This window comes from Demequina sp. NBRC 110054 (assembly GCF_002090115.1).
GTDB lineage: Bacteria > Actinomycetota > Actinomycetes > Actinomycetales > Demequinaceae > Demequina.
Map to the genome: position 1 here is coordinate 401871 of NZ_BBRK01000006.1, position 55514 is coordinate 457384.

Below are 55514 nucleotides of genomic sequence, written 5' to 3' on the forward strand. Positions count from 1 at the left end.
CTCGCCCGCGGTCAGCGACTCCGTGCGTCCACGCGTCGCACCGCCGACGAGAAGCCCGATCCCGACGAGCGCGCCGACCGCCTCGCATCCCCACACCACGAGCAGAGACGCGGGCGGCATCCCGTCCACCGCCGAGCCGACGGCACGTCCTATCGCCCACCCCGAGTAGACCGTCGTCGCGAGCACGAGTCCCGCGTGCTCGCCCCTGCGGGTCGCGACCATCGAGGCGAGCACACACGCGGACAGCAGCAGGAAGCCGCCCGGCGCACGCGTCTCGCTGAGCAGGCCGACGTCGTCCCCCAGCGGCACGCCGTTCTGCTCGTGGAACCAGTGCGGCGCGAGCAGCAGCCCCGCGCCGACGTAGCCGGCGATCAGCGCCGACACCCCGAGATAGATCCTCACCGTCGTCATCGAAGACATGGCATCCCCCTGTGTGCTCCTGGCGGCCCCGCGCCGCCTTTCGTAGCGGCCGTGCGCCGCCACCACCACGGTCGCCCCCACGTGTGCGGCGCACCATCCCCTCGCGTCCACCGCACTTGACAGATCGTCCGGAGCCGTGGACGCGCGGCGCGCACGGGGACACACTTCTGCCATGCGAACGTCCACGAATCCCCCGCCTCCCGGCGCCGACGTCGTCGACTCCGCGCTCGCCGCGCTGAGCCTCGAGGGGACCCTCTACTGCCGCAGCATCCTCACCTCACCGTGGGGCATCGAGATTCCCGCCATGCCCGGCACGATGTCGTTCCTGTTCGTCATCACGGGCGACGCGCTGCTCGACGTGGACGGGGAGGACCCCGTCGCGCTCCGCGCCGGCAGCCTCACACTCATCCCGCACGGCAGGCCGCACCGCTTCACGAGCGAGCCCGGCGTACCGACGGTCCCCCTCGCGAGCCTTGAAGTCGAGCGGGTGAGCGAGCGCTACGAGGTCACGCGCGCGGGCGGGGGCGGGAAGATCGCCGAGGCGATGTACGGGGTCGTCGAGGTGGGCCACCTCGCGGCGGCGCGGCTCGTATCGCAGCTGCCGGGCGTGGTCACGTTCGACGCGATGACAGACGACATGTCAGAGTGGATGCAGTCGACGATGAGGCTGATCGCAGCCGAGGCCGGACATCTGGGACTCGGCGGCGAGACGCTCATCACCCGGCTCGCGGACGTGCTCGTGATCCAGGGGATTCGCACGTGGTGGGCGCAGAGCGCCGAGACAGGCTCGGGCTGGCTTCGCGCGCTGCACGACCCCCAGGTGTCGAAGGCGATCGGCGCTGTGGCGCGAGAGCCGTCCCGCCCCTGGACGGTCGACTCGCTCGCGCGCACCTGCCTGATGTCCCGATCGGCCTTCGCCGAGCGCTTCACGACGCTCGTCGGGGAGACTCCGATGCGCTACGTCACCCGATGGCGACTCGATGCCGCCCGGCACGAGCTCTCCGCCGGCGATGCCACCGTCGCCGTGGTAGCGCGGTCGAGTGGATACGCCTCGGAGGCGGCGTTCTCCCGCGCGTTCACTCGCGAGTTCGGAGTGACGCCGGGCGGGGCGCGGTCGCGCACGGTCGCGCCTTGACCCCCTCGCGATGCGGCACACCAGGCACGACGCGTATTGTCCGTGCTGGGAATGTGATCCTTTCCACACGAACCTGCACATGGTGACACTTTGTGGTTATGCTGAAGTAAATCGCTTCCGGGTGAGAGCGAATCAACAGGGGGACCTAGTTCCGCATGCCGATTCTGCACCGCTGAGGAAGCTCATAGAGACCTGGCGCGAACCCCTCAGCCGCGCCAAGGAGTACGGGCCCCCGCTTTCGCGGGGGCCCGTTGCTCTGTGTGGGGCTAGATGTCCGACAGACTCACTCCGCGGCGAACGAGCGCAGCATCCAAGCCGTCTTCTCGTGCGCGGCGAGGCGCGCGTTGAGCAGGTCCGCGGTCGCGCCGTCACCGGCGTCCTCGGCCACGTCCACGAGCGGGCGGATGAGGCGCGCGATCGTCTCGTGATCGGCCGCGAGCGTCATGACCATCGCCATCGCGTCGGTCTTCGGCTCGTTGTCGGTGATCGTCGCGTGGTCCAGGAACTCGGACAGCGAGCCCGGAGCGCCTGAGCCGAGCGCGCGCATCCGCTCGGCGATGTCGTCGGCCGAGTCGCGCAGCTCGATGTACTGCTCCTCGAACATCAGGTGCAGCGCACGGAAGTGCGGACCGGTGACGTTCCAGTGGTAGCCCTGAGTCTTCACGTACAGCGTGAAGGTGTCGGACAGCACCTGCGCGAGACCGTGGTTGATCGCGCGCAGGTCCTCGGCACGGATGCCGATGCTCGGGCTGCTCTCGGTAGTCGCGACGGGTGTCGTGTTCTCCATGGTGATGCCTCCCATTCGTCTCAAGGGGAGAGGGGATGCTCCTCTTCCCATCAGAGTAGAACCGGGCGGCCGCTCCCGACATTCCATCGGGACGACGCGGGACGGTCGGCACCCCTCGAGTACCCCTGGGACGGGGACGATGCGGGACCGAGTGCCCGCGGGAAGCGCGCATTCACGTAGTGTCATGGCTTCATAGGGAATGTCCGGATAGCCCCAGGGAGTTTCACTCGCATGACGACTGACGCCGCGTGCCCGCTGCCGCTTGGATCCGAGGTGCCTGACGACGAGGTGCTGGTGGACCTTCTCGCGCGCGCCCAGACGGTCGCTGTCGTGGGGGCCTCCCCCAATCCGGCGCGCACGAGCCACCGCATCGCCGAGTGGCTCATGGACCACACCGACTACGAGGTCTACCTCGTCAACCCCGTCGCCCCGGCCGACGCGGAGATCCGCGGCCACGCCTTCTACTCGTCGCTCGACGACATCCCCGTCGACGTGGACATCGTCGACGTGTTCCGCCGCTCGGAGCACGTGCCGCCCGTCGCGGACGAGGCGATCGAGGCCGGCGCCCCGATCCTGTGGATGCAGCTGGGCGTGCGCCACGCCGAGGCTGCCGAGAAGGCCTGCAACGCAGGAGCCGTCGTCGTCCAGAACCGCTGCCTCAAGGTCGAGTACGCACGCCTGTCCGACAGGATCGCCGCCGCGCAGGACTGATCGGCGCAGCGGGCTGCCGAACAGCGCGCCCGACCACCGATCACCCGCTGCGCGGCACTGAGCGGCGCGCCGCCCCGCGGCGACCCGCCTCGTTTGCGAGGATCGCAGCATGAGTGCGCCCGCCGGTTATCGCATCGTCTCGCTGGACCAGTCACGGTCCCACGAGATGCTCACCACTGTGGAGTGGGCCTTCGCGTTCAAGCTGAGCCCCGAGGCGATGCGCGACGTCGTGCCGTGGGATCACGTCAGGGGTCTCGAGGCCGTCGACGCGACGCGTGGCCCCGTCGGCACGATCGGCGGAGTCCATTCGTCGCACACCATGACGCTGCGCATGCCGGGGGGTGGAACCGTGCCGACCTCCGGCCTCACCTGGGTGAGCGTCCACCCCGCACACCGTCGCCGCGGCATCCTCAGCGCGATGATCGCCGACCACTTCTCGCGGGCGCTCGAGCGCGGCGAGGCCGTGAGCGCGCTGTACGCAGCGGAGACGGCGATCTACCCTCGCTTCGGCTACGCGCAGGCCACGGTCAAGAGCACCCTGGACCTGGGCCGCTCCCCCAAGCTCCGGCCGATCGAGGGCTCCGACGATCTGCCCGTGCGCATCGAGACCGTCGACATGTCCGTCCACGCCGACGTCGTGCGCGCCGTCCAGCGGCGCCTCGACGAGCCGGGCTCACCGGTCGAGATGGGCGACTCCGTGGTGCACGACGCACTCGTCGACATCACCACGCGGCAGCCCGACGCCGAAGACCCTCGCATCGTGATCGTCGAGGACGCCCACGGCCCGGCGGCCTTCGCCGTGCTGTCGCGCGAGATCAAGTGGTCCGAGACCGCGGCGGCGGGCACTGTCGACGTCAAGGTGTGGGGCGCGGTCGACGCGGCGTCGGCCCGCCGCCTGTTCAGCGTCGTCACCGACCTGGACCTCATGGCCTCATGCAAGGTCACCGCGAACGGGACCGACGGGCTGCTGCTCCAGCTGCTCGAGGACCCCAGGGGCGTCGGCATGCGCGCGCTCGACGGCATGTGGATCAGGATCCTCGACGTGCCGGCCGCGCTCGGCGCTCGGACGTACTCTGCCGATGTCGACGTCGTCATAGAGGTCACGGATGCACTCCTGCCCACGAATGAGGGTCGGTGGAGACTGTCGGCGACTGCCGATGGCACGCCGACCATAGAGCGCACCGAGGCACCTTGTGACCTCGCGCTCGGCATCGATGCGCTCTCCGCGGCACTGCTCGGCAGCACTTCTGTCGAGACCCTCCACGCCGTGGGGCGGGTGACCGAGGAGACCCCCGGCGCCGTCCGTGCGACATCACGCGCGTTCCGCAGCGACCTGCCGCAGGCCTGCAACCTCGCCTTCTGACCACACCCCGGGACGCACCGCTAGCAGGCACGACGCACGAGCGCGGGTAGGTGACGCATCAACTCGAATTGGCCAATCATGCGGATCCTTGAAACCCTGGGGCCATGAAGAAGGCAGCCGGATACCAGTCCATCTCCGTCCCCGACCATCGACTCGACGAGTTCTTCCAGGTGGTCCAGTGGGCATTCGTCGGCGAATGGCTCCTCGAGGACCGGCAGGACTACGTCGACGCGCTGCCCACCGAGAGGGCGCGCGGGCTCGAGGTCGAGGACCCCGACCGCGGTGAGGTGGGACAGATCGCCGCGGTGCACGCGAGCTTCGGCACCGAGATGACGACTCCCGGCGGCCGCCGCGTCCCGACCGCGGGACTGTCGTGGCTGAGCGTCCACCCCGCGCACCGCCGCCGCGGCCTCATGTCCGCGATGATGAAGGACCACTTCCGCCGGTGCCGCGAGCGCGGCGAGGCGGTGAGCGCCCTGTACGCGATGGAGGCGGCGATCTACGCCCGGTTCGGATACGGGATGGGCGCGCAGACCGTGAAGGCCGAGATCCCCCGCGGCGCCAAGATGTGGCCCGTCGAAGGCGCGGACGATCTCACGGTGCGCCTCGAGCGCGCCGACTTCGACGCGCACGACGAGCTCGTGTCGGGCCTGCAGGCGAGGCTCACGCGCCCCGGCACCGTCATCAACCCGGTGGGCTCGGGCCGCAATGCGCGCTTCACCGATCCGGTCGGCAACCGCAAGGGCATGGAGATGTGGCGTCTCGCGATCGTGGAGGACAAGGGCGAGCCGGTCGGCTACGCGTTCTTCCGTCGCCGCGCCGACTCGAGCATCGGCATCCACGACGGCGTGTGCCAGGTCCGCGAGTTCGGCGCGCTGACCCCGGCCGCGTCGCAGCGACTGTGGCAGACCCTCACGGACTTCGACCTGGTCGAGACGACCTACACCGAGAACCTCGCGACAGACGACCCGCTCCTCTATCAGCTCGTCGACGCGCGCGGCGCGCGCTCGAAGGTGATCGACAACCTGTGGGTCCGGGTGCTCGACGTGAAGTCGGCGCTCGAGAGCCGCGAGTACTTCCACGACTGCGACGTGACGATCAGCATCACGGACAAGCACGTCCCGGAGAACGCCGGCGAGTGGCGCATCGTCGTCCGCGACGGCGACGCGGAGGTCACGAAGGCCGACGGCAGCGTGCCCGACCTGTCGATGGACATCAAGCACCTGTCGACCGTGTACCTGGGCGGCACGAGCGTCGAGGCGCTGACCGCGGCCGGCCTCGTGCGCGAGCACACTGCAGGCCAGGCCCGCGAGCTGGCCGTGGCGATGCTGTCGCCCGTGGCGCCGCTCGCGAACTGGGACTTCTGAAGGGGCAGACCGGGGACCGGGGGCGAGACCGCCCCGCCGGTGGTCCACCGCTAGGTGGCGCCGACTCCCCTATCTGCCGTTGAGCTCGCGCCGGATGCGTCGCCAGTCGGACAGGTGGGTGTCCATGACGGCGGTGAACCTGGGGCCGTGACCGGCCTCGATGAGGTGCGCGAGCTCGTGGACCACCACGTACTCGAGCTTCTCGTCGTCCTTGCGCGCGAGCTCGAGAGCGAAGGTGATCCTGCGGGTGCGGACGTTGCAGGTCCCCCAGCGGGTCTTCATGCGACGGATCGTGTACGGCGGCACGGGCTCAAGCCCCATCACGCGCGTCCAGCGCGCGAGCAGCGGTTCGACCCGCTCGCGCAGCTCCGCCCGCAGGCGGTCGGCCTCGGGCCCCGCCGCGAGCGGCGGCGGCAAGGTCGCGAGCCGCGCCTGCTCGCGCGCGATCCAGTCCGCGCGGCCGGCGACGAAGTCGTCGATCGTGCGGCGGGGCACCCAGTGAGGCGCAGACACCCGGACCGAGCCGTCCTCGGGCTGGACGCGGATGCGCAGGTTCTTCATGCGCTTGCGGCGCACGAGGGAGTACGCGGGGGCGTGCGGCTGCGCGGTCTGCGCCGAGATGCTCTGGGACTGCATGGTGGGACAAGGCTACGTGCGAACGTCGAGGGCGCTCCCCTTGTCCACGGCGACGGCCTCGACGCACCACCCAACCTCTCGCCGCTAGTTTGCGTACTAGTAGTCATGACCCATGCGAGGAACCTTCCATGAGATGGAGCGCAGTGCTCGACGAGCTGATGCGAGAGCGCGGCTCACGCCTCTACGGCTATGCCTTCGTCCTCACCGGCGACAGCGCCGATGCCGAGGACCTGCTTCAGGACGCGCTCGTGAGGACGTTCCGGCGCGGCAGGGCCTCGACCGACCTCAACAGCGCGCACGCCTACGTGAAGCGCGCGATCACGACGGCCTTCCTCGATGACAGGCGCCGGGCGCGGCGCCGACCCGCGAGGGGACCGGAGGACATCGGCGACCTCGCCGTGGTGCCGGCCGCCGCGGTCGAGTCCGATAGGACCACGGCAAGCGACGCGACCGCCGATCTTCACGCGGCTCTGCTGACGCTGCCTCCCCGCGAGCGGGCCTGCGTGGTGCTGCGACACCTCGAGGATCTCTCGGTCCGCAGCATCGCGGGCGAGCTGGACCTCGCGGAGGGCACGGTCAAGCGCTACCTGTCCGACGGCCTCGCACGGCTGCGCACCACCCACCCCGACCTGGACCCCGGCCACGAACCGGGCGAGACCTCGCCCCTCATCTCCCGTTCCGGAGGACTCTCATGAGCACGCTGCACGACGCGCTGGCACAGATCCAGCATGGCGCGGAGCCTGGCTTCGCCTCGACCCGGCTCGGCACCGACCTGGGCCCCGTGAGGCGCCGGGTCCGCCGCGACAGGGGCGTCGCATACGCCGCCGGCACCGTCGCCGTCGCGGCAGTCAGCGCGGGAGCGCTGTACGGCTACGACGCGCTGTCGCTCGGCGCGACGTCGGTGGGCCCCGCGGGCACCGGCACGACCCAGGAGGCGACGTCGCCGTCCCCCACGGCCACGGCATCGTCGCCGGCGGACGGAGGGACGATCCTCCAGGATGAGAATCTCGGCATCGTCGCGGGCTCCACCGCGTCCGAGGTCGCCTTCGACCTCGCCGAAAGGTTCGACGTGGAATTCCAGGTCGCCTTCGACGCGCTCAAGGACGCCGCACCGGAAGGGGATCCGGAGGGCTGGGTCGCGCCCGGGGTCTACGAGCTGCCCGCGGGGTCCACACTCGACGAAGTGGCCGCGCAGATGATCGCGAGCCGTGAGCCCGATCTCGAGGCCCTCGGCGTGACCGACGAGGACGCCAACCAGGTGCTCACCCTCGCCTCCTTGATCGAGCGTGAGGCGAAGCGCGACGAGGACAGGGCGATGATCTCCGCGGTGCTTCACAACCGGCTCGAGCAGGACATGGCGCTGCAGCTCGACAGCACGGTCAAGTACCTGAGCGGCGACGAGGAGGTCTTCACGAGCGACGAGGAGCGGGAGATCGACTCGCCTTACAACACCTACCTCTACCAGGGACTTCCTCCCGGTCCGATCGCGAACCCCTCGGACGAGTCGATCGAGGCGGCGCTGGATCCGGCGGACTCAGACGCGCTGTACTTCGTGATGGTGGACCTTGACACCGGCGAGACGCTCTTCGCCTCCGACTACGACGAGCATCTGGAGAACGTCGCGCTGCTCCAGGAATGGTTCGAGGCGAACGGCTGAGACGCCTCCCGCGTCCGGCGCCGGCTCAGAGCACGCGGACCATCCAGCCGTGCGCATCCTCGGCGTGACCGAACTGGATGTCCGTGAGCTCCTGCTTGACCCACGTGGCCACGGGCCCGGGCTGGCCGTCGCCCACTTTGAGCGTGAAGTCGTCCGACTTGAGCTCGGCGACGGGGGTGACGACGGCCGCGGTGCCGCACGCGAACAGCTCGGTGATCGCGCCGGACTCGACCCCCTCGCGGATCTCGTCGAGCGCGATGTCCCGCTCGCGCACGGGCCGGCCAGCCTCGCCCAGCAGGTGAATGATCGAATCGCGGGTGATACCAGGCAGGATCGTGCCGGATAGCTGCGGCGTCGCGATCGAGCCGTCGCCGAACACGACCATGAGGTTCATGCCGCCGAACTCCTCGACGTACGCGTCCTCCTTGGCGTCGAGGAACAGCACCTGGCCGCAGCCGTGCTCCTTGGCCTCCTGCTGAGGAAGCATGCTCGCCGCGTAGTTGCCGGCGGTCTTCGCCTCGCCCGTGCCGCCGAGGTTGGCACGGTGGTAGCCGCGCGAGACCCAGATCGACACTCCCCCAGCTGCCTGGATGTACGCGCCGACGGGCGACGCCGTGACGACAAGGTCGTACGTGTCCGAGGGCTGCACGAGCAGGCTCGTCTCGGTCGCCATGAGGAACGGCCGCAGGTACAGCGCGCCGCCCTCCTGCTGCGGCACCCACGTCGCGTCGGCCTGGACCAGTCCGGCCGCGGCCGCGAGGAAGTCGTCGACCGACAGGGGCGGCATCGCGAGGCGGTAGGCCGAGTCGATCATGCGCTCGGCATTCGCGGTGGGGCGGAAGAGGTGCACAGAGCCGTCGGGGTGACGGTATGCCTTCATCCCCTCGAAGACCTGCTGGGCGTAGTGGAGCACCGCGGCGCCGGGGTGCATGGGGATCGGGGCCATCGGGACGATGCCGCGGTCGCCCCAGCTGCCGCCCTCCCAGGTGGCGCGGGCCATGTGGTCGGTGAAGACCTTGCCGAACACGGGGTTCGCCATGAGCGCGACCCGCTCCGACTCGCTCGCCGGGTTCGGGTTCTGCGTGAGCGGGAAGGCTTCGCCGGAGAGGATCCGGCCGGTCGGCATCGCGGGGAAGGTCTCCATGTCGGCACCCTACTCGCGACTCACGGGACCAGGAGCGCCGTCGCCGCCTTCATCGCCATCTCGCCGAGCGCCCTGAGCGCGACGGCGCGGCTGAATGCGACCCGGCCCTCACGTGCCTCGTCCGCAAGCAGCGCCTCGAGCCTGGCCCGAGCATCGTCCCCATCCCTGCCGAACGCGTCGTCGAAGGCGGCCAGGAACTGGTCCGCGTCGACGACGACCCGCTCCTTGTTGTGGGAGCCATCGGTGAAGACCCCGACCTCCTTGAGGCGCGCGATGAACGCGTCGCGCCAGTACTCGTCCTCGACGTTCAGGACCGCCTCTCCCCCGCGCGCGAGCGACACGATCCGCACCGCGGAGAGCATGCGCACGAAGCCGGGTTCCGTGTCCTGCGCCATGCGATAGCCGTAGAGCAGGGACTTCGCCCGCGCGGGCGTGATGCCGAGCCGCTTGGCGGTGACGAAGATCGGGTCGACGTCGTTCACGTAGCCCGCCGCGATGAGCCCCCCGAGCACCGCGATGTCGACCTCGCGCTTGGGCACGGAGCCGAACGGGGACCCGCCGAGGCGCGCGAGCACCGAGTCCGCGAAGGCGACCTTCGCGGAATCATCGAGGGCGTCGAGATCCTTCATGCGGGCCATCCTTCCTCGTACCTCTGACAGCGGCAACCGTTTCGGGACCCGTGGACAAGGTGCCATCCGCCCCGGCCGTCACCGCGCGCCCTGCAGGACGCGGGGGCCGGTGCCATATTGGAACCCTGAGCACACCCGGAGCGCTCACGTCGGAGAGAGGCAGTGATGACTCTGTTGAGGGCGGAGTTGGTCGATGACCGCAATGCGATCGAGGAGCCCGTCGGGCCCACCAGGTACAGGGCGGAGCTGTGGACGGGCGACGCCCTGACCGGCGCGCTCGAGTCGTGGGACATCGTCGCGGACAGCGTCGTCGACGCCGTGGCCTGGATGGATGAGCAGGTAGCGACGCGCTGGCCCTGCCGCGGGGTGCTGTCCGTGTCGCATGCGCTGACCGCGGGCGGGACAGCGTCGCCGAACCCCATCGCGACGCATCGCATCTACGAGGTGTCCAACGCCGCGGACGAGCGCTTCGCGGAGGCGCCGAAGCCCGCGCGACTGCGCGTCGTGAGGGACGTCGAGTAGCCCGCTGCCCCTCGCTCGGCGGCTTGCCTCGTCCTGGGGCGCCAGCGATGCTCAGTCCGCGGGCGCCGCCTCGGGCACGACCTCCGCGACGACCTCGCGGATCACCGCGGTCGTCGCGTCGAGCGCAGGCGGCAGCGGTGGCCTGCCGAGCGAGACGAGGCGCAGGGTGCGCGCGGCCCCGTCGATCGGGGTGAGGACCACGTCCGGATGACGGTGCGCCGCAAGCGCGAGGCCCGGCAGCATCGAGACTCCGTGCCCGACCGCGATGAGCGCTTGGATGGCCACGAAATCGTCCGACGCGAACTGCACGTGCGGCTCGAAGCCCGCGTCCTCGCACGTGGCGACCAGGTAGCCGCGGCATCGTTCGCAGCCGGCCATCCAGTCGTCGTCGGCGAAGTCGGCGAGGCGCCCGATCGCGATACGGGAGCCGAGCGGCTCCCTGCTCGGCTCGAGGGCTGCGACCGAGTGTCCCGCCTGGCAGTCGGGCCGCGCGGGCGGCGTCACGAGGTACAGCGGGTCCTCGCCGAGCATCTCCGCGGTGATCGCGTCGGACGGCTTCTCACGCGGGTAGGTGAAGGTGATCGCGAGATCCACCTCGTCGGCCAGCAGCAGCCCCTCCGCCTCGGGCGGCTCGGCCTCGCGGACCTCGAGGGACAGCCCCGGATGGCGCTCGCGCATCTCGGTGACGATGCGCGGGGCGAGGGTCGCGATGCCCGACGGGAAGATCGCGAGGCGCACGCGGCCGCTCTGGAGAGACACGGCCGAGGCGAGCTCGCTGTCGGCCCTCGAGACCAGGCCGAGGATCTCCTCCCCGCGGTCCGCGAGCCGTCGTCCCTCGTCGGTGAGGACCAGGGACCGGCCGACGCGGCGGAACAGCACCGCGCCCGTCTCGGCCTCGAGCCGCTTGAGATGGTGCGACACGGTGGGCTGCGAGTAGTGAAGCTCGTCAGCGGCGGCGCTCACCGAGCCCGTGCGCGCGAAGGCGACGAGCGCCTGGAGGCGGGTGAGATCGAGCATGACCCTCATTGTATTGATAACGTCGATGAATTCGCGAGATAACATTCATTGGACGTATGGATTCGGGCGCGGCAAGGTGGGCTCATGGAAACCACCCTTCGCCCCACGACCGACGCGGTCGCGGCCCGCAGCGCCTCTCCCCTAGCCGGGAGCCAGGCCGCGCAGGCCGTTCGCCCCGGCGCGGCGGCCCAGCGCGGCACCTCGGCCGCTCGCGACCACGGCCTCTCCTTTGAGGGCGTTCTCGCGGCAGCGGACGTGCTCGCCACCACTCTTCCCCCCACCCCCGCATGGTCGTACCCGCTGCTGAACAGCGCGGCCGGCCGCAAGGTGATCGTGAAGCACGAGAACGTGCAGCCAACCGGCGCCTTCAAGGTGCGTGGAGGGCTGAACCTGCTCGCGACGCTAGCCGCTTCTGCGACGTCGCGCGGGCTCGTCACCGTGTCCACTGGCAACCACGCCCAGTCGCTCGCCTTCGCCTCGCGCAAGCATGGCGTCGCGGCGACGATCGTCATGGCGGCGACGACAGCGCCGTTCAAGGTCGAGGCGGTCCGCGCACTGGGCGCTCGGGTCGTGCTCGCGGGAGACGACATGGCCGAGGCCGCCGCCGAGGCCGCGGCGCTCGCCGAGAGCGAGGGGCTCTACTTCGTGAACCCGGGCGAGGAGCCCGCGATCATTCACGGCCACGCGACGGTGTACCTCGAGCTGCTGACCGCGCACCCGGAGATCGACACGCTCTATGTGCCGATCGGGTCGGGCTCCGGCGCTGCCGGCGCGGTGCTGGTCCGCGACGCCATCGCCCCGCACGTGAGGGTGGTCGGCGTGCAGGCCGAGGGCGCGCGGGCCGCCTACGACTCGTGGGCCTCGGGCTCGATCGAGAGCCGACCCATCCACACCTTCGCCTCGGGGCTCGCGACGGGCTCCGGGTTCCACGCGCCGCAATCGGTGCTGCGCGGAGGGCTTGACGACTTCCTGCTGCTGACGGAGGAGCAGATGCAGGATGCGGTGCGACTGATGGCCGGTGCCGCGCACACGCTGTGCGAGGGCGCGGGCGCAGCCGGACTTGCAGGGGCCATCGCGGAGGGCGATGGTGGACAGGTATCGACCGCGGCGTTCGCGTGCACGGGCGGCAATGCGAGCGCGGACGAGTTCGCGCTCCTCAACCGCGCCTGATCCACACTCCCTGCAGGCGCACCGCAACACCCGGCCGGAGCCGTCGCCCCCGACGGTCCCGGCCGGAGGTGCATCCGGGGCCTTTGCACCGCAAGTTCGGCCCGCCCGCGCGTCAGTCCGCGAAGTCGACGTCCCTCGTATCCGCTGCGGTAGCGAGCGAGCGGTCCCATAGCACCAGGGCAAGCACGAGTGTCGAGGCGATCGCGATCACGATGCCGATGCGGTGCAGTCCCGCGTCCGAAGGCACCGCGCCGACGACGATCGCGATGAGCGCCGACGCGGTCATCGCGCCCACCTGGAGGAACGTCCGCGACAGGCCCGAGGCGATGCCGACCTGACCCACCGGCGCCTGCCGGTACAGCACCGCCTGGTTGGAGACTGCGATCAGGCCCTGAGGGATCCCGAACAGCGCGACGACCGCGATGACGAGCCACAGCTCGGTCTCGCTATGGAGGAGCCACAGCAGCAGACCGCCCGCGATCTGGATCGCGGCCGCGATGGCGAGCGCGAGCCGGGGCTTCGGCACGCGCGCGACCATCCGGTTGGCGCCGATCGCGAGCAGCGCCGACGGCAGCAGCATCCAGCCGACGATGTCGGCGTCGTAGCCACGTGCCTCCTGGAGCCACGGGGAGACGCTGTACATGACCGCGAAGATCCCGATGTAGCTGAGGAAGAACCGCAGATACGTGCGGCTGAGGGCACCGTTCCTCGCGAGCATCCTCACGTCCACGAAGGGGCGACGGGCGCGGCGCTCCCACAGCACCAGCATCGTCCCGAAAGCGAGCGCGACGGGGAGCAGGCCCCACAGGCCCTCCTCGATGTCGAGGAGGAAGACCAGGGAGGACACCGTCGTCCCTGCAAACAGGACGATGCCGGGGATGTCCAGGGCGGCGTGAAGCGGCAGGTCGCGGCGACCAACGCCAGCCGGGCGTGAGCGGTCGGGCGGCAGGTAGCGCAGGGCGAGGGCCGAGATGACGAGCGCGGCGGGCACGTTGACCAGGAAGATCGCACGCCAGCTGAAGAAGTGGACGAGCAGCCCACCGAGGACCGGGCCGACGGAGATGGAGACGAGGCTCGCGAGCGTGAGGGTCGCGAGGAGCGAGTGAGGGGGCTCGCGCTTGAGGCGGGCCTCCTGGTCGGAGATGAGTGCCATCGCGGCGGGGTACTGCGCCGACGTGCCCAGGCCGATGAGCATGCGCGCGGCGAGCACTCCCCCGAACGTCGGAACGAAGGCGGGGATCAATCCGCCCAGCGCCGCGAACGCGAGGCCGAGGAGGTAGACGCGGCGCGGGCCGAACAGATCGGCGAGGCGACCCCAGGTCGGCTGGCCGACGCTCGAAACCAGATAGAGGCCCGCTACCAGCCACAATGCCGTGGCGGTGCTGACGCCCGTGGCCTCCGCGATCGGGACGAGCGCCACCGCGATCATCGTGGTGTTGAGCGGGTTGAGGGCCGGGCCCGTAAGCGCGGCGAAGGCGAAGCGCGGGCCGAAGCCGGTGCGCTCGGCCCTTTCCTGCGCGCTTCTGTCTCTTGCGGCTTCCTCGGCGGGCGTCACCTCTCGGCCGCCAACCGCTCGAGCACCTCCAGGGCACTGTCGAGGGTCGCACGGTCGTCTTTGTCCAGGCGGCTTTCGATGAGGGTGGCCAGCTCGGCGTCGCGCGAGGCGCTGGTGCGCTCGACGACGGCCCGGCCGACGCGGGTGAGGTTGACGAGCTCGCGGCGCCCGTCGGTGGGATGCGGCTCCTTGGTGACCATGCCGATCGCGGCGAGGCCGCGGACGATCTCTCCCATCGACTGGGGGCGGACGCGCTCGATCTCGGCGAGCTCGGCGGTGCTGAGCGGGCCCTCTCGTCTCAGGACGAGAAGGACCACCTCTTGCGATCTGGTGACCCCTGCAGGCTCGCCGGCCTGGCGCGTGAGGCGCCGGATGCGATTGGTCGCGAGACGGAGGCGGCGGGCGGCCTCGAGCGTCTCGTCGGGGGTGTCGTTCATGCTTCCACCGTACGACTTCGACAGGCTACCTTGCAAGGAGACCTGTCGAGTTTGCGGTCGCTTGACGATATCAACAGGAAGCCTGCCAACCTGACGACGCCGAGAGGACTTGACCCAGTTGCGTAGCGTCTTTCCTGGTAATTGCAACTATACGCCCGACAGCTGGAGCCTCCGCCAAGGCTCGCCGGAGAGCCGCGGCAGGCCATTCTGCCCCGACAGGACGATGCTCCAGCGCCCCCGTCATTGGCACGCCAGCTTGCGACGCGATATTCCAGGTTCTTGTAAGGAAGTCATCGAGCTGCGAAGCTGCAGCCATGGAATCGCCGCGGCACCCCCAAGCGTGGCTGCTGCTCGCCGCCGGCGAGAACCGCCAGTACGGGGGAAATTCCGGCTACGAGGACGAGGCAGACGTCTTCTACAGCTGGGACAGCACCGTGAAGAACCATGCGGAGATCGCCGTCGGGGATCGAATCGCACTCTGGGACAAAGAGCGGCTCCTGGGCATCTCCGTCATTGAGCAAATCGACAAGACCGAGTCCACGAAGATTCGGTCCCGGTGCCCTGAATGCGGCCGCACGAACATCAGCGAGCGAATCACCAAGAGCCCTCGCTTCAAGTGCCAAAAGTGCTACGCGGAGTTCGAGACGCCCGTCGCAGAGACCGTTCCCGTCACGCAGTACCAGTCGCGACACGACGCCGCCTGGACGTCGCTGGACGGACTGCTTGATGGCCCGCAGCTGCGAAGCCTATGCCTCTCACCTGCCAGCCAGCACAGCATGCGAAGCATGGACTGGGAGGCCCTCCAAGACGCGATCTCCGACAACGGCGCCACCCGAGCAATCGAGAGAGTCGCGAGCAGAACGCCCGAGTTCGCAGAGGTGAACCAGCAGATTGAAGTGAGCCCCATGAGATCGGGGCACACTCAGTCAGTCGTGCGCGTCCGGCGCGGGCAACAGCAGTTCCGGAAGCGAATCCTGAGCCTCTTCGGCGAACGTTGCGCCTTCACTGGATCTGCGCCAAAGCGAGTGCTCGAGGCGGGGCACCTCTACAGCTATGCCGACCTCGGTGAGCACCACGAACATGGCGGACTCATGCTCCGGCGAGACATCCACAAACTCTTCGACGACGGCGGACTCGCGGTCGATCCGACTTCGCTCGCGGTGGATGTGGCGCCCGAACTGGAGCCCTACCCGCAGTACGCAGGACTGCACGGCCGCAACCTCGAAGTAGACCTGCAGGACGAGCACATCGGCTGGCTTGAGAAGCACTGGAGCGAACACCGCACGTAGAGGCCGCCCGCAGGTCTCTGCCCTGCCGCGCTCCCTCCCAACCACTGCTATCCACAGCGTCGCGAACTGACCTTCCGAGGCGACTCCCGTCGCGTTAGTGTCACCGCATGACGGGGACAAAACGGACACGCGGGTTCGCGCTTGCGGTAGCCGCACTCTGCGGCGCACTGCTCGCGGGATGCACCGGGTCCGATGGCGTGGTCACCGAGGAGCCGTCGCCGACCGTCGGGACTACGAGCGCTAGCTCTTCGACCAAGCCCTCGTCGCCTTCCCCAAGCCCCACCGCGCTGAGTGACGAAGAACTGCTGGCGATGGCGCCGGAGGGCGCCAGCCAGCAGACGGCGCAGGGCGCGGCCCTCATGATGCAGTTCTTTCTGGAGGAGTATGCCGCGGCTCTGAAGATTCCCGACTCAACTGCGATTGAGGCGCTCTCACTTCCATCATGTGAGTTCTGCGCAGATCTGCTCAGCGACTTCGACAGGCTAGAGATCGCCGAAGGCCACCTCGAGTCCGGCGCAATCGAAGTGGATGCGACCTCCATCTCTGCCGCCGCGGATACGGATACGGACAACGTCGTGATCGTGAAGATGAACGTGCAGCAGACTGCGTTCGAGTACGTCGATGCTGCAGGCATGTCGCTCGGAGGCTCGGCTCCCGGCGAGTTCGCCATCTCGGCCCGCATGCGACTCGACGACTCGATCTGGCGCGTTGAGGGCGTTGTCGTCGATGATCTGTAGAAGCTTCGCCACCTGCGCGGCGTTCCTGGCCTGCCTAGCAGTCGCCGCACCCGCGTCGGCCGAGTCGGAGTGGGACAGCCTCGGGGGCAGAACCCAGGATGACGGCGATGCCTACGAAGTCGGGGCCGGCGGATCAAACGAGCCAGGCAACGGCACCACGTCAAGTGCGGCCCAAACGCAGTACCAATACAAGATCGTCGTCTGCGGACCGTCCGAGGAGACGCTCGATCCCTTGTGCAGTTACGTCGCCCCTGTCTACGTCGAATGTCCTGAAGATCGACTCGCAAACGCCGCTCGGTTTGTTAGGACACGCGCATCTACTGCCGACGCGTGGGGCGCGTGGACCTACCTCGAGTGGATTGCATGCCTCGAGACGGGGCCGACGACAGCGCAGGTGGCGTCGGCGACCTACGAAGCGTGGGCCTCTCTCGAGCCGGGCGTCCCGGACCACACCATCCAGCCCGACCAAGGCTGGGTCTACTCGACCGTCCCGACCATCGTCTACGTCGACCCCGAGCCCGTCATCGTCAACCGCACACTTCTCGGTGTCCCTGTCCGCATCCGGGCCACGCCGACGAACTACACATGGACCTGGGGCGACGGCGAGAGCACGACCACCACGGACCCAGGCCAGCCGTACCCCAATGACACCGTCAGCCACACCTACACGGCCCAGTCCAGCGAGGCCAGCATCGCCCTCGAGACCACCTGGGCGGGCAGCTACAGCATCGACGGCGGCAGCTGGATCGACATCGACGGCACCATCACGAGCACCTCGGCCACGCAGACGCTCGAGGTGCGCACCGTCCACAGCAAGCTCGTCGACTGCGACCTGAACGGCTACTGCCTCGACGGCTAGCGCGAAGCAGCCACGGCACTACTCAGGCAGCAGCCCCGCCAGCATCAGCCACGCCCCACCGACCGCGCACCCCACGGTCACGAGCCAGAACAGCGCCACCCACACTCCCCCGGGCACGCGCGTGAGCCTCGCGAGCGCATCGGCGTCGGACCCGGCGGCCCCACCGCGGCGCCGAGAGCCACCGAGCTCCACGACGGCCCTCACAGCCCCGAGCAGCAGCAGCCACGCCACGCCGTATGCCACGCCCACACGCCACTCGGTCGGCGCGTACCAGGCGACCGCCACGGTGGCCGCGAGCGCGAGCACCATCACAAGGAAGCCGTAGAAGTTCCGGATCTGCACCAGCACGAGCAGCAGCACCACGACCACGATCCACAGCAGAGCGAGCGGATACCCCGCGGCGATGAGCGCCGCCGCTCCGATCCCGAGCACGCCGGGCGCGGGATAGCCCGCGAACGCCATGAGCGACAGCGGAAGCCGCTTCTCCTGGCCCACCGACTCCGTCAGGCCGGACGTGTCCGAGTGGAGCCGGATCCCGCGCACGCGTCGCCCGGTCAGCGTCGCCACGAACCCGTGACCCGCCTCGTGGAAGATCGTCACCACATGGCGCGCCAGGTGCCACAGCGACGGCACGGCAAGGACGCCGACCACCACCGCGAGCGGGATCAGCGCGGCCTGCGGCGACGCCACGATGTCGGTGGTCACATCGGCCCACAGCCGGTCCCAGATCTCACGCACGGGGACGACGGTACGCGACGGGGACCCCGCTCAGAGGAATCTGGGGGTCAGAATCGCCTGGGAATCCGCACGGAGAGGAACCCAGGACCCTCGCGGAGGGCACAGGGCGGAGCGAGACCCGCCTCAAGCCAGCGCAGGACGGGAAGCGCTACTCGCAGTAGGCGCAGATCCCGGTCGCTGGCAACGCCGTGAAACAGGTGGGGCACAGGTTGTGCACCACGTCCACGGGGTTGATCTTCTTCGGCTTCGCCCTCTTCTTCACAGGCTCGGGCTGGGGAGTACCTGCCACAGGCAGCGGAACCATCATCTTGTCTCCGTTCAGAGGTTGAAGGGAGACGAAGTCGTGGAGCACGTACCCCACGATCCCGGCGCCCGCAGCGGCCTCAAGAGCGATGAACTCCCGGGTCGCAGGGATGTAAACATGCTCGTACTCGAGTCCCCGTACCGCGTCACGAATGGCGGTGATGTTGTCGAGCGGCGGCTGCCAGTCGGCAATCGCGTCCTCGATCGTGGAGAAGTACTTGCGTTCCTCGAGTTCTGCAGAGCTGCTCACCTGTCCATGATGGACCCGATTCGCGGCACCTGCTGACCGCTACCACACGAACTCGTCAGCGCCGTTCCGCGATCCATTCGAGCGCCTCGAATGCGGCGTCCACGACCGTCAGGTGGCCGTCCCCTGAACGCACCTGGTACTCGGCCTCGGGCACGGCCTCAGCGAGCCAGCCGCCGTGCTGCACAGGGACGATGCGGTCCTCGTCTCCCTGGACGATGCGGGTGGAGGCGGTCACGTCGGTCACCGAGAAGCCCCACGGCCTCACGAAGGCCAGGTCGTCCGCCACGAGCCCGCCGACACCCGTCTCGACCCCCGCGGCCGCGATCCGGTTGAACCAGCTCCAGCGCCCGTCGAGGGCCTCGAGATCGCGATCGGTGAAGGTCGAGGGGTCCCACTCCTCACTGGCCAGCAGCTCCTCGAGCGCCTCGCCTCCCTTGAGGGCGGCCTTGAGCTCAGCGGTGCCGACGGAATGCATCCCGTCCCACCACGAGGTCCCGAGCCCCGACGGCCCGTCCTCTGGCGCGACGAGCGGCGCCACACCGGCGAGGGTCACCACGGCGCTGACGCGCGAGGGCAGCAGCGCGGCGCACGCGAGCGCGTGCGGCCCGCCACCCGAGTGCCCGACGACCGCGAATCGCTCGGCCCCCGCCGCGTCCGCCACGGCCTCCGCGAGCGGCGCGATGTCGGCGACGGAGCGCGCGGGCATCGCGTCGGAGCCGCCGTACCCGGGCCGGTCGAAACCCAACATGCGGATCCCGAGCTCGTCGGCGAGCGAGAACAGCGGCTCGGGAGGCTCCCCGATATTCGGCGAGCCGTGGTGCCAGATCAGGGCGAGCGCATCGCCCCCGCCCGTGCCAGCGTCGTACCAGCCGACGGCGCGCCCGTCGTGCTCAAGGCTCAGTCGCTCCATGACCGTCTCAACCGTCCAGGAGGCCGGGCCCTTCCCCGATCTCCCGCCACCACTGGTCGATCATGCCGGCGTTGCCCGCCGCATCGTCCATCCACGGCTCATGGCCCTGCCTCGGCATCACGTGCAGCGTCGAATGCGGCATCCGCTCGGCCCACGACTCGACGCCGACCTTCGGCGTGAAGGGGTCGCGCTTGCCGATGAGCCACAGCGCGGGCGCCTCGATGCTCTCGAGCTCGTCGAGCGACGTCGCCCAGCCGGGCCGCGGACCCGCCGCCGTCACGGTCTGGCCGAGCATCGCCATCTCGTTGCGGTACGTGTCGGTGTGGCGCGCGAGCGCGATGCGCCACGCGACGTCCACGGGTGGCATCCACTTCGTGGCGACCATGTCGCCGTGACCGACGAGCCGGAACGCGAGCTTGAGCTCCCTCTCCGAGACGCGGTAGTTCACGATCACGCGCTGCAGCGCGCTGAGCCGGGGCGCGTGCAGGGGCAGCGGGAGGGTCATCCCCTCGACCGCGGGAACTCCTTCGACGATGACGGTGCGCACCTTGTCCGGACGGATCGCCGCGTAGGTGAGCGCGACCATCCCTCCCGCGGAGTTGCCAACCACGTCGGCGCGACCGTCCGCGAGCTCGTCGATGACCGTCGTGAGGTACGCGTCGACCGCGCGACGCACGCCCTCTGGCGAGACCTTCATCCGGGGCAGCGGGTCGCTCAGCCCGCACCCGGGTCGGTCCAGGACGATCGCCTTGATCCCCGGCATCTGGGCGACGAGCGGCGCCCACACCCCGGCGGCCTTCGCGGTGCCGTGCACGAACACGACCGGCCTTCCCTCGCCGTGCACGAGTGCACGCACGCGGATGCCGAGCTCCTCGACCGTGACCCAGCGCTCCTCGGGGCGCAGTCCGCGGTGCGCCCACATCGCCACCTCCGCCTGGCGGAAGCGCGCGGCGCGCGGGACGTGGACGGAGGTGCTCACCCCACGAGTATGGCCCTGCCCGGCCTTCATTTCGAGGCGTGATGCCCGCGGAGGCTAGACCGCCTCCACCTCGGACTTGCGGTACGCGGCGCGCATGTGATCGCTCGTGAGGAAGTCCGCGACGCCGATCATCACGAGGCTGAAGATGATCTGCTCGGTGACCATCCAAGTCGGGTAAAGGTCCGGGATCGCGGCCAGCACCAGCGTGATCACGGGGAAGATCTGCGCGAACAGGCGCAGCCGCTGGTACGCCCACCGCCAGCCGAGCATCGCGCGCCACGCGAAGTAGAACAGCGTCGCCGTCATCGCAAGCACCACGAGCGTGCGCATCCACACCGCGAACGGGATCGCCTCGCCCTGCGAGAACTGCCATACCGCGAACACCACGGCCCCGAACCCGAGCACCAGCTCGAACACGAGCAGCCACATGATCCACCTGAACGCGCGGCGCGTCTTCGGGTGCGTGCGCGACTCCTCCGGGATCACGATGTGGGCGTCGCGACCGCCCGCGAAGCGGTCGACGCGCAGGAACAGCGACTCGAGGGACATGGGGCGAGACTACGCGGCCAGGGACTCCCACCACCGCGCGATCGTCTCCGCGTGCCCCTCGGGGTCGTCGATCCACGGCTGATGCCCCTGCCCCGCCAGCACGTGCACGGTCGCGCGCGGCATCCGCGCCGCCCACGCGCCGACGCCTCCCGGCGGCGTGAACGGGTCGTGCTCGCCGGTGAGCCACAGGGTCGGTGCCGCGACGGCCTCGAGGTCGGACGCGCGCGGCACCCAGCCCGGCCGAGGCCCCCGCCACGACGCCGCGCGGCCGAGCAGGTCGAGGTCGTTGCGATAGGTGTCCGAGAAGCGCGAGACCGCGAGGCGGTAGTCAAGGTCCTCGCGCGAGACGCCGCCCGAGTCGAGCGTGTCGCCGTGGCCCATCGCGCGCAGCGAGGCCTTCAACTCGCGCGCCTTGACGTCGTGCCGGGAGGCGACGCCCGCCACGGGCCCCACGGTCGCCGCGCGCATCAGCCACGGCAGCCGCATCCCCTCGACGGAGGGCACGCCCTCGAGCACCACGGTGTGCACGCGCTCGGGCCTGCGCGCCGCGGTCACGAGCGCCGCCATGCCTCCCGCGGAGTTGCCCACCAGATCCGCCCGGTCGCCCGCGAGCGCCAGGATGACCGCCTCGAGGTACGCCGCGGCGGACTCGTGCAGGCCCTCGGGGGTGATCCCGTCGTAGCTCATCGGGTCGCTCAGCCCGCAGCCGGGGCGGTCCACGACGATCGCGCGTATGCCGGGCAGCGCCGCGGCGAGCGGCACGAAGACCCCTCCCGCGGTCGGGTTGCCGTGGACGAAGACGACGGGGCGGCCCTCGCCGTGCACGAGAGCCCGCACGCGGATCCCGAGGTCGCGGACCTCGATCCAGTGCTCCTCGGGGACGATCCCGCGCCGCTCCCAGACCGCCCGCTCGGCGGCCCGGTAGCGCGCCTCGTCCCTGCGCGACTCCGTCCTCACCATGGACCATCCTTCGGAGGCGACCGCCGCCTCCCGAGCTCCCCTCCAACCTACTGCGGGGCTGTCGACTTCACCGGGGCGGCGGGACGTGGGCAATTGCGCCGGCGTGACGCGGGCGGGTGGGGCGGGCCGAGCTCGCCGACGCATCGTCACTGAGGATCCTGGTACCGCCACATCGTGAGGGACCCGAACACGGCCACGAGCCCCGCGGACCACATGAGCGACCAGCCGACCTCCGCGCCGACGGGCGTGCCGTCCATGAGCGCGCGCACGGCCGTGACCAGGTGGGACACCGGGTTGACGTCGACCCAGGCCTGGAGCCAGCCGGGCATGGTCGACGGGTCGACGAAGATGTTCGAGCCGAACAGGAGCGGCATCAGCACGAAGCTCGCGACGCCCATGATCGCGCCGGGCGTGCGCAGGATCATCGACAGGAACGTCCAGATCCAGCCCAGCGCGAAGGCGAAGATCAGCACGAGCCCGATGCCCGCGAGCACACCCACGACTCCCCCGCCCGGCCGCCAGCCGATCGCGAGGCACACGGCCGCGGTGATGCCCGAGGCCACCGCGAACCGCACGGCATCGCCCAGCAGCATCCCCACGAGCGCCGAGGGCCGCCAGATCGGCAGCGAACGGAACCGGTCGAAGACGCCGCGGTCGATGTCGGTCCGGAGCGTCGTGCCCGTGTACATCGTGATGAACAGGACCGACTGCACGAGCACGCCCGGCGCGAGGTACGCGATGTAGTCCTGCACGGAGCCCGCGAGCGCGCCGCCGAACAGGTACGTGAACAGCAGCGTCATCATCACGGGGAAGACCGTGACGTCGAACAGCTGCTCGGGCACGTGCTTGATCTTGAGCAGCGCTCGCCAGCCGAACGTCATCGACGTAGACATCGCCGTCGGTCTCGGCGGACGGGTGCCCGAGGTCAGCGCCTCGGCGATCGTCGGCGCCTTGGCCGCGGACGATGCGGGCGTCGCCGTCGTTCCCGACGCGGAGGGGGCGCTCATGCCGCCACCTCCTCGGCGGCCGAGTCGTCCGAGCCGTCGGCGGCGTGCCCGGTGAGGGCCAGGAACACCTCGTCGAGCGTCGGCTGGCCGAGCGAGAACTGCGCGAGCTCGAGGCCCGAGGACTCGATCGCCGTCAGCGCCGCGGTCACGCGCGAGCGGTCCTCGAGCGCGGCGACCAGTCCGTGCGGATCGGACGTGGTCTCCACCTCGATCTGGAGCTCGCGCACCAGGATCTCGCGCACGGCCGCGAGGTCCGCGCGGTGCATGACGCGCACGTGCAGCGATCCCGAGCCGACGGAGGCCTTGAGCTCCGACGACGCGCCCTCCGCGATGATCCGTCCCGAGTCGATCACCGAGATGCGACCCGCGAGCTGGTCCGCCTCGTCCAGGTACTGCGTCGTGAGCATCACGGTGGTGCCGTGCGCGACGAGCGCGCGCACGATGTCCCACACCTCGATCCGGCTGCGCGGGTCGAGCCCCGTGGTCGGCTCGTCGAGGAACAGCAGCTCGGGCGTGACGACGAGCGACGCGGCGATGTCGATACGACGCCGCATGCCGCCCGAGTACTTCTTCACCTGCCGGTCGGCGGCGTCCTCGAGCCCGAAGGCCCCGAGCAGCTCGTCGGCCCGCCGGGTCGCGCCCGCCCCGCGGAAGCCGTAGAGCTTCGCGAGCAGACGGAGGTTCTCGCGGCCGCCGAGGTCCTCGTCGACCGACGCGAACTGGCCCGTGAGCGCGACGCGCGAGCGGACCTCGTCGGAGGCACGGACGATGTCGTGGCCGAGCACCCTCGCCGAGCCCGCATCGGGGCGGATCAATGTGGCGAGCATGCGGATCGTGGTGGTCTTCCCGGCCCCGTTGGGGCCGAGGAATCCGTGGACGCCGCCGCTGGGGATCGCGAGGTCGATCGCGTCGACGGCGCGCTGCTTGCCATAGATCTTGGTGAGACCGGCGGTCTCGATCGCGAGTTCGGGCATGACCGACTCCTTCACCGCGCGTGTCCGGGTTCGCACGATTGAATCAGGGTACGTCCGGGCCCTGACATCGGCGCGGCACGCGACAGGGCGGGACGAGGGATGATCCCCGTCCCGCCCTTGTCCAGGGACGATGCGTCAGGCCACGGGTCGCCGGGCCGGCACCAGGGCGGGCTCGGGCTCGGCCATCGCCACGCCCTGCGCGCCGCCCTCGGACGACTCGGGGGTCCCCTTCCCGGCCGGAAGAGCCAGTCCCGCGAGGGTCGCGAGCACGAGGAATCCGACGCCGACCCACAGCGCGGGGATGGCGGCATCGGTGTACTCGGTCGGCGTGAAGTCGCCGCCCGCGCCGGTGAAGACCGCCGTGAGGATCGCGACGCCGAGCGCCACCCCGATCTCCCTCAGGGTCGTGTTGGTGCCGGACGCCTTGGCGTGGTTCTCGGGCGCCATGTGCGCGAGGACCGCGGTGGCCGAGGGCGCGAACACGAGACCCATCCCCACTCCGGCCGCGACGAAGCCGGGGATCATCGTCGAATAGGCGACGTCGGGCGCGAGGACCGAGGCGAACCACGCGAGGCCGACGGCCTGCAGCATCGTCCCGGTGACGATGAGCGTCCGCGTGCCGACCCTCGGCGCGATGAGGCCAGACAGCGGGGCGACGACGAGCGGCGCCATGGTCCACGGCATCGTCTTGATGCCCGCGTCCAGGGGCGACTCGCCCTGCACGACCTGCATGAACTGGATGAGGATGAAGATCGCGCCGAAGATGCCGATGCTGAACAGCACCGCGACCGCGTTGGCGCCGGAGAAGCTGCGGTCGCGGAACAGGCCCAGCGGCATGAGCGGCTCGCGGGTGCGGGCCTCCCAGGCCACGAAGGCGACCAGCAGCACGCCTCCGCCGATGAGGCCGGCGAGCACCTGACCGCTGGTCCAGCCCGCGTCGTTTCCCCGGACGATGCCGAAGACCAGGGCGAACACGCCCGTCACCACGAGCACGAGGCCCGTGAGGTCGAGCCGCGCCCTGGCACCCTTGGCCTCGGGCAGCGACCACGCGCCGACGGCCAAGGCGACGATGCCGATCGGCACGTTGAGCCAGAAGATCGCGTGCCAGCTGAGCCCCTCGACCACGGCGCCGCCGATGAGCGGGCCGAGCGCGACGCCCAGGCCTGCGACGCCGCCCCAGATGCCGATCGCCGCGGCGCGCATCCTGTCGGGCACCGCGCCGGCGAGCAGCGCGAGCGACAGTGGGAGCACCGCCGCTCCACCGGCGCCCTGGACCACACGGGCCGCGATGAGCGCCTCGGGGGTTGTGGCAAGCGCGCATGCGACCGACGCGGCGGTGAAGATCGCGATGCCCGCGAGGAACACCCGCTTGCGGCCGAGACGATCGCCGAGCGCGACCGCCATGAGGATGAGGCTCGCGAAGGACAGCGAGTACGCGTTGAGGAACCACTGGAGGTCCTCGATGGTCGCACCGAGATCCGCCTGCATCACGGGCAGGGCGTTGGTGACGACCAGGTTGTCGAGCGAGGCCATGAAGACCGGCACCGAGACGGCGGCGATCGCGATCCACATCGGGACCCTGCGGGTGGTGGTCATGAGCAGCCTTCCAGAGGTTGTTGTAATCGGCTGATAACCGACGTGGCCCAACGTAGTAATCGGCTGATAACATGTCAACATGTCGACGACGAATGAGCGCCTTACCTCGGAGGATCGCCGCGAGCAGATCCTCGCCGCCGCCTCCGACGTGTTCGGGGAGCGCGGCTTCGCGGGAGGCACCACGGACGCGATCGCCAAGCTCGCCGGGGTCTCCCAGGCCTACGTCGTGAGGATGTTCGGCTCGAAGCAGGAGCTCTTCATCGCGGCGACCGAGCGCGCGTGCGAGCGCGTGATCGACACATTCCGGGGCGCGATCGCGGGCTTCACCGGCGAGGAGACCGTCCACGAGCGGCTCGAGGCGCTCGGGGTGTCCTATGTGCAGCTCATCGCCGACCGCGGCACGCTACTCACGATGATGCACGCATTCACGCTCGGGCACGACCCGCGCGTCGGACCCCTCATCCGCGAGCGCTACCTGGAGATCTATCGCATCGCGCGCGACGAGGCGGGGCTCGGCCCCGAGACCGCGAGCCATTTCCTCGCGACCGGGATGCTCATCAACACGGGCATGGCGATGCGCCTGCCCGACATCGCCGCCACGGACGACGACGCGCGCGAGCTGCTCGGCTGCCTGTGGGGCGAGTCGACCGACGCGCTCGTCGCGATGACGACGGCCGCCCCGATCCTCCCGGAGGCCGGCAGGCGCTGAGCGCCGGGCGAGCCCTGGTGACGCGAGACGGAAGGACCGTCGCGCATCGTCCCTGGAAAGAGGCCTAGGCCTGCGCGGGCTTGGTTCCCGTGTAGATCGCCTCGATCACGTCGGAGAAGTGCTCGATCACGTTCGCGCGGCGCACCTTGAGGGACGCGGTGAGCTCCTCGCGGGCCTCCGTGAACTCGCGCGGCAGGATGCGGAACTCGCGGATCGCCTCGGCGCGCGAGACGTGCTCGTTCGCGTTGGCGATCGCGCGGCCGATGAGCTCGCGGACGCGCTCGTGGACCGAGGCCTCCTCGAGGGTCATGTCGGGCAGCTCGTGCGACTTGAGCCATGCAGGCAGCAGCACCGGGTCGAGCGCGACGACCGCGGAGACGAAGTGGCGTCCGTCGCCGATGACGACCGAGTCCTGGATCGCGGGGTGCGAGCGGATCGAGTCCTCGAGCACCGCGGGCTGGATGTTCTTGCCCGAGGACAGGACCAGGATCTCCTTCTTGCGGCCCGTGATCGTGAGCGCGCCGTCGTGGATCTCGCCCAGGTCACCCGTGGAGAACCAGCCGTCGTGCATGACCGCGGCCGTCGCATCGGGCGCGTTCCAGTAGCCCTTGAACACGTTGATGCCGCGCGCGAGGATCTCGCCGTCGTCGTCGACCATGATGTCGCAGCCGGCGATCGGGTGGCCCACGGTGCCCATGATCTGGTTCGTCGCGGGGGTGCCCATGTGCGCGGCGGTGGTCTCGGTGAGGCCGTAGCCCTGCATCACCGTGACGCCGAGGCCGCGGAAGAAGTGGCCGATCTGCGGGGTGAGCTTCGCGCCGCCCGCGAGGACGTAGCCGAGCTGGCCGCCCATGAGGTGGCGGATCTTCTTGAGCACCAGGGCGTTCGCGATCGCGTACTGCGCCTTGAGGACGATGCCGTGGCCGCCGGTCTCCTGCGCCATCGACACCTTGCGAGCGACCCACGCGGACCAGCGGAAGATCTTCTTCTTGAGGCCGGTCTGGGCGGCGTCGGCGCGGTTGTAGATCGTCTCGAGCACGCGCGGCACGAGCGGCATCCAGGTCGGCTTGAAGGACGCGAGGTCGGCCGCGAGCGTCTTGTGGTTCGGGGTGTAGCCGATGACCGCGCCCGACTGCATCGCGAGGACCATCGCGAGGCGCGCGAACACGTGCGCGAGCGGCAGGAACAGCAGCACGCGCGTCTCTCCCTGGACGAAGGCGCCGAAGTCGGGGTCCTTCTCGATGTTCGCGCAGTGGACCACGAGGTTGCCATGCGTGAGCATCGCACCCTTGGGACGGCCCGTGGTTCCGGACGTGTAGATGATGCTCGCGAGGTCGTCGAGGACCACGTCGGTGGTCCGCGCCTCCAGCTCCGCGTCGGTCACGTGCTCCCCGGACGATGCGAGGGCATCGAGGCCCTCGGGGGTGAGGGCGAGGGCGGTGGGCGGCTCCTCGAGGCCCTCGAGCATCGCGCGCTGATCCGCGCCCTGCGCGGCCACGAAGGCGATGCCCGCATCGTCCACGATCCACTCGCACTGCTTGGCCGAGGACGAGGGGTAGATCGGCACGTTGACGCCGCCCGCGGTCAGGACCGCGAAGTCCATGACCGACCACTCGAGGCTCGTGTCGCCCATGATGCCGACGCGGTCCCCCGCGCCCACGCCCGCGGCCATGAGGCCCTTGGCGACGGCGCGCACGCGGCGCTCGAACTCGCCGATGGACACGGGCGACCAGGCGCCCGACTCGTCCTTGGTCTCGGCGAACGGCGCGGAGGGATTCGCGGTCGCGCGCTCGCGCAGCAGCGCGGCGAGGTTCAGTGAGTCGTCGACGTTGACGAGGCTCGGGGACGTCATCATGTTCTGCATGTGAGAATGCTAACCTACGGCGCCGTAAGTTACGGAACCGTAGGTCCTAGGTGAGTCGTGAAATTTCGACATATCGCGAAGCCTCCTCACCCGCTCAACGCGCGAGGTCGCGGGCACGTGCCCGAGAGCGGCCCCTTGCCTGCCCTGGCCTCGGCGCGCGGCTCCAGCCGGACCGTGCCGCGCAGGCTCCCGCGCCTACCGTGAGTAGGTCGCGACGATCCGCGCCTGCTCGACCACCGCATCGGCGTAGTCGCGCAGGAACTCGTCGCGCGACGGCTCCCCCACCACCTGGCGGGACAGCGCGTAGACCCAGAAGAAGTAGTGATGCGTGCCATGGCCGTAGGGCGGGAACGGGCCGACGTAGCCGAAGCTGTCGTCGTCGTTCAGCCCGGGTCGGCCGACGTCCTCGATGACCTCGCCGTCGATCGCCGGCAGTCCGTACAGGGTCCAGTGCGTGAAGCCGTGCGGCATGGGGGCGTCGGGGTCGTGGCAGATGATCGCGAGCTCGATCGCGTCGGTCGGCACGCCGATGACGACCATCCGAGGCGTCTCCGCCCCGACCTCGCCGGCGAACCTGTCGTCGATCCTGCCTCCGTTCGGGATGTCAGGGCTGGTGAGAACCAGATCCGCGATGGCCACGACAGTCTCCTTCCGATGCGAGTCTCCGCTTCTCCCATCATGCTCGTACCAGCGCCGACGCGCGCGGCGAGACACCTGTCGTTCACTCGGAGACGACGCAATTGCGCCAGGGCGGGGACGATGCGGGGGCGACCGGGCGGCCCGGCAGCCGTGCGGTCAGACCGGCGTGGCCGGCAGCGTCACCGTGAACGTCGCTCCGCGGCCCACTCCCCCGCTGTCGGCGCGCACCGAACCGCCGTGTGCCGCGACGAGCGCAGCGACGATCGACAGCCCGACGCCCGAGCCCCCGCTCGCGCGGTCGCGCGCAGTGTCGGCGCGATAGAACCGCTCGAACACGTGCGGCAGGTGCTCGGGAGCGATCCCGACACCCGTGTCGGCGACGACGAGGGCGACGCCCGCATCGTCCCGGCGCGCGCCAAGCGTCACGGTCCCGCCCGCCGGGGTGTGGCGCAGCGCGTTGTCCACGAGGTTGCCGAGCACCTGCGCGATCCGCTCCGGGTCGATGTCCACCGCAGGGAGCCCCTCGGCTGCCGAGACCTCGAGCGCGACGCCGGCCTCGGCCGCGCGCTCGCGCGCGGCCGCCTGCGCGAGCCGCAGCAGATCCACGGGGTCGCGGCGTTCCCGCTCGAGCCGGGCCGCGCTGCCCTCCGCGCGCGAGGCCGCCGACAGGTCCTCGGACAGCCGCGTGAGCCGTGCACCCTGGGCCCGCAGCATCGCGACCGTCTCCGGGGTGAGCTCCGCGACGCCGTCCTCGAGCGCCTCCAGGTAGCCGGTGAGCGTCGCGATCGGGGTGCGCAGCTCGTGCGCGACGTCGCCGATCATCCGCTGCCGCAGCTGCTCGCTCTCCTCGAGCCGCGCCGACATCCGGTTGAAGGACTCGGCGAGCTCGTCGAACTCGCGGCCCATCCCGGGTGCGTCCACGCGCGACGCGTAGTCGCCGTCCGAGACCCGATGCGCGGCGTCCTGGAGCTTGCCGAGCGACCTCGCCACGCGCCGGGCAAGCAGGAGGCTCAGCACGACGGCGAGCACCGCGGCGATGAGCAGCGCGACCGCGAGCGCGGTGCCGCTCGCCTCGCGGAAGACCTCGTCGAGCTCCTGGGCCTGGGTGTCGCCCGCGCGGCCCATCATGTCGCCGCGCCCGCCGCCCATCATCCGGCGCGAGAAGTCGGCGGGTCCGATGAGCCTCGCGACGAGCCACACCGTCACGCCGATCACGGCGATGAGCAGGGAGAACGACAGCATCATGCGGGTCGCGAGCCCCCGCGCGCGCAGCCAGTCCACGGCGCTCACTCCCCCGCGCCGATCCGGTAGCCGACGCCCCGCACCGTGCGCACGTAGCGCTGCAGCTCGGCCGAGTCTCCGAGCTTGAGCCGCAGGTGGCGGATGTGGACGTCGACCAGGTGCTCGTCCCCGACCCAGTCGCCGCCCCAGACCACCTCGAGCAGCATCGTCCTGGTCATCACCATCGTGGGCCGCTCGGCGAGCGCCGCGAGCACGTCGAACTCGGTGCGCGTGAGCGGGACCACCTCTCCGGCGAGCCTCGCCTCGCGCGCGGGCACGTCGACCTCGAGGTCGCCCACCCTCAGCGCCTCCGAGGCCTCGGGCTCCGCCGGCCGCGCGCCGACGCGCGGCCTGCGCAGCATCGCGCGCAGGCGCGCGACGAGCTCGCGCGGGCTGAAGGGCTTGGTGACGTAGTCGTCGGCGCCGACCGACAGGCCGACGAGCTTGTCGACCTCCTCGACCCGCGCCGTGAGCATCACGACGTAGCAGTCGGAGAAGGTCCGCAGCTGGCGGCACACCTCGATCCCGTCGATCCCCGGCAGGCCGAGGTCGAGCACCACGGCGTCGGGATCGAGCTCGCGCGCCCTGACCAGCGCGCTCTCCCCGTCGTGCGCGACCTCGACCTCGAAGCCGTCCTTCTCGAGATAGCCGGCGACGAGGGTCGCGAGCGCGGGCTCGTCCTCGACCACGAGCGCGCGCGGCGCCACGACCCTGTCGGACCGCGCCGCGCCTCCCGGCTGCGCCGCACTCATCGACCCACCGTCCATCTCCCCATTGTTGCTGGAATCACGCCCCTTCGAGCGCGTTCACACGCTCGCGGAACTCCTCCGGGTCGATCTCGCCGCGCGCGAGGCGGTCCTCGAGGATCTGCCGCGCCGACGTCGGCGCGACCGCGGCGGCGTCAGCGGCACCCGCACCCTCGCTCCTCTTGCCGTCCTTGTCGCGCGTCGCGAGCCGCACCGCGACGTAGACCAGCGCGGCCAGTCCGACGACCAGGAACAGCATCCACAGCCACTCGAGTCCCGTGCCGTATCCGTAGCCCATCCCGTATCCGTGCGCCCAGACGCCCATGTCGCTCACTCCTTCCGCGGAGCCCCAGTGACCCCGACCACGTCATCGTGTCGGGGCGACCTCGCAGGCTCGGCGCAGGAACCATGAAGATTCGATGAAGATCGGCGTCGTTCCAGGACCGCAGGCCGCGCCCACCCCGAACGTGCGAGAGATCCGCCCGGCGGCCCTGGCGGCGGCACCGAGCGGACCTCTCGTGGTCCCGAGGGCGGAGGTCAGACCTCCACGGCGACCTGCTTGACGATGCTGATCGACACGGGCGTGCCGTGCGCGAGGTTGTCGGACACGGGGCAGCGGTCCTCCGCGATGCGCGCGATCTGCGCGAGCTCCTCATCATCCGCGTCGCCCGTCACCTCGATCGTCACGCCGATGCCCTGGAAGCCGGCGCGGGCCTGCATCGACGTGCCCATGAAGCGCGCGGGGTCGAGCGACCCGGTCGCGGTGGCCGAGAACGAGGACAGCGTCACGCCGCGCTCCTTGGCCACGAGATGGACGACGACGTTGAGGCAGCCGAGCAGCGAGGCGAGCTCGTACTCGACGGGGTTGGGGCCGAGGTCGCCTCCGCCCAGCGCGGCGGGCTCGTCGATGAGGAACTCGAAGTCCCTGGCCTTGACGGTCAGCCCCGTGTCGGAGGTGGATACGGCGGTCGCAGAGAAGGTGAGCAAGGGTCCGCTCCTTTGAGGATCCTGTGCGGGATCACCGGACCCGGCCGTGGCCGCTCCCGCGACGGCACGCTTCCGGGCGGGGACCTGCTCTCATGGTGGACCCGGGGATGGGCCCGCGAGGGGACATAGGTCCCCCGTCACCTTCCTTTCCAGGGACGATGCGATAGTCACGTGTGCAGGAAACCCCGCTCGGGCAAGCGGAAAGGCCCGCCGGACGCCCCCGTGAGGGGAGCGTCGGGCGGGCCTGACAACCGGGCGACCCCGGCATCGTCCATGTCCCTTAGGCGAGGATCTCCATCCAGCCGTACGTGTCCTCGGCGCGGCCGTACTGGATGTCGGTCAGCGTCTGGCGCACCTTCATGGTGACCGGGCCGGGCTGGCCGTCGCCGACCTGCTGCTCGAAGTCCGTGGAGCCCATCTTGCCAACGGGCGTGACGACCGCGGCCGTGCCGCACGCGAACACCTCGGCGACGTCGCCCGACGCGACGCCCTCGCGGAGCTCGTCGATCGTGATGGGGCGCTCGACGACCTTGAGGTCGTCGTCGCTCAGCAGCTGGATGATCGAGGACCGGGTCACGCCCTCGAGGATGTTGCCCGTGAGCACGGGCGTCACGACGGTGCCGTCCTTGAGGACGACGAACACGTTCATGCCGCCGAGCTCCTCGAGGACCTTGTCGGACTTGGCGTCCATGTACAGGACCTGGTCGTAGCCGCGGGCGTAGGCCTCCATCTGAGGCAGCAGCGACGCCGCGTAGTTGCCGCCGCACTTCGCGGCGCCCGTGCCGCCGGGGCCGGCGCGGTGGTAGTCCTGCTCGACCCAGATGCTCACGGGCTTCACGCCGCCGGCGAAGTACGGGCCGGAGGGCGAGCCGATGACCAGGTACTCCGCGGCCTTCGGCTGGCGCAGACCGAGGAACACGTCGGTCGCGATGAGGAACGGGCGCAGGTACAGCGAAGAGTCGGGAGCGGTCGGGACCCACGCCCTGTCGGTCTGGACGTACGCGCGGATCGACGCGAGGAAGTCCTCGACCGGCAGCTCCGGCAGCGCCATACGGCGCGCGGAACGCTGGAAGCGCTTCGCGTTCTCCTCGGGGCGGAACGTGCGGATCGTGCCGTCCGCCCAGGGGTATGCCTTGAGCCCCTCGAAGATCTCACCCGCGTAGTGCAGCACGGACGCGGCGGGGTCCAGGGGCAGCGGGCCATAAGCCTCGACGCGACGGTCGTTCCAGCCGTCCTCGGCATTCCACGAGATGCGGGCCATGTGATCCGAGAAGTTGACGCCGAACTTGAGGTCGGAAAGGACCTCTGCGCGGCGCTCGTCCGAGGCCGGGTTCGGGTTCGGGACGACGCGGAAGGCCTCCGCGGTCGATGCGGTGGTGGTCATCGTGAGGTCCTTCCTTAGGTTCTTTTGGGGCTGGTCGTCCTCGGAGGGCCCACGCGCGGATGCGCGGGTCTCTCGTGGGATCTGGGACTGAATCTACCGGCGGCACATTGCCGGGAGGTCACACGGTGGTGCCTCAATTGGCACCTGGCGGGGCGCGTGGGCCGGAGGGTCGTCGGCGGCGGGGCCTCGTGAGCCCCGCCACCGACGGCGTGCGTTCCGGGTGTCCCGGATCGCCACCCGCGACGGTCGGTGACCTGCCGTGGGCGAAGGGTGGTGCTAGCCGCGGATGCGTGCGGCGAGGGCGTCGCCGACCTCGGAGGTGCTGCGCACCGCGTCGCCCTTGGCCGCGGCGTCCGAGGCGACGGCCGCCTCGACCTTCGCCGCGAGCTCGGAGTAGCCGAGGAAGTCGAGCAGCATGCCGACCGAGAGGACGGTGGCCGACGGGTCGGCCTTGCCCTGGCCCGCGATGTCGGGCGCCGAGCCGTGGACCGGCTCGAACATCGACGGAGCCGTCTTGTCCGGGTTGACGTTGCCCGACGCGGCGAGGCCGATGCCGCCGGAGATGGCGGCGGCCTCGTCGGTCAGGATGTCGCCGAACAGGTTGTCCGTGACGATCACGTCGAACGACGCGGGGTCCGTGACCAGCTTGATGGTCGCGGCGTCCACGTGCAGGTAGTCCCACGTGACGGTCGGGAACTCGGCGGCCACGGCCTCGACCGAGCGGCGCCACAGGTGACCCGCGTGCACGAGCACGTTGTGCTTGTGCACGAGCGTCACGTGCTTGCGATCGCGCTTGGACGCGACGTCGAACGCGTAGCGGACCACGCGCTCCACGCCGTGACGCGTGTTGACCGACACCTCGGTCGCGATCTCATGCGGCGTGCCGACGCGCAACGCGCCACCGTTGCCGACGTACGGGCCCTCGGTCCCCTCGCGCACCACGATGAAGTCGATGTCGCCGGGGTTGGCCAGCGGCGAGACCTCGCCCGGGTACAGGCGCGACGGGCGGAGGTTCACGTACTGGTCCAGGGCGAACCTGAGCGGCAGCAGCACGCCGCGCTCGAGCACGCCCGACGGGACCGTCGGGTCGCCGATCGCGCCCAGCAGGATCACGTCGTTGGCCTTGATCGCCTCGAGGTCGGTGTCCGTCAGGGTCTCGCCGGTGGCGTGCCACCGGTTCGCGCCCAGGTCGAACTCGGTCGTGTCGAACGCGATGCCCTGACCCTCGATCGCGGCGGCGAGGCACTTGAGCCCCTCCTTCACGACCTCGGGCCCGATGCCATCGCCCGCGACAACCGCGAGCTTGTAGACGGTCCCCGCGTCGGCAGGGCCGACGCGGGGGTTGTCCAGCAGGCTCATCGGGCGGCCGAGCCGTCGACGTAGTCCGAGTCGACCTTCGCGTTGGACCACGAGAACAGGGCGCGGAGCTCCTTGCCGGTCTTCTCGATCGGGTGCGACTCCTCCTTCTCGCGCAGCTCCTTGAACTCCGGCGCGCCGGCGTCCTGGTCGGCGATGAAGCGCTCGGCGAACGCACCGGACTGGATGTCGGCGAGGATGCCCTGCATGGCTGCCTTCGTCTCGGGGGTGATGACGCGCGGGCCGGAGACGTAGTCGCCGTACTCGGCGGTGTCGGAGATCGACCAGCGCTGCTTGGCGATGCCGCCCTCCCACATGAGGTCGACGATCAGCTTCATCTCGTGCAGCACCTCGAAGTACGCGATCTCGGGCTGGTAGCCGGCCTCGGTGAGGACCTCGAAGCCCGTCTGGACCAGGTGCGACATGCCACCGCAGAGGACGGCCTGCTCGCCGAACAGGTCGGTCTCGGTCTCCTCGGTGAAGGTGGTCTTGATGACGCCAGCGCGGGTGCCGCCGATGCCCTTCGCGTAGGACAGCGCGGTGGCCCAGGCGGAGCCGGACGCGTCGACCTCGACGGCGATGATGTCCGGGATGCCGCGGCCCGCGACAAACTCGCGGCGCACGGTGTGGCCCGGGGCCTTCGGGGCGATGAGGATGACGTCGACGCCCTCGGGCGCCTCGATGAGGCCGAAGCGGATGTTGAAGCCGTGTGCGAAGGCGATGGTCTTGCCCGCCGCGAGGTTCGGCTTGATCTCGTCGTTGTAGATGCCGCGCTGGTGCTGGTCGGGCGCGAGGATCATGATGAGGTCGGCCCACGCGGAGGCGTCGGCGACGTTCATCACGGTGAAGCCGTCGTTCTCGGCCTTCGCGACGGACTTGGAGCCCTCGCGCAGCGCGACGCGGACGTCGACGCCGGAGTCGCGGAGGTTCTGGGCGTGGGCGTGGCCCTGCGAGCCGTAGCCGACGATGGCCACCTTCTTGCCCTGGACGATCGACAGGTCAGCGTCCTTGTCGTAGAACATCTCAGCCATGCGGTTCTTGCTCCTTCTTCGGGGTTGGGTCGTGACGAATGGAAATCAGGCGGAGGCCGGGACGCGCTCGAGCGCGCGCTCGGTGATGGAACGCGAGCCGCGGCCGATGGCCACGGTGCCCGACTGGACGATCTCGCGGACGTCGTGCGGGGACAGGGCCGCGAGCAGCGCCTCGAGCTTCTCGCGCGTGCCCACCGCCTCGATGACGACGGAGTCGGGCGCCACGTCGACGACGTGGGCGCGGAACAGGTCGACGATCTGCAGCACGTCGGCGCGCTGACGCGCGTCGGCCCTGACCTTGATCAGGTACAGGTCGCGCTGCACCGAGCGGTCGCGCTCGAGCTCGACGATCTTGAGCACGTGCACGAGCTTGTTGAGCTGCTTCGTGACCTGCTCGAGCGGGAGCTCGTCCACGTCCACCACGACGGTGATGCGGGAGATCTCGGGGTGCTCCGTCTGGCCCACCGCGAGCGAGTGGATGTTGAACGCCCGGCGGCTGAACAGCCCCGCGACGCGCGCGAGCACGCCGGGCTTGTTCTCGACCAGGACCGAGAGGGTGTGGGTGGTCATGCGTTCTCCTCGCGCTCCCACGCGGGGGCGACGCCCCGCGCGTACTGGATCTCGTCGTTGCTGACGCCTGCGGCGACCATCGGCCACACCATCGCGTCGCGCGACACGGTGAAGTCGACGACCACGGGCTGGTCGTTGATCTCGTTGGCCCGCTTGATCGTGGCGTCCACGTCCGCGTCGGACTCGCAGCGCAGGCCGACGCAGCCCATCGCCTCGGCGAGCTTCACGAAGTCGGGCACGCGGATCGTGCCGTGGCCCGTGTGCAGGTCGGTGTTCGAGTAGCGGGACTCGTAGAACAGCGTCTGCCACTGGCGCACCATGCCGAGGCTCGAGTTGTTCACGATCGCGACCTTGATCGGGATCTCGTTGATCGCGCAGGTGACGAGCTCCTGGTTGGTCATCTGGAAACAGCCGTCGCCGTCGATCGCCCACACCTGCTTGTCCGGCACGCCCACCTGGGCGCCCATCGCGGCCGGGACCGAGAAGCCCATCGTGCCGAGGCCGCCCGAGTTGATCCACGTGTTCGGGTGCTCGTACTTGATGAACTGGCTGGCCCACATCTGGTGCTGCCCCACGCCCGACGTGTAGATCGTGCTGTCGGGGTCGTTGATCTCGCCCAGGCGCTGGATCACGTACTGGGGGTTGGACAGGCCGTCCGCGGTCTTCTGGTAGCCGAGCGCGTAGGTCGTGCGCCAGTCATCCAGCTGGTGCCACCAGGCCTCGAGGTCCGGCTTGCCGTGACGCTCGTGCTCGGTCGCGAGCGCGGGGACCAGCTCGCTGAAGACGTCCTTGAGGTCGCCCACGATCGGCACGTCCACGGCGCGGTTCTTGCCGATCTCCGCGGGGTCGATGTCCGCGTGCACGATCGTCGCGTGCGGCGCGAAGCTCGACAGCTTGCCGGTGACACGGTCGTCGAAGCGCGCACCGAGCGCGACGATGAGGTCCGCCTTCTGGAGCGCTGCCACTGCGGCCACCGTGCCGTGCATGCCGGGCATGCCGAGGTTCTGCGGGTGCGAGTCGGGCAGGGCGCCGCGGGCCATGAGCGTCGTGACGACGGCCGCGCCGGACAGGTCCGTGAGCTTGCGCAGCCCCTCAGACGCGCCCGACCGGATGACGCCGCCACCCACATACAGGACGGGACGACGCGCCGTGGCCAGCAGGCGCGCGGCCTCCTGGACGGTCTTGGCATGCGGGCGCGCGCCCGAGTTGAAGCCCGGCAGGTCGATGCGCTCGGGCCACTGGAACTCGGTCATCGCCTGCTGGGCGGACTTGGCGACGTCGACGAGCACGGGTCCGGGACGGCCGTGGCTCGCGATGTAGAAGGCCTCGGCGATCGCCTTGGGGATCTCGGCGGGGTCCTTGATCAGCACGTTGTGCTTGGTGATCGGGGACGTGATGCCGACGATGTCGGCCTCCTGGAACGCGTCCGTGCCGATGAGCGCGGCTCCCACCTGGCCGGTGATCGCGACCATGGGGATCGAGTCCATGTTCGCGTCGGCGATCGCGGTGACAAGGTTCGTCGCGCCCGGGCCCGAGGTGGCGATGCAGACGCCGACCTTGCCGGTGGCATGCGCGTAGCCCTGGGCCGCGTGGCCCGAGCCCTGCTCGTGACGCACCAGGATGTGACGGAGCTTGGTCGAGTCCATCAGCGGGTCGTACGTCGGCAGGATCGCGCCGCCCGGGAGACCGAAGACGTCGGTCGCGCCCGCGCACTCGAGCGAGCGGATGATCGCCTCGGCGCCGGTCATCTCGCGACCGTTGAGCGCGGGGTCCGGTGCCGCCTGGGGCGTCGGAAGGGCGCCGACGGGAGCCGCCGTGGTCGCGCCGTCCGACTGGGCGGGACGCGGTGAGGTCGGCGGTGCGGTGGGCTTCGCCTTCACCTGTGCCATCTTCTCTCCTGCTCTTCTGTGAACCGAGGGCGGTCGATGTCCGCCCCGCATGAAAAATCCCCTACGCCGGAAGGCTTCGGGGAGGATGCGCGCGGACGATGCCGGGTCGTGGACTAGAGGTCCGCGCGCCCGATAAGTACTACGACGATCGCCTGCATGGCTCCACCGTACGCCCGCGGCGACACTTGTCTCGCCGAATCGGGCAAGAATCTCATATGTTGGTTCACCGTTTTACATAGTGAGACGGCTTGGTAGGTTCCGAGCGCGACTCGTCAGCCCTGGCCGCGCCTCTTGCGGAGCATGCCGATGGCCATGTTCGCCGCGACGGTGACCACGAAGATCGCGAACAGCGCGTTGGAGGCCACCGGCCCCATGAGCTTCGCGGCATTCGCGCCGAGCGTGGCGGTGAGGCAGGCGGAGGCCCCGACGATGAGCGCCGCAGGGATGTTCACATTGCCGCGCCTGAGGTTGCCGATCGTCCCGGAGGCCGCGGTGGGGATCATCATCAGCAGCGACGTGCCGCGGGCGAGCAGGTCGCTCGTGCCGAACAGCAGCATCAGGGCGGGCACGACGATGATCCCTCCCCCGACGCCGAGGACGCCAGAGAGCACCCCCGTGAGCAGGCCGACGAGGATCAGGCCGGGGACCGACCACCACGTGAGCTCGAGGCCCGCGTCGCGCGACGGCACGACCACGAAGAGCATCGCGACGACGAAGCCGAGGAACCCGATGAAGCCCCAGCGCAGCGCGTCCAGCGGCAGGCGATGCAGCAGCCACGAGCCGGCCTGCGCTCCCACCACGGCGCCGAGCGCGATGACGAGGGCCGCGACCCAGGCCACGCTGCCGTGGGTCGCGTAGGTGATCACGCCGACCGCCGCCGTGGGCACGATCGCGGCGAGCGAGGTGCCCGCGGCGAGGCGGTGGTCGAAGCCGAGGATGAGCGAGAGCAGCGGGACGATGACGATGCCGCCGCCCACGCCGAAGAGCCCGGACAGCAGGCCCGCGAGCAGGCCCACGCCGATGCAGGTGAGCACGAACTTCGGACTGACCCGCATCGCGCCCATCGACTCCTCCTCCTGGTGGTTCACGTCCACCGTAGTACTGCATCGTCCCTCTCCCCTCCCATGCAGTCCGCACGGATTCCCGTGCGACACCCCAGCGCGTCGCGGGCCGACACCGGCGCGTCGCCGGGGTGTCGCCGTCGAATCCGTGCCCAGTGCATGGGAAGCACCTGTGCGCGGTCCCGGCCCTCGCCGCCGACTCGGCGAGATCCGTGCAGATCTGCACGCATCTGTGACACGCGAGACAGGTGAGAGCACAGGGAATCCCCTGCCACACCACCCGCCTCAGGAGCACCAGCCGCGTGCAGATCTGCACTCACCGGTAGCGCAGTTCGGCTGCTCGCCCGCCGCTAGACAGTCCGAACCACTCTCAGATCGACACGCCGCGCGAAACAGGCCCCAACGGCGACACGCCGAGGGGCGGCCAGCGAGATTGGTTCAAAGTGTCGGGAACGGGACGGGGAAGCGATGCGCGCGAAGCCCACTTCCGCATCGTCCGCTCAAAATCGGGACCTCGGACCCAATTGACACATTGTCAATGAGGTCTACGGTCGAGCCATGGAACAGAGACGATCCCGCACGGTGAAGGCGCCGGACGAGCGCCGCGAGGAGATCGTCGCGGCCGCACGGCTCATGTTCGCTCGCCAGGGGGTCCGAGCCACGACCTTCCAGCACATCGCGAACGAGGTCGGCGTCGCGCGCAGCCTCGTCTATCACTACGCCAGGTCGATGGACCTGCTTGTGGACCAGGTGCTCGACGCGTGCGTCCAGGACTTCGCCGACGAGCTGCGCGCGTGGGACGCGGCCCGCACCCCCGGCGACATCGACGGCGCGGTCAGCAGCTACGTCCAGCTCTTCCGCCGCAACATGCCCCACCGGATCGACGGCGAGGCTCGCACCGCGCACCCGCTCCCCCGCTTCGACGACGCCGGTCTGTACGTGCGCTACCTCGACCAGTCGATCACCGCGCTGCTCGACGTGCTCGAGGAGACGACGATCCCGGCCTACGCCGCCCGCCACACGATCGAGATCACCCACGTGCGCGAGACGTTCGCGATGCTCCTCCACGGGATCATCGGCCTCATGCGCACCAACCCAGCCATCGGCGACGACGTGCTCGCCGACATCGTGCGTCAGACCCTGCGTCTCGCGCCCGCCACCACCCGGGGCCCCGCCCGGGCACTACAAGGGGACTCCTGAGTCCCCGGCTTTCAAGGAGAGAGCAATGTTCCTGTTCGAATCGATCACGCTGGCCCAGGGGGTCATGTGGTTCGTGGTGCTCGGGGCCCTCATCGGCCTCAACGAGCTGTCCCGCCGCGGGCCCTGGGCCGGCATGTTCTTCTTCATCGCCGTCCCCGTGGTGCTCACCATCTTCGTGTGGCCGCACACCGCGGGCGAGGGCTCGTCCACGGGCACGTGGTTCCACTGGGTCAAGGTCTACTCGGCGCTGGCAGGCTGCCTGGGATTCCTCGCGATCCGGTACATCCCGCGCCTGGCTAGAAACAAGTACGCGCTGATATTCCCCGCGGGGATCCTCGCGCTCAACATCCTCGAGGCGTGCATCCGTGACTTCCAGGTCGGCGCGATGGGCGCCGACGGCATGGTCGACGGCGTCTACATGCTGTCCGGGTCGTGGAACTACATGAACGGCGTCGCGGGCCTCATCAACCTGCTCGCGATCACCGGCTGGATGGGGATCTACATCTCCAAGGACAAGCTCACGGACATGATCTACCCGGACATGATCTGGCCCTGGATCATCGCGTACGACATCTGGAACTTCGCGTACGTCTACAACTGCGTGGGCGACCACTCGTTCTACGCAGGCGCCGCGCTGCTCATCAGCTGTACGATCCCGGCCTTCTTCATCCGCAAGGGCGCATGGCTCCAGCACCGTGCGCACACCCTCGCGTTCTGGATGATGTTCACGATGGCGGTGCCGGCCTTCGTCGGGGACTCCCAGTTCGCGGTCGAGTCGTCGCACGACCCGGTCGCACTGTTCACCGTGTCCGCGCTAGCGCTCGCCGCGAACGTCGCGCTCGCCGTCCTCCAGATCACCAAGATGGTCAAGGGCCGCAAGAACCCGCTCAAGGTCGAGATCTACGACGACACCGAGGCCTACAAGCAGGTCGTCGAGACCATCCCCGGCGCGCGGCCCGAGCAGCTCGCCGCGGCCGGCGTCGACGCGAAGGAACCCGTGGGCGTCTGACGCCCCTTGGCGGAGCGGACGCCGGCGCCATGCGCGTCCGCTCCTCCCAGCCAGCAACGTCCTGCGACACGGCCGCGCGAAGGCCCCCGCGATTCTCTCTCGCGGGGGCCTTCGTCGCGGTCGGGGGTGCTCCGCGTCTAGTCGCCGACGGTGAAGACGACCAGCTTCTCGGACTCGTTCCTGCCGCCGAGGTCGAACCACAGCAGGCGCGATCCATCCGAGGTCCAGAGGGGAGCCGACATCGGCGTCCCCCCGAATTCGCTCGAGAAGTAGATGTCGGTCACGTCGCCCGGATCCTCTTCCCAGCTCGCACTGAAGCCGTAGTGGGGGCCGTAGGCGTTGAAGGTCATCAAGGCACCCGATCCATCAGGCAACGCGGTCGCGAATTGCAGATCGCCCTCCGAGCTCAGCGCATCCCCGCTGAGCTTCCACGTCACCTTGGCGGCATCCACATCGACGAGGATCAGGGTCTTCTGGCCGTAGGAAGGACCCTTGACGGCCATGACCGTGTCGTCGTCCACCCACGCGAGGGATCGCACGCGCTGCTGGGCCGCCGCGAGCATCCGGTAGCCGGTGCCGTCGGCGTCGATCACGGCGATGCCGCGCGCGTGCTTTCCCGTCTCGATCGCGAACACCGCACGCGAGCCGTCGGCGCTGAAGTGCAGCTCAGCACCCGACAGGGCCGCGGAGGCGGGCATATCCGTCGCGACGCTGTCGCCGCTGCTCACGACGTACCGCACGAGTCGGCTCGAGTCGCCCTCGGGCGACCACATGAACAGCGCGGAGCCGTCGGGCGAGAATCCCACCGCCTCCGAGTCGTCGACCTCCCACGTCGCACCGTCCTCGAGGTCGAGCAGGACGACCGTTCCCGGTACGTTGATCGCGGCCGTCGCCCCATCCGGGGAGACGTAGACGCTCGAGACCGACGCAGCAGCGATCTCGGCGATATCGCGAGACTGCCCGGTGGCGGCGTCCACCAGCGCGAGCGCGAAGGAGTCCTCGCCGTTCGGCACCGCGAGCAGAGCACGGTGGTCGTGCCCGGGCACCCACGCGCCAGCGGGGATCCCGGTCGCCGTCAGGTCCGGGCCGTTGTCCTCGCCCGACTCGATGTCGATCAGGTGAATCTCGGCGAAGTGGTGGTCGATCGCCCCGACGATGAGCACGTAGTCGTCGTCAGGGGACAGCGCGGTGTCGTATGCCTCAGAGATCTCGAACGACCGCGCGCTCTCGCCATCGTCGAACGGGTTGGCATAGGAGGCATAGCGCTGCTCCTCGTCGGCGACCGCAGCCACGCTCGCTGATGTCGCGGGCGAGTCGGTTGCCGCTGGTGACGCGGAGGCCGCAGGCGACGCGGAGGGCGACTCCGACGCCTCGGCGGAAGCGGCCACCGTGGCCGCGGCGGACGACGAACCGGAGGACGAGGGCGATGCGGAGTCGGACGGCGCGGCGGCGACGCTCTGCGCGGGCCCCGCGACCTGCGCCACGACGATCAGCCCGATCAGCGCGGCCGCGATCGCGGCGCTGGGCACCCATACCGTCGGCTTGCGGAACGCCTCCCACCAGCGCCTGCTGGCCGGTGCGGACACGTCGACAACTTCTCCGTCGCCAGCGTCACGCCACGCCTGCTCGTCCATCCGCCACCCCTCCTCAACCTCGCGGCCTGCCCGCACAGTCAATCGACCCTCGCGCGCCCCTCGTCACGAGCAACGCCTCGTATGAGGAACGCCCGCTGGCGCCCGTCGGTTGGGGCATCACTCCTCGACTACTGCATCAGGTCCCGACTACTGCATCAGGTACAGCCCCGTGCCGGAGCTGCCAGGCGCGATCAGCAGCCTCAGGATCTTGCCGTCGGGGCTCGCGTACGGGACTCCCGCGTCGAACCAGTCGCCGTCGAGCGACAGCGGCGCTGCCGCCGTGAGGTCCTTCGACACCACGAGCGACTGGACGTCGGTCGTGTCGCACGCGGCCGCGCGGACGATGAAACGGTTGCCGGCGACCTTCACCGAGCCGCTGAGCCCATCGATGCGGACCTTCGAAGCGTCACCGGACTCGACGGCGATTGCATACACGGAGCTTCCCGAGCCGAAGCCGAGCGTCGTGGAGTCGGCGGTCCAGACCGGGCGCCGGGTCGTGTCTGCATCAGACCGCGCGATCACCGTGCCACTGGCGTCCGCGATGACGACCGCGGTGTCGTTGCGGTGGTCCCCTCCCACGGTGACGATCGCGAAGTGGTCGCCGTCCGGTGACCACACGGCGGTGTGGCGGTCCCATGCGCTCAGCAGGAAGCCGGAGTACTCGGCCTCGGGCCCGACGTTCACCCAGCCCGCCGTGTAGGCGCCCTCATAGCCCGAGGCCCTCTTGATGAGCGTGGCGCCTTGGAGCCCGTCCCGGTCAGCGTCGCCGAACACGACGAGCCCGCTGCCGTCGGGCGCGAACGAGGGGAAGCCCACGTGCGACAGCACCGACTCTTCGGTGCCGTCGACCAGGTCGACGAGGTAGACGTTGGTGTAGTAGCTCCACACCATCCGGTAGCGAGACGACGTGAATGTGCCGCCGTAGGCGATCGCGAGCCCGCCCGGCTCGAAGTCGTAGCCGTTGATCCGATTCGCCGTCGCCACCACTGTCGACGAGCCGTCGCGCAGGTCGTAGACCACGAGGTCGTGGTCGCCGTCGTCGTTCTTGCTCACGTAGGCGAGCTGATCACCCTCGTGCGACCAACGCACGGGGCTGAGGGTCTCGGGCGAGTAGTCCTTTGAGATGTTCGTCGCGGAGCCGTCGGCATCGATCAACCACACCTGCGCGCCGTTGCGCTGAAGCATCGCCACCGCGTGCTGACCGTCGGGCGCCCACTCGAGCGAATCCAGTTCCGAGGGCTTCACCTTCTTCAGGTCGCTCACCCACGAGATCTCGTCTGTGCCCTCGCCCGGGGTCGAGTCCCCGCGATCAGCTGACACATTGAAGTTGATGTCAGCGAGCGTGTCGTCGTCGGTCGACGGATAGGTGCACTTCGCGAGCGAGGAGAGCTCGACGTCCGCGAACACGTCGACCTGCTCGGGAGCATCGAGCGTGCGGGCCGGATCGGACTCGGGCGTCGCCGAGGGCGACGGCGCGGCGGAAGCCGATGGAGACGCCGAGACGGTGACCTCGGGAACCGCGTCCTCGACGGGCGCATCCGAGGCGTCAGCGGCACTGATCGGCGCGGTCGTTGTCTCGGCGGCGCTCGACGCGGTGGCGGACGCCGTCGCAGAGGCGGCTGGCGCAGCGTCGTCGTCTCCGTCCGACATCAACGCACCAGCGGTGAGGCTGACGCCGACCACCAGGACGAGGACGCCGATGGCCGAGCCCCACGCGACGGGTCGGCGGAGGGCGCTCCACCAGCGAGTCTCGGAGCGAGGAGCCACCGGCGCGGTGCCGGCGCCGTCGCCGGGCCCTTCCCCGCCCTCGCCGCTCACCAGGTCCACCTCGCCCCTCGAATCTTCACCACTGCGCTCTCACCCCTCGCAACTCAGGCCGTCAACCCCCGTCGACGGCCGGTCTCGTGAACCGTATCGAGCACCCGCGCCGGCCGGGTGTCCCCCTGGTCACGAACCGGTCACGACTTGGTGTCGGAGGCTCCGACCACACCCGCCCGGCGCAGGTCTCACCCTTAGAACGGGGCAGACGCGGGATCGGTTGGGGTGGGATCCCGAAGACCGCCGAGGGCCCCGGGAGCATGCTCCCGGGGCCCTCGAAACCGCGTGCGGATCAGGCGAGGATCGCGCCCTTGGAAGCCGACTGCACCAGCTTCTGGTAGCGGCCGAGCACGCCCTTGGTGAAGCGCGGCGCGATGGGCTCCCAGCCCACCTTGCGGGCCTCCATCTCCTCCTCGGTGACGTGCAGCTCGAGCGAGCCGTCCGCGACGTTGAGGGTGATCTTGTCTCCGTCCTTGACGAACGCGATGGGGCCGCCGTCAACGGCCTCGGGGGCCATGTGGCCGACGCACAGGCCGGTCGTGCCGCCCGAGAAGCGACCGTCGGTCACGAGCAGCACGTCCTTGCCCAGGCCCGCACCCTTGATTGCCGCGGTGATGGCGAGCATCTCGCGCATGCCGGGTCCGCCCTTGGGGCCCTCGTAGCGGATGACGACGCAGTCGCCCTTCTTGATCTCGCCGGCCTCGAGCGCGTCGAGCGCCGCGCGCTCGCGGTCGAAGACACGCGCCGTGGCCTCGAACACCGAGTCGTCGAAGCCCGCGGACTTCACGACGGCGCCCTCGGGGGCGAGCGAGCCCTTGAGGATCGTGATGCCGCCCGACTTGTGGATCGGGTTGTTGAGCGCACGGACCACGCGGCCGTCGATCGTGGCCGGCTTGAGCTCGGCCATGTTCTCCGCGAGCGTCTTGCCGGTGACGGTCATGACGTCGCCGTGCATGAGGCCCGCCTCGAGCAGCGTGTTCATGACCGCGGGCACGCCGCCCACGCGGTCGACGTCGTTCATCACGAACTGGCCGAACGGCTTGAGGTCGCCCAGGTGCGGGACGTCGGCCGCGATCCGCGCGAAGTCGTCGAGCGTGAGGTCGACCTCGGCCTCGTTCGCGATCGCGAGGAGGTGCAGCACCGCGTTGGTCGAGCCGCCGAAGGCCATGACGACGGCGATCGCGTTCTCGAACGCCTCCTTCGTCATGATGTCGCGCGCCGTGATGCCCTTCTTGAGCATGTTCACGACGGCCTCGCCCGACTTGTGCGCGTAGTAGTCGCGGCGGCGGTCGGGGCTGGGCGGGGAGGCGGAGCCAGGCACCGACATGCCCAGCGCCTCGCCGACGGAGGCCATCGTGTTGGCGGTGTACATGCCGCCGCACGCGCCCTCGCCGGGGCAGATCGCCTTCTCGATCGCGAGGCGGTCCTCCTCGGACATGAGGCCAGCGGAGCACGCGCCGACGGCCTCGAACGCGTCGATGATCGTGACGTCCTTGCTCGTGCCGTCGGACAGCGTGACGTGGCCCGGCATGATCGAGCCCGCGTACAGGAACACCGAGGCGAGGTCGAGGCGCGCGGCGGCCATGAGCATGCCGGGCAGCGACTTGTCGCAGCCCGCGAGCAGCACGGAGCCGTCGAGACGCTCGGCGAGCATCACGGTCTCGACCGAGTCGGCGATGAGGTCGCGCGACACGAGCGAGTAGTGCATGCCCTCGTGGCCCATCGAGATGCCGTCGGAGACGGAGATCGTGCCGAACTCGAGCGGGTAGCCGCCGGCGGCGTGCACACCCTCCTTCGAGCCCTGCGCGAGGCGCTGGAGGGACAGGTTGCAGGGGGTGATCTCGTTCCACGAACTGGCGATGCCGATCTGGGGCTTCGCGAAGTCGTCGTCGCCGAGGCCCACGGCACGAAGCATGCCGCGCGAGGCAGTCGCCTCGAGGCCATCGGTCACCTGGCGGGAACGGGGCTTGATGTCCGGCGTCTCTGTCATGAGGCTGAGTCTAGGACCGGGACGATGCGTGTTCTCGCGCACGCGCAGAAACACGGGTTGCGCTTGACGTGGCGTCAACTTCTACGCTGGTCATCATGACGACGACGGACACCACCTGGGACACCGCGCAGGTCGCCCGCATGAGCGGGGTGACGAGCCGCACCCTGCGCCACTACGACGCGACAGGCCTGCTCTCCCCCGCCTGGACGGGATCCGACGGCCGCCGCCACTACGGCCGCGAGGAGCTGCTGCGCCTGCAGCACATCCTCACCCTGCGCGAGCTCGGCACGAGCCTCGACCGCATCGGCCAGATCGTCGACGCCGACGATCCCACGACCACGGTCGCGCTCCTGCGCGACCACCTCGGCGCCCTCACCGCCGAGCGCGACCGCTACGCACGCCTCGCCTCGACGGTGGCGCGCACCATCGACTCTCTCGAGAGAGGCAGACCCATGACCGACGACCAGCTGTTCGACGGCTTCGCCCACAAGAAATACGAGCCCGAGGCCCGCGAGCGCTGGGGCGACGACGCCGTCGACCGCTCCAACGCGAAGTGGGAGGCTCTCGGCAAGGACGGCCAGCAGCGCCACCTCGACACGCACCGCGAGGTGGTCGAGGCGCTCGGAGCCGCGATCCGGGTCGGCTTCGCGCCAGACAGCCCCGAGGTGCAGGAGATCGTCGCGAAGCACTACGCGTGGGTCTCGCTGTTCTGGACCCCGACCCTGGAGACGTACAAGGGCCTCACGCAGATGTACGTCGACGACGAGCGCTTCCGCCGCAACTACGACGAGGTCGCGCCAGGCGCCGCCGAGCTGCTGCGGGACGCCGCCGACGTCTGGGCGGACAGGAACCTGTAGGCCCCGCGAGGCGAAGCCAGAAGGCCGAGCCGAGGCCCGCGCCGCGGCCCCAGAAATTCTTGGACGCTTGCGGAATAGAGAAGGACCTTGCCAGGTTGTGCCCCTCAGCAGGGCGGATGGAACCTCGCGCGATGACGGTCGTGCCTGACTGAAAGGCATGACCCATGGCTCATTTCGGACTGATGATCGGCCCCCTCCCCGAGGCTCGCACCACTCGACGGCTCGCGGCGCTGATCCACCGCCTGATGCCACAGGGGCACCAGCTCACCGAGCTGCTCTACACCGCGTTGCCCGGCCACACCCCGTACACCGATGTGCCGACCCCCGCCGCGGGCCTCGAATGGCAGCGCACGGTGGCCTCGCTCGACGCGCTCATCATCGTCGCACCCACGCACACCCGCTCGATCCCTGGGGTGCTCAAGAACGCCCTCGACTGGGCCGGCGCCGACTCCGACACCGGCCAGCTCGCGGGCAAGCCGGTGGCGATCGCGGGTGCGGCCGCCGAGGGTCAGGCGACGTTCGCGGCACTGCAGCACCTGCGCACCGTCCTCGTGGACGCCGGGGCGACGCTGCTGGGTCAGCCCGAGCGCAGCCTCGAGATCTCCGAGTTCGCGCTCGAGGACGGCGGCCAGTGCACCGACCCCGTGCTGTTCGGGAAGGTCCAGGAGCTCCTCGGCGCAGCGGTGGGTCACGCTCTGCACGAGATCCGCGCCGCCGAGGCGCGGCACGGCATCCTGAGCGGCGGCGCGGGCCCGTCCCCGATCAGCCCGATGTCCGGCATCCCGACGCAGGAGTCGACCGCACCGATGAGCCCGCCCGTGGGTGTCCCGGTGCGCCAGTCGATCGGGCCCGTGAGCCCGGCGACGGGCGTCGTCGCCGTTCCGGGAGCCGCGCATCCGGCCAGGTGAGACACCTTTCTCAACACCTGTAAGACATTCGATTTGCTTGTATCGCCAACCTCTTGGAATAGTTGAATTGTCATCCAAGTTGTAGATGGCAGCGGCGCGGACGCCGCGCCCACCCCTTCACTCTTTCCAGAGGAGACCTCGTCATGCCCCGCATCGGAATCATCGTCGGCTCGACCGCGAGCGCGTCCATCAACCGGAAGGTCGCCAAGGCCATGGCCACCTACCTGCCCGAGGGCTTCGAGGTCGAGTTCCTCGACTTCTCGGCGCTGCCCTTCTACAACTACGAGCTCGAGGCGGAGTGGCCGGCCGAGGCGACAGCGTGGAAGAACTCGATCGAGTCGGCCGACGGGATCATCATCGTCACCCCCGAGTACTCGCGCTCGATCCCGGGCGCCCTCAAGAACGCGCTCGACTGGTCCGCCCGCCCGTGGGGCAAGGCCTCCTTCAACGGCAAGCCCACCGCAGTCATGGGCGCATCGGTGGGCGCGAGCGGCGCCGCGATGGCGCAGCAGCACCTGCGCAACATCCTCGCGCACTTCAACGCCCCGACCATGGGTCAGCCCGAGACCTTCTTCCACTTCAACGCCGAGGTCTTCGGCGCCGACGGCTCCGTCCAGGACGAGTCCACGGCCGCCGTCCTGCGGGGCTTCGCCGAGGCCGCCGCGGCCTTCATCGGCTCGCACGTGACCGAGCCCGCCTCGGCGTAACCACACACCTGTCCCCGTCCCCCACCCCCGGACGGCGAGGGCATCGAGGCGCGCCGTCACTGTCGCGCCATCGACGGAGGGCCCGTCGGACCTGGAGAACCCAGGTGCGGAGGGCCCTTCGCCATGCCACGGGCTCCCAAGCGGAATTCTGGGCCGGTCCGGCGCCTTGATACAGGCATGACTCTGTGGTGGGCACGACGCGACCTTCGGCTGGCCGACAACCCCGCACTCCTCGAGGCCCAGGCAGACGGACCCGCCGCCGCGGTGTTCGCCTGGACCCCCGCGCTTCACTTCTGGTCGGGCCGGCGCCGCGCGCACCTCGCACGCGTCCTCTGGAGCCTCGATCAGGACACCGACGGAGCACTCGGAGTCCGGCGCGGCCCGGCCCCCGACGTCGTCCTGGCGGCCGCCCGCGAGACCGACTCCCGCATCGTCCATGCGGCACGCGAGTTCAGCCCCGCCGGGGTGCGCGAGCAGGAGGAGGTACGCGCGGCGCTCGAGGCTGACGGCCGCGAGCTGCACCTGATCGGCAGCCCGTACGCCGTCGCCCCCGGCCGCGTCACCAAGTCCGACGGGACCCCGTACAAGGTGTTCACGCCCTTCTCGCATGCGTGGCGCGACCACGGCTGGCACTCCCCCGCCCCTACGGCGGACGCGTCTTCGATGCGCGCGCTCACCTCCGACATGAGCCTCGACCAGCAGGCGGCGCACGGCGACGCCGAGGACCCGCTGTCGGAGACCCACGAGTTCCGCGAGTCGCAGATCCTTGAGGACCTGCGAGCCTTCATCGAGGGCGATCTGGCTCGCTACGCCGCCGAGCGCGACCGCCCCGACCTCGACTCCACGTCGCACCTGTCGGTGCCGCTCGCCTTCGGCCAGCTCCACCCGCGCACGATCCTCGCCGCCACGGGCGCCGTGAGGTCCGATGCGGCGCGCGTGTTCGAGTCCGAGGTCGCCTGGCGGGAGTTCCACGCGGACGTCCTCCACCATCATCCGTCGGCCCAGAGGGAGTCCCTCACCCCGGTGCTCCCGGACGATGCGTGGGTCACCGGACGTGATGCGAACGATGCCTTCCGCGCGTGGCGCCTGGGCGAGACGGGCTTCCCGCTCGTCGACGCCGGGATGCGCCAGCTCGCCGCGACGGGGACGATGCACAACCGGGTCCGCATGGTCGTCGCGAGCTTCCTGGTGAAGGACCTCCATGTGCCGTGGCAGCGGGGCGCCGACCACTTCAGGCGCGCTCTGCTCGACTACGACCACGCCCAGAACCAGCTCAACTGGCAGTGGGTCGCGGGCACCGGCAGGGACGCCTCCCCTTTCTTCCGGATCTTCAATCCCGAGACCCAGGCGGAGAAGTTCGACCCCGACCGGCGCTACCGGCGGAGGTGGATCCCCGAGCTCGACACGCCCGGGTATCCGATGCCGATGGTCGACCACAAGGCCGAGCGCGAGGTGTCGCTCGCGGCACTGAAGCAGCGCAAATCGGTCTAAAAAGGGCGCTCGAGCGCCTATTTAGCGCACATTCGGGCCACTTTTGTCTGTGGCGTGGGTCACATTTCGGGGCCGACGCGTTACTTTGGGGGTATGGCGTATGACGACGTGGATGCCTGGCTGGCTCACTACGACAACCCCATGCGGGATGTCGTCCAGCGTGTGCGCCTGATTCTGCTGTCGTCTGACGACCGCATCGACGAGTGCATCAAGTGGAAGACGCCGACCTTCACCTACAAGGGGAATCTCGCCTCGTTCTTCCCGAACTCGCGCAACCACGCGACGCTGATGTTCCACCACGGGGCGCTCATCCCGGGCAAGTACCCGCACCTCGAGGGCTCCGGCAAGGCGGGCCGAGTCATGAAGATCGCCTCGATCGCCGAGGCTGAGGAGTACCGCGAGGAGATCGGCGAGATCGTCGCCTCGTGGATCCAGTGGCGCGACTCGATGGAGCACGCGGCCGCGTCCTAACGCGAAGCGGACCCCACCATCACGGCGTTGACGAGCTCGCCTCCCGAGCGCAGCGCCTCCACCTGTCGGCGCACCAGATCCGTGTAGCGATGGTTGGTGAGCACCTCGAAGCCCGCGATGTGCGGCGTGATGAGGCAGTTCGGCGCGGACCATAGCGGGTGCCCCTCGGGCAGCGGCTCGGGGTCCGTGACGTCGAGCGCCGCGTGCAGCCGGCCGGACTTGAGCTCCCCCAGCAGCGCGTCGGTGTCGACCACCTTGCCGCGGCCGACGTTCACGAGCAGCGCGCCGTCGGGCATCGCGGCAAGGAACTCGGCATTCACGAGCTTGTCAGTCGACTCGTCGTGCGGCGTCACGATCACCACGACGTCGAAGTCGGGAAGCAGCGCAGGCAGGTCGGCGACGGCGTGGACCGCGGTGCCGTCGGGCGCGGTGCGAGCGGAGCGCGCGACGCCCTCCACGTGCACCTCGCAGGCCCGGAAGCGCACCGCGATCGCCTCGGCGATCGAGCCATAGCCGACGATCAGCGCGCGCGAGTCCGCGAGCGAGGGCGTCCACGGGTCCTGCTCCCACACGCCGCGATGCTGCGCCTCGACGTACTGCGGCAGCCTGCGGCGGGACATGAGCGCGAGCGCGAGCGTCGCCTCGGCGACGCGAGTGTCGTGCACTCCCCTGGCGTTCGCGAGCACCACGCCGTCGGGCACGAGGTGCGCGACGTGCTCGAAGCCCGCGCTCGGGATCTGGATCGCCTTGAGGTTGGTGCACGCGCCCATACGGCCGTACACGTGGCGCCCGCCGTGCAGGTGAGGGACGCACACTAGGTCGATGCGATCGCGCTCGGCCTCGGGGGCGTCGCTCTCCTTGGGGCTCCACAGCACCAGGCGGACATCGTCTCCGAGGTCCCCCAGCGCGTCGGCCACCTCCTGGTCGGGCACGGCGACGGTGATCATCCCGCCAGTCTGGCACGTGCCTGGAAGGCGCCGGTGCGACGTTGGCACCTTCCGGCGCCCCGTCCGGCCCCTTGGCGCCGCCCCCGTCAGGCCGACTGTCGCAGAGCCGCGACGCGCTGCGCGAGCTGCGCGGGATCCCGCAGGTAGCCCAGCAGGAAGACCTCGGCGGCGCCGACCAGGTGCACGCGCGAGCCGAGCTCCGCGCGCACGACCCGCATCCCGCCCACCATGGGCGCGAACGAGTCGGCCGTGACCGCCTCCGCGAGCCGGTCGGGCGCGACGGTCCACAGCGACCCGAGCGCGCCGCCCAGGACGACGAGCGAGGGGTTGAACACCGACGCGAGGTCACCGATCGCGCCCGCGAGGATCCCGACCTGGCGGTCGATCTCGGCCTCGACCTCGGTACGCCCGCGAGCCGCTGCGAGCTCGTCGTCCAGGTCCCGCAGGTCCAGGTCGTCCTTGCCGAGCGCGGCGAGGAGCCGGCGCAGGTTCACCTCGGTCTCGAGGCAGCCGGTGCGACCGCAGTGGCAGCGCTCCCGACCCCCATCGACGCGAGTGTGGCCGTACTCGCCCGCGTAGCCGTCGCGCCCGCGCAGGGTCGCGCCGCCCAGGACGGCGCCGCCACCGATGCCCGAGTAGGAGCCGTTGAGGTAGACGAGGTCGGCGATGCCGCGGCCCGCGCCGAAGACGGCCTCGGCGACGGTCGCGACGCGCGCGTCGTTGCGGACCGCGACTGGCAGGCCCAGCGCGTCGCTCAGGAGCGCCCCGAACGGGATGTCGTGCCAGTCCATGTGGGGCGCGTCGACGACCACCCCGTCGGCCGCGCGCACGAGGCCGGGCACGGCGCAGCCCACGCCGATCACGACCACGGGCTCGGGCAGCGACGCGAGCGCCTCGGACGCGAGCTCGGCGACGAGGCTCACGATCTCCGCCGGCCGTGAGCGGCCCCCCGTGGTGCGTCGCAGGCGCGCGAGCAGCGAGCCGCCAAGCCCGACCACCCCCACTGTGACGGCGTCGAGGTCGGGGTAGACCGCGAGCGCGGCGATGTCCCGCGCGGGATACACATGAGCGCTCGGGCGCCCACGGCCGACGTGCTCGGACGGCGACACCTCGTGGACCAGGCCACCCTCGACGAGCTCCGCGACGACCTTGAGCACGGTCGAGCGATTCAGCCCGGTGAGCTTCGTCAGCTCGGCGCGCGTGACGCCAGGCCGGTGATGGACGGCGGTGAGGATCGTCGACAGGTTGTGCCTGCGCGTGTCCTCGGGCCCGGATCCGACGCCGGGCACCAGGACGGCGCCGGGCAGCGAGGCGGGCGTCGCGGGCACGACTCCGGCGGCAAGGGTGGGTGCGATCTCCGCGTCCGTCACCGCTGCCTCCTGTCGACTCTCACCTCGTCGTGCCATCGCCCCTCATCGCATCGTCCCTGGCTCCACCGATCCTAGGCGTGGCGTTTGACACGGCGACCCTACGGCTTTAAGTTTACAGCATCAACTATTGATCGACGAAGATCGGAGCACGACCATGGCGCCCACCCCCACGCGTGACGACAAGTTCACGTTCGGACTCTGGACCATCGGCTGGAACGCGGCGGACCCGTTCGGATCCGCGACGCGCGGCCCCCTCGACGCCGTGGAGGCGATCCACAAGCTCTCCGAGCTCGGCGCCTACGGCATGACCTTCCACGATGACGACCTCTTCCCCTTCGGGTGCTCCGAGGCTGACCGCCGCGCCGCGATCGACGCCCTCAAGAAGGCGTGCGACGAGACCGGCATGGTCATCCCGATGATCACCACCAACACGTTCTCGCACCCCGTGTTCAAGGACGGCGGCGTCACCTCCAACGACCGCGCCGTGCGTCGCTTCACGATCCGCAAGATCCTGCGCAACATCGACCTGGCCGCCGAGCTCGGCGCCAAGACGTTCGTCATGTGGGGCGGCCGCGAGGGCGCCGAGTACGACTTCTCGAAGGACATCCGCGTCGCGCTCGAGCGCTACCGCGAGGCCGCCAACCTCTTCGGCGACTACGTGCTGGAGAAGGGCTACGACCTCAAGTTCGCGATCGAGCCCAAGCCGAACGAGCCCCGCGGCGACATCCTGCTGCCGACGGTCGGTCACGCGATGGCGTTCATCGACACGCTCGACCACCCCGAGCTCGTCGGCCTCAACCCCGAGGTCGGCCACGAGCAGATGGCGGGCCTGAACTTCACCGCGGGCATCGCGCAGGCGCTGTACCAGGGCAAGCTGTTCCACATCGACCTCAACGGCCAGCGCGGCATCAAGTACGACCAGGACATGGTCTTCGGCCACGGCGACCTGATCAACGCGTTCTCGCTCGTCGACCTGCTCGAGAACGGCGGCCCTGACGGCACGCAGTCGTACACCGGCCCCCGCCACTTCGACTACAAGCCCTCGCGCACCGAGGACATCGACGGCGTCTGGGAGTCCGCGCGCGCCAACATGCGCATGTACCTGCTGCTCAAGGAGCGCGCCGCGGCCTTCCGCGCCGACCCCGAGGTGCAGGAGGCCCTGCTGGCCGCCAAGAACGACCAGCTCGCCGCCACGACCCTCGCCGCGGGCGAGACCACCGCTGACCTGCTCGCCGACACCTCCGCCTACGAGAGCTTCGACCCCGAGGTCTACTTCGACGGCGAGGGCTTCGGCTACGTCCGCATCCAGCAGCTGGCCGTCGAGCACCTCATGGGCGCACGCGGCTGATCCACCCTCGGGCGGTGCGTTCCCTCAGGCCGCGCCGCCCGACCTCCCGGGGCACGCATCCTCCTTCCTGGCGTGGCCCCGGCCCCTGGCGGACCCGACACCTCTCCAGCCGGGTCCGCCAGGGCCTCCTCAACCTCCCGAAAGGATCCGCGATGACCCTCGTCGCCGGAGTCGACTCCTCGACCCAGAGCTGCAAGGTGGTCGTCCGCGACCTCGAGACCGGAGAAATCGTCCGCACCGGGCGCGCCTCGCACCCCGACGGGACGTCCGTCGACCCCCAGGCGTGGTGGGACGCGCTCGTCGCCGCCATCGGGGACGCGGGAGGCCTCGCCGACGTCTCCGCGATCTCGATCGGCGGTCAGCAGCACGGCATGGTCACCCTCGACGCGAACGGCGAGGTGGTGCGCGACGCGCTGCTGTGGAACGACACCCGCTCGGCCGGCGCCGCGGCGGACCTCATCGCGGAGTTCGGTGCCGACACGCTCGCCGCGCGTACCGGCCTGGTCCCCGTCGCCTCCTTCACGTCGACCAAGCTGCGCTGGCTGC

General features: G+C 70.0%; 55 protein-coding genes (2 of these 55 cut by a window edge). 21 read left to right on the forward strand and 34 right to left on the reverse strand.

Features of this window, described 5'->3' with window-relative positions:
• Positions 1-420: the 5' portion of a DUF4345 domain-containing protein gene (locus B7K23_RS14480; RefSeq protein WP_084127391.1), read on the reverse strand. Its footprint begins 21 nt before the window's first position; only the first 420 of its 441 coding nucleotides appear in the window; its start codon is at positions 418-420; its stop codon lies off the left edge, out of view.
• 172 nt (positions 421-592) lie between these two features.
• On the opposite strand from B7K23_RS14480, the gene B7K23_RS14485 reads away from it, so the two are divergent.
• Positions 593-1555, forward strand: coding sequence for an AraC family transcriptional regulator (locus B7K23_RS14485; protein ID WP_084127392.1), 963 nt, complete (start codon positions 593-595; stop codon positions 1553-1555).
• Between the two features lie 283 nt (positions 1556-1838).
• Here the strand turns inward: B7K23_RS14485 and B7K23_RS14490 are convergent, their stop codons facing one another.
• Positions 1839-2342 carry a Dps family protein gene (locus tag B7K23_RS14490; RefSeq protein WP_084127579.1) on the reverse strand — a complete coding sequence of 168 codons (504 nt, stop codon included), beginning with the start codon at positions 2340-2342 and terminating at the stop codon, positions 1839-1841.
• Between the two features lie 231 nt (positions 2343-2573).
• Between B7K23_RS14490 and B7K23_RS14495 the strand changes: the two genes are divergently transcribed.
• From B7K23_RS14495 to eis (B7K23_RS14505), 3 genes are all read left to right on the forward strand, one after another.
• Entirely contained in the window at positions 2574-3053 is a 480-nt protein-coding gene (locus B7K23_RS14495) for a CoA-binding protein (RefSeq protein ID WP_200809858.1), read from the forward strand.
• A 109-nt stretch (positions 3054-3162) separates the two neighbouring features.
• Positions 3163-4416, forward strand: coding sequence for an enhanced intracellular survival protein Eis (eis, locus tag B7K23_RS14500; protein ID WP_084127393.1), 1254 nt, complete (start codon positions 3163-3165; stop codon positions 4414-4416).
• A 104-nt stretch (positions 4417-4520) separates the two neighbouring features.
• Positions 4521-5783, forward strand: a complete 1263-nt coding sequence (gene eis / locus B7K23_RS14505; protein WP_084127394.1) for an enhanced intracellular survival protein Eis — start codon at positions 4521-4523, stop codon at positions 5781-5783.
• Positions 5784-5852: 69 nt separating this feature from the next.
• Here eis (B7K23_RS14505) and B7K23_RS14510 read toward each other — a convergent pair whose 3' ends face one another.
• Positions 5853-6419, reverse strand: a complete 567-nt coding sequence (locus tag B7K23_RS14510) for a M48 family metallopeptidase (RefSeq protein WP_084127395.1) — start codon at positions 6417-6419, stop codon at positions 5853-5855.
• A 128-nt stretch (positions 6420-6547) separates the two neighbouring features.
• On the opposite strand from B7K23_RS14510, the gene B7K23_RS14515 reads away from it, so the two are divergent.
• A complete protein-coding gene (locus tag B7K23_RS14515; RefSeq protein ID WP_084127396.1) occupies positions 6548-7114 on the forward strand; it encodes an RNA polymerase sigma factor in 567 nt (188 codons plus the stop codon).
• Positions 7111-8076, forward strand: coding sequence for an endolytic transglycosylase MltG (mltG, locus tag B7K23_RS14520; protein ID WP_084127397.1), 966 nt, complete (start codon positions 7111-7113; stop codon positions 8074-8076). The genes B7K23_RS14515 and mltG overlap by 4 nt, the downstream gene beginning before the upstream one ends.
• Before the next feature lie 25 nt (positions 8077-8101).
• Here the strand turns inward: mltG and B7K23_RS14525 are convergent, their stop codons facing one another.
• Both B7K23_RS14525 and B7K23_RS14530 read right to left on the reverse strand, forming a co-directional pair.
• On the reverse strand, positions 8102-9220 hold the full coding sequence (locus B7K23_RS14525) for a branched-chain amino acid aminotransferase (protein ID WP_084127398.1): 1119 nt from the start codon (positions 9218-9220) through the stop codon (positions 8102-8104).
• Positions 9221-9240: 20 nt separating this feature from the next.
• Positions 9241-9849: a hypothetical protein gene (locus B7K23_RS14530; RefSeq protein WP_084127399.1), complete on the reverse strand. Its 609-nt coding sequence runs from the start codon at positions 9847-9849 to the stop codon at positions 9241-9243.
• Positions 9850-10014: 165 nt separating this feature from the next.
• Between B7K23_RS14530 and B7K23_RS14535 the strand changes: the two genes are divergently transcribed.
• Entirely contained in the window at positions 10015-10371 is a 357-nt protein-coding gene (locus tag B7K23_RS14535) for a hypothetical protein (RefSeq protein ID WP_143338322.1), read from the forward strand.
• Positions 10372-10422: 51 nt separating this feature from the next.
• On the opposite strand, the gene B7K23_RS14540 is transcribed toward B7K23_RS14535, so the two are convergent.
• Positions 10423-11388: a LysR family transcriptional regulator gene (locus tag B7K23_RS14540; protein WP_084127401.1), complete on the reverse strand. Its 966-nt coding sequence runs from the start codon at positions 11386-11388 to the stop codon at positions 10423-10425.
• A gap of 84 nt (positions 11389-11472) precedes the next feature.
• On the opposite strand from B7K23_RS14540, the gene B7K23_RS14545 reads away from it, so the two are divergent.
• Positions 11473-12558 (forward strand): threonine/serine dehydratase, encoded by a 1086-nt coding sequence (locus tag B7K23_RS14545; protein WP_084127402.1) that lies wholly within the window; start codon positions 11473-11475, stop codon positions 12556-12558.
• A gap of 112 nt (positions 12559-12670) precedes the next feature.
• Here B7K23_RS14545 and B7K23_RS14550 read toward each other — a convergent pair whose 3' ends face one another.
• Both B7K23_RS14550 and B7K23_RS14555 read right to left on the reverse strand, forming a co-directional pair.
• Positions 12671-14113: an MFS transporter gene (locus B7K23_RS14550; RefSeq protein WP_084127403.1), complete on the reverse strand. Its 1443-nt coding sequence runs from the start codon at positions 14111-14113 to the stop codon at positions 12671-12673.
• Positions 14110-14550: a MarR family winged helix-turn-helix transcriptional regulator gene (locus B7K23_RS14555; RefSeq protein ID WP_084127404.1), complete on the reverse strand. Its 441-nt coding sequence runs from the start codon at positions 14548-14550 to the stop codon at positions 14110-14112. The genes B7K23_RS14550 and B7K23_RS14555 overlap by 4 nt, the downstream gene beginning before the upstream one ends.
• 314 nt (positions 14551-14864) lie before the next feature.
• Between B7K23_RS14555 and B7K23_RS14560 the strand changes: the two genes are divergently transcribed.
• The 3 genes from B7K23_RS14560 to B7K23_RS14570 all read left to right on the forward strand — a co-directional run bounded on the left by B7K23_RS14560 (position 14865) and on the right by B7K23_RS14570 (position 17435).
• Positions 14865-15839, forward strand: coding sequence for an HNH endonuclease signature motif containing protein (locus tag B7K23_RS14560; RefSeq protein ID WP_084127405.1), 975 nt, complete (start codon positions 14865-14867; stop codon positions 15837-15839).
• Between the two features lie 107 nt (positions 15840-15946).
• Positions 15947-16576 carry a DUF6318 family protein gene (locus B7K23_RS14565; RefSeq protein WP_143338323.1) on the forward strand — a complete coding sequence of 210 codons (630 nt, stop codon included), beginning with the start codon at positions 15947-15949 and terminating at the stop codon, positions 16574-16576.
• 394 nt (positions 16577-16970) lie between these two features.
• Complete coding sequence (locus tag B7K23_RS14570; RefSeq protein WP_084127407.1) at positions 16971-17435, forward strand: hypothetical protein; 465 nt, start codon at positions 16971-16973, stop codon at positions 17433-17435.
• An 18-nt stretch (positions 17436-17453) separates the two neighbouring features.
• Here the strand turns inward: B7K23_RS14570 and B7K23_RS14575 are convergent, their stop codons facing one another.
• From B7K23_RS14575 to B7K23_RS14615, 9 genes are all read right to left on the reverse strand, one after another.
• A complete protein-coding gene (locus B7K23_RS14575; RefSeq protein ID WP_084127408.1) occupies positions 17454-18173 on the reverse strand; it encodes a M50 family metallopeptidase in 720 nt (239 codons plus the stop codon).
• 148 nt (positions 18174-18321) lie between these two features.
• Positions 18322-18726: a hypothetical protein gene (locus B7K23_RS14580; protein WP_084127409.1), complete on the reverse strand. Its 405-nt coding sequence runs from the start codon at positions 18724-18726 to the stop codon at positions 18322-18324.
• 55 nt (positions 18727-18781) lie between these two features.
• The gene (locus B7K23_RS14585) at positions 18782-19636 is read right to left on the reverse strand and encodes an alpha/beta fold hydrolase (RefSeq protein WP_084127410.1); all 855 of its coding nucleotides are present in this window, start codon (positions 19634-19636) and stop codon (positions 18782-18784) included.
• A gap of 7 nt (positions 19637-19643) precedes the next feature.
• The gene (locus B7K23_RS14590) at positions 19644-20615 is read right to left on the reverse strand and encodes an alpha/beta fold hydrolase (RefSeq protein ID WP_159451442.1); all 972 of its coding nucleotides are present in this window, start codon (positions 20613-20615) and stop codon (positions 19644-19646) included.
• Positions 20616-20669: 54 nt separating this feature from the next.
• Positions 20670-21164, reverse strand: a complete 495-nt coding sequence (locus B7K23_RS14595) for a hypothetical protein (RefSeq protein ID WP_084127412.1) — start codon at positions 21162-21164, stop codon at positions 20670-20672.
• A gap of 9 nt (positions 21165-21173) precedes the next feature.
• Entirely contained in the window at positions 21174-22124 is a 951-nt protein-coding gene (locus B7K23_RS14600; RefSeq protein WP_159451443.1) for an alpha/beta fold hydrolase, read from the reverse strand.
• Positions 22125-22270: 146 nt separating this feature from the next.
• On the reverse strand, positions 22271-23131 hold the full coding sequence (locus B7K23_RS14605; protein ID WP_084127414.1) for an ABC transporter permease: 861 nt from the start codon (positions 23129-23131) through the stop codon (positions 22271-22273).
• The gene (locus B7K23_RS14610; protein WP_084127415.1) at positions 23128-24105 is read right to left on the reverse strand and encodes an ATP-binding cassette domain-containing protein; all 978 of its coding nucleotides are present in this window, start codon (positions 24103-24105) and stop codon (positions 23128-23130) included. Before B7K23_RS14610 ends, B7K23_RS14605 begins: the two co-directional genes overlap by 4 nt.
• A 135-nt stretch (positions 24106-24240) precedes the next feature.
• Complete coding sequence (locus B7K23_RS14615) at positions 24241-25701, reverse strand: DHA2 family efflux MFS transporter permease subunit (RefSeq protein ID WP_084127416.1); 1461 nt, start codon at positions 25699-25701, stop codon at positions 24241-24243.
• A gap of 79 nt (positions 25702-25780) precedes the next feature.
• Between B7K23_RS14615 and B7K23_RS14620 the strand changes: the two genes are divergently transcribed.
• Positions 25781-26410: a TetR/AcrR family transcriptional regulator gene (locus tag B7K23_RS14620; RefSeq protein ID WP_084127417.1), complete on the forward strand. Its 630-nt coding sequence runs from the start codon at positions 25781-25783 to the stop codon at positions 26408-26410.
• Positions 26411-26474: 64 nt separating this feature from the next.
• Here the strand turns inward: B7K23_RS14620 and B7K23_RS14625 are convergent, their stop codons facing one another.
• The 12 genes from B7K23_RS14625 to B7K23_RS14680 all read right to left on the reverse strand — a co-directional run bounded on the left by B7K23_RS14625 (position 26475) and on the right by B7K23_RS14680 (position 39221).
• Positions 26475-28274: a long-chain fatty acid--CoA ligase gene (locus B7K23_RS14625; RefSeq protein ID WP_084127418.1), complete on the reverse strand. Its 1800-nt coding sequence runs from the start codon at positions 28272-28274 to the stop codon at positions 26475-26477.
• 195 nt (positions 28275-28469) lie between these two features.
• Positions 28470-28913 (reverse strand): YbhB/YbcL family Raf kinase inhibitor-like protein, encoded by a 444-nt coding sequence (locus B7K23_RS14630; protein ID WP_234996558.1) that lies wholly within the window; start codon positions 28911-28913, stop codon positions 28470-28472.
• Between the two features lie 156 nt (positions 28914-29069).
• Positions 29070-30194, reverse strand: a complete 1125-nt coding sequence (locus B7K23_RS14635) for a cell wall metabolism sensor histidine kinase WalK (protein ID WP_307176253.1) — start codon at positions 30192-30194, stop codon at positions 29070-29072.
• 5 nt (positions 30195-30199) lie between these two features.
• The gene (locus B7K23_RS14640) at positions 30200-30946 is read right to left on the reverse strand and encodes a response regulator transcription factor (RefSeq protein ID WP_143338342.1); all 747 of its coding nucleotides are present in this window, start codon (positions 30944-30946) and stop codon (positions 30200-30202) included.
• 34 nt (positions 30947-30980) lie between these two features.
• Positions 30981-31265 carry an SHOCT domain-containing protein gene (locus B7K23_RS14645; protein ID WP_200809860.1) on the reverse strand — a complete coding sequence of 95 codons (285 nt, stop codon included), beginning with the start codon at positions 31263-31265 and terminating at the stop codon, positions 30981-30983.
• Between the two features lie 212 nt (positions 31266-31477).
• Complete coding sequence (locus B7K23_RS14650) at positions 31478-31927, reverse strand: OsmC family protein (protein ID WP_084127420.1); 450 nt, start codon at positions 31925-31927, stop codon at positions 31478-31480.
• Between the two features lie 280 nt (positions 31928-32207).
• Positions 32208-33311: a branched-chain amino acid aminotransferase gene (locus B7K23_RS14655; RefSeq protein WP_084127421.1), complete on the reverse strand. Its 1104-nt coding sequence runs from the start codon at positions 33309-33311 to the stop codon at positions 32208-32210.
• A gap of 276 nt (positions 33312-33587) precedes the next feature.
• A complete protein-coding gene (locus B7K23_RS14660) occupies positions 33588-34670 on the reverse strand; it encodes a 3-isopropylmalate dehydrogenase (protein WP_084127422.1) in 1083 nt (360 codons plus the stop codon).
• Positions 34667-35698 carry a ketol-acid reductoisomerase gene (ilvC, locus tag B7K23_RS14665; protein ID WP_084127423.1) on the reverse strand — a complete coding sequence of 344 codons (1032 nt, stop codon included), beginning with the start codon at positions 35696-35698 and terminating at the stop codon, positions 34667-34669. Before ilvC ends, B7K23_RS14660 begins: the two co-directional genes overlap by 4 nt.
• Before the next feature lie 45 nt (positions 35699-35743).
• A complete protein-coding gene (gene ilvN / locus B7K23_RS14670) occupies positions 35744-36268 on the reverse strand; it encodes an acetolactate synthase small subunit (RefSeq protein WP_084127424.1) in 525 nt (174 codons plus the stop codon).
• Positions 36265-38157 (reverse strand): acetolactate synthase large subunit, encoded by a 1893-nt coding sequence (locus tag B7K23_RS14675; protein ID WP_084127425.1) that lies wholly within the window; start codon positions 38155-38157, stop codon positions 36265-36267. Before B7K23_RS14675 ends, ilvN begins: the two co-directional genes overlap by 4 nt.
• A gap of 272 nt (positions 38158-38429) precedes the next feature.
• The gene (locus B7K23_RS14680) at positions 38430-39221 is read right to left on the reverse strand and encodes a sulfite exporter TauE/SafE family protein (protein WP_084127584.1); all 792 of its coding nucleotides are present in this window, start codon (positions 39219-39221) and stop codon (positions 38430-38432) included.
• Between the two features lie 555 nt (positions 39222-39776).
• On the opposite strand from B7K23_RS14680, the gene B7K23_RS14685 reads away from it, so the two are divergent.
• Positions 39777-40418: a TetR/AcrR family transcriptional regulator gene (locus B7K23_RS14685; protein WP_084127426.1), complete on the forward strand. Its 642-nt coding sequence runs from the start codon at positions 39777-39779 to the stop codon at positions 40416-40418.
• 25 nt (positions 40419-40443) lie between these two features.
• Positions 40444-41427, forward strand: a complete 984-nt coding sequence (locus B7K23_RS14690; protein ID WP_084127427.1) for a DUF5692 family protein — start codon at positions 40444-40446, stop codon at positions 41425-41427.
• Positions 41428-41564: 137 nt separating this feature from the next.
• On the opposite strand, the gene B7K23_RS14695 is transcribed toward B7K23_RS14690, so the two are convergent.
• From B7K23_RS14695 to ilvD, 3 genes are all read right to left on the reverse strand, one after another.
• Positions 41565-43061, reverse strand: a complete 1497-nt coding sequence (locus tag B7K23_RS14695) for a hypothetical protein (protein WP_084127428.1) — start codon at positions 43059-43061, stop codon at positions 41565-41567.
• A 147-nt stretch (positions 43062-43208) separates the two neighbouring features.
• Positions 43209-44879, reverse strand: coding sequence for a hypothetical protein (locus tag B7K23_RS14700; protein WP_143338325.1), 1671 nt, complete (start codon positions 44877-44879; stop codon positions 43209-43211).
• 292 nt (positions 44880-45171) lie between these two features.
• Positions 45172-46869, reverse strand: coding sequence for a dihydroxy-acid dehydratase (gene ilvD / locus B7K23_RS14705; RefSeq protein WP_084127430.1), 1698 nt, complete (start codon positions 46867-46869; stop codon positions 45172-45174).
• A gap of 95 nt (positions 46870-46964) precedes the next feature.
• Between ilvD and B7K23_RS14710 the strand changes: the two genes are divergently transcribed.
• The 5 genes from B7K23_RS14710 (at position 46965) to B7K23_RS14730 (ending at position 51303) form a co-directional block, all read left to right on the forward strand.
• Positions 46965-47726, forward strand: a complete 762-nt coding sequence (locus tag B7K23_RS14710; protein ID WP_084127431.1) for a MerR family transcriptional regulator — start codon at positions 46965-46967, stop codon at positions 47724-47726.
• Positions 47727-47890: 164 nt separating this feature from the next.
• Entirely contained in the window at positions 47891-48634 is a 744-nt protein-coding gene (locus B7K23_RS14715; protein ID WP_084127432.1) for an NADPH-dependent FMN reductase, read from the forward strand.
• Positions 48635-48777: 143 nt separating this feature from the next.
• On the forward strand, positions 48778-49341 hold the full coding sequence (locus B7K23_RS14720; RefSeq protein WP_084127433.1) for an NADPH-dependent FMN reductase: 564 nt from the start codon (positions 48778-48780) through the stop codon (positions 49339-49341).
• A gap of 177 nt (positions 49342-49518) precedes the next feature.
• Positions 49519-50832 carry a deoxyribodipyrimidine photo-lyase gene (locus B7K23_RS14725; protein WP_084127434.1) on the forward strand — a complete coding sequence of 438 codons (1314 nt, stop codon included), beginning with the start codon at positions 49519-49521 and terminating at the stop codon, positions 50830-50832.
• 93 nt (positions 50833-50925) lie between these two features.
• The gene (locus tag B7K23_RS14730) at positions 50926-51303 is read left to right on the forward strand and encodes a DUF1801 domain-containing protein (protein WP_084127435.1); all 378 of its coding nucleotides are present in this window, start codon (positions 50926-50928) and stop codon (positions 51301-51303) included.
• Here the strand turns inward: B7K23_RS14730 and B7K23_RS14735 are convergent.
• Both B7K23_RS14735 and B7K23_RS14740 read right to left on the reverse strand, forming a co-directional pair.
• Positions 51300-52250: a 2-hydroxyacid dehydrogenase gene (locus B7K23_RS14735; RefSeq protein WP_084127436.1), complete on the reverse strand. Its 951-nt coding sequence runs from the start codon at positions 52248-52250 to the stop codon at positions 51300-51302. The two genes, B7K23_RS14730 and B7K23_RS14735, sit on opposite strands and share 4 nt — an antisense overlap.
• Before the next feature lie 86 nt (positions 52251-52336).
• Positions 52337-53620: an ROK family transcriptional regulator gene (locus B7K23_RS14740; RefSeq protein ID WP_159451444.1), complete on the reverse strand. Its 1284-nt coding sequence runs from the start codon at positions 53618-53620 to the stop codon at positions 52337-52339.
• Between the two features lie 154 nt (positions 53621-53774).
• Here B7K23_RS14740 and xylA point away from each other — a divergent pair, with 154 nt between their 5' ends.
• Both xylA and xylB read left to right on the forward strand, forming a co-directional pair.
• Positions 53775-54968, forward strand: coding sequence for a xylose isomerase (gene xylA / locus B7K23_RS14745; protein WP_084127438.1), 1194 nt, complete (start codon positions 53775-53777; stop codon positions 54966-54968).
• A gap of 152 nt (positions 54969-55120) precedes the next feature.
• A protein-coding gene (gene xylB / locus B7K23_RS14750) for a xylulokinase (protein ID WP_084127439.1) crosses the window boundary here: on the forward strand, positions 55121-55514 show its start. Its footprint extends 1046 nt past the window's final position; only the first 394 of its 1440 coding nucleotides appear in the window; the start codon lies at positions 55121-55123; its stop codon lies beyond the right edge, outside the window.

What these genes read in the sequence shown, in the direction of transcription:
- B7K23_RS14485 (WP_084127392.1), top strand. Translation starts at nt 593, where the DNA reads ATGCGAACGTCCACGAATCCCCCGCCTCCCGGCGCCGACGTCGTCGAC.
- B7K23_RS14490 (WP_084127579.1), bottom strand. Translation starts at nt 2,342, where the DNA reads ATGGAGAACACGACACCCGTCGCGACTACCGAGAGCAGCCCGAGCATC.
- B7K23_RS14495 (WP_200809858.1), top strand. Translation starts at nt 2,574, where the DNA reads ATGACGACTGACGCCGCGTGCCCGCTGCCGCTTGGATCCGAGGTGCCT.
- eis (WP_084127393.1), top strand. Translation starts at nt 3,163, where the DNA reads ATGAGTGCGCCCGCCGGTTATCGCATCGTCTCGCTGGACCAGTCACGG.
- eis (WP_084127394.1), top strand. Translation starts at nt 4,521, where the DNA reads ATGAAGAAGGCAGCCGGATACCAGTCCATCTCCGTCCCCGACCATCGA.
- B7K23_RS14510 (WP_084127395.1), bottom strand. Translation starts at nt 6,419, where the DNA reads ATGCAGTCCCAGAGCATCTCGGCGCAGACCGCGCAGCCGCACGCCCCC.
- B7K23_RS14515 (WP_084127396.1), top strand. Translation starts at nt 6,548, where the DNA reads ATGAGATGGAGCGCAGTGCTCGACGAGCTGATGCGAGAGCGCGGCTCA.
- mltG (WP_084127397.1), top strand. Translation starts at nt 7,111, where the DNA reads ATGAGCACGCTGCACGACGCGCTGGCACAGATCCAGCATGGCGCGGAG.
- B7K23_RS14525 (WP_084127398.1), bottom strand. Translation starts at nt 9,220, where the DNA reads ATGGAGACCTTCCCCGCGATGCCGACCGGCCGGATCCTCTCCGGCGAA.
- B7K23_RS14530 (WP_084127399.1), bottom strand. Translation starts at nt 9,849, where the DNA reads ATGAAGGATCTCGACGCCCTCGATGATTCCGCGAAGGTCGCCTTCGCG.
- B7K23_RS14535 (WP_143338322.1), top strand. Translation starts at nt 10,015, where the DNA reads ATGACTCTGTTGAGGGCGGAGTTGGTCGATGACCGCAATGCGATCGAG.
- B7K23_RS14540 (WP_084127401.1), bottom strand. Translation starts at nt 11,388, where the DNA reads ATGCTCGATCTCACCCGCCTCCAGGCGCTCGTCGCCTTCGCGCGCACG.
- B7K23_RS14545 (WP_084127402.1), top strand. Translation starts at nt 11,473, where the DNA reads ATGGAAACCACCCTTCGCCCCACGACCGACGCGGTCGCGGCCCGCAGC.
- B7K23_RS14555 (WP_084127404.1), bottom strand. Translation starts at nt 14,550, where the DNA reads ATGAACGACACCCCCGACGAGACGCTCGAGGCCGCCCGCCGCCTCCGT.
- B7K23_RS14560 (WP_084127405.1), top strand. Translation starts at nt 14,865, where the DNA reads ATGGAATCGCCGCGGCACCCCCAAGCGTGGCTGCTGCTCGCCGCCGGC.
- B7K23_RS14565 (WP_143338323.1), top strand. Translation starts at nt 15,947, where the DNA reads ATGACGGGGACAAAACGGACACGCGGGTTCGCGCTTGCGGTAGCCGCA.
- B7K23_RS14585 (WP_084127410.1), bottom strand. Translation starts at nt 19,636, where the DNA reads ATGGAGCGACTGAGCCTTGAGCACGACGGGCGCGCCGTCGGCTGGTAC.
- B7K23_RS14595 (WP_084127412.1), bottom strand. Translation starts at nt 21,164, where the DNA reads ATGTCCCTCGAGTCGCTGTTCCTGCGCGTCGACCGCTTCGCGGGCGGT.
- B7K23_RS14600 (WP_159451443.1), bottom strand. Translation starts at nt 22,124, where the DNA reads ATGGTGAGGACGGAGTCGCGCAGGGACGAGGCGCGCTACCGGGCCGCC.
- B7K23_RS14605 (WP_084127414.1), bottom strand. Translation starts at nt 23,131, where the DNA reads ATGAGCGCCCCCTCCGCGTCGGGAACGACGGCGACGCCCGCATCGTCC.
- B7K23_RS14610 (WP_084127415.1), bottom strand. Translation starts at nt 24,105, where the DNA reads ATGCCCGAACTCGCGATCGAGACCGCCGGTCTCACCAAGATCTATGGC.
- B7K23_RS14615 (WP_084127416.1), bottom strand. Translation starts at nt 25,701, where the DNA reads ATGACCACCACCCGCAGGGTCCCGATGTGGATCGCGATCGCCGCCGTC.
- B7K23_RS14620 (WP_084127417.1), top strand. Translation starts at nt 25,781, where the DNA reads ATGTCGACGACGAATGAGCGCCTTACCTCGGAGGATCGCCGCGAGCAG.
- B7K23_RS14625 (WP_084127418.1), bottom strand. Translation starts at nt 28,274, where the DNA reads ATGCAGAACATGATGACGTCCCCGAGCCTCGTCAACGTCGACGACTCA.
- B7K23_RS14640 (WP_143338342.1), bottom strand. Translation starts at nt 30,946, where the DNA reads ATGAGTGCGGCGCAGCCGGGAGGCGCGGCGCGGTCCGACAGGGTCGTG.
- B7K23_RS14645 (WP_200809860.1), bottom strand. Translation starts at nt 31,265, where the DNA reads ATGGGCGTCTGGGCGCACGGATACGGGATGGGCTACGGATACGGCACG.
- B7K23_RS14655 (WP_084127421.1), bottom strand. Translation starts at nt 33,311, where the DNA reads ATGACCACCACCGCATCGACCGCGGAGGCCTTCCGCGTCGTCCCGAAC.
- B7K23_RS14660 (WP_084127422.1), bottom strand. Translation starts at nt 34,670, where the DNA reads ATGAGCCTGCTGGACAACCCCCGCGTCGGCCCTGCCGACGCGGGGACC.
- ilvC (WP_084127423.1), bottom strand. Translation starts at nt 35,698, where the DNA reads ATGGCTGAGATGTTCTACGACAAGGACGCTGACCTGTCGATCGTCCAG.
- ilvN (WP_084127424.1), bottom strand. Translation starts at nt 36,268, where the DNA reads ATGACCACCCACACCCTCTCGGTCCTGGTCGAGAACAAGCCCGGCGTG.
- B7K23_RS14675 (WP_084127425.1), bottom strand. Translation starts at nt 38,157, where the DNA reads ATGGCACAGGTGAAGGCGAAGCCCACCGCACCGCCGACCTCACCGCGT.
- B7K23_RS14680 (WP_084127584.1), bottom strand. Translation starts at nt 39,221, where the DNA reads ATGGGCGCGATGCGGGTCAGTCCGAAGTTCGTGCTCACCTGCATCGGC.
- B7K23_RS14685 (WP_084127426.1), top strand. Translation starts at nt 39,777, where the DNA reads ATGGAACAGAGACGATCCCGCACGGTGAAGGCGCCGGACGAGCGCCGC.
- B7K23_RS14690 (WP_084127427.1), top strand. Translation starts at nt 40,444, where the DNA reads ATGTTCCTGTTCGAATCGATCACGCTGGCCCAGGGGGTCATGTGGTTC.
- B7K23_RS14695 (WP_084127428.1), bottom strand. Translation starts at nt 43,061, where the DNA reads ATGGACGAGCAGGCGTGGCGTGACGCTGGCGACGGAGAAGTTGTCGAC.
- ilvD (WP_084127430.1), bottom strand. Translation starts at nt 46,869, where the DNA reads ATGACAGAGACGCCGGACATCAAGCCCCGTTCCCGCCAGGTGACCGAT.
- B7K23_RS14710 (WP_084127431.1), top strand. Translation starts at nt 46,965, where the DNA reads ATGACGACGACGGACACCACCTGGGACACCGCGCAGGTCGCCCGCATG.
- B7K23_RS14715 (WP_084127432.1), top strand. Translation starts at nt 47,891, where the DNA reads ATGGCTCATTTCGGACTGATGATCGGCCCCCTCCCCGAGGCTCGCACC.
- B7K23_RS14720 (WP_084127433.1), top strand. Translation starts at nt 48,778, where the DNA reads ATGCCCCGCATCGGAATCATCGTCGGCTCGACCGCGAGCGCGTCCATC.
- B7K23_RS14725 (WP_084127434.1), top strand. Translation starts at nt 49,519, where the DNA reads ATGACTCTGTGGTGGGCACGACGCGACCTTCGGCTGGCCGACAACCCC.
- B7K23_RS14730 (WP_084127435.1), top strand. Translation starts at nt 50,926, where the DNA reads ATGGCGTATGACGACGTGGATGCCTGGCTGGCTCACTACGACAACCCC.
- B7K23_RS14735 (WP_084127436.1), bottom strand. Translation starts at nt 52,250, where the DNA reads ATGATCACCGTCGCCGTGCCCGACCAGGAGGTGGCCGACGCGCTGGGG.
- xylA (WP_084127438.1), top strand. Translation starts at nt 53,775, where the DNA reads ATGGCGCCCACCCCCACGCGTGACGACAAGTTCACGTTCGGACTCTGG.